This is a genomic window from Streptomyces sp. NPDC098101 (assembly GCF_044760185.1).
Taxonomy (GTDB): Bacteria; Actinomycetota; Actinomycetes; order Streptomycetales; family Streptomycetaceae; genus Streptomyces.
Map to the genome: position 1 here is coordinate 386,739 of NZ_JBIWAS010000006.1, position 56,598 is coordinate 443,336.

At 74.6% G+C, this 56,598-nt stretch carries 49 protein-coding genes, 1 pseudogene and 1 riboswitch (2 of these 51 running past the window's edge); of the genes and pseudogenes, 32 read left to right on the plus strand and 18 right to left on the minus strand.

Features of this window, described 5'->3' with window-relative positions; all coding sequences use genetic code 11:
* Positions 1–62 carry the 3' portion of a flavin monoamine oxidase family protein gene (locus ACIQVI_RS27275; RefSeq protein WP_403600429.1) on the plus strand. Its footprint begins 1,630 nt before the window's first position, so 62 of the gene's 1,692 nt are visible here — the last part of the coding sequence; the start codon falls outside the window, past its left edge; it ends in the stop codon at positions 60–62.
* Positions 63–74: 12 nt separating this feature from the next.
* Here the strand turns inward: ACIQVI_RS27275 and ACIQVI_RS27280 are convergent, their stop codons facing one another.
* The 3 genes from ACIQVI_RS27280 to ACIQVI_RS27290 form a co-directional block, all read right to left on the minus strand.
* Positions 75–782, minus strand: coding sequence for a DUF5995 family protein (locus tag ACIQVI_RS27280; RefSeq protein ID WP_403600432.1), 708 nt, complete (start codon positions 780–782; stop codon positions 75–77).
* Between the two features lie 73 nt (positions 783–855).
* Positions 856–2,250 (minus strand): solute carrier family 23 protein, encoded by a 1,395-nt coding sequence (locus tag ACIQVI_RS27285; protein ID WP_351969657.1) that lies wholly within the window; start codon positions 2,248–2,250, stop codon positions 856–858.
* 123 nt (positions 2,251–2,373) lie between these two features.
* Positions 2,374–3,597 (minus strand): MFS transporter, encoded by a 1,224-nt coding sequence (locus tag ACIQVI_RS27290; RefSeq protein WP_121828841.1) that lies wholly within the window; start codon positions 3,595–3,597, stop codon positions 2,374–2,376.
* Positions 3,598–3,860: 263 nt separating this feature from the next.
* Here ACIQVI_RS27290 and ACIQVI_RS27295 point away from each other — a divergent pair, with 263 nt between their 5' ends.
* A complete protein-coding gene (locus ACIQVI_RS27295; RefSeq protein WP_403600436.1) occupies positions 3,861–4,985 on the plus strand; it encodes an ROK family transcriptional regulator in 1,125 nt (374 codons plus the stop codon).
* 143 nt (positions 4,986–5,128) lie between these two features.
* On the opposite strand, the gene ACIQVI_RS27300 is transcribed toward ACIQVI_RS27295, so the two are convergent.
* The gene (locus ACIQVI_RS27300; protein ID WP_403600439.1) at positions 5,129–7,498 is read right to left on the minus strand and encodes a chitinase C-terminal domain-containing protein; all 2,370 of its coding nucleotides are present in this window, start codon (positions 7,496–7,498) and stop codon (positions 5,129–5,131) included.
* Between the two features lie 242 nt (positions 7,499–7,740).
* Positions 7,741–7,870, plus strand: a riboswitch (FMN riboswitch).
* Positions 7,871–8,064: 194 nt separating this feature from the next.
* Between ACIQVI_RS27300 and ribD the strand changes: the two genes are divergently transcribed.
* The 10 genes from ribD (at position 8,065) to ACIQVI_RS27350 (ending at position 16,693) form a co-directional block, all read left to right on the plus strand.
* Complete coding sequence (gene ribD / locus ACIQVI_RS27305; protein WP_403600582.1) at positions 8,065–9,117, plus strand: bifunctional diaminohydroxyphosphoribosylaminopyrimidine deaminase/5-amino-6-(5-phosphoribosylamino)uracil reductase RibD; 1,053 nt, start codon at positions 8,065–8,067, stop codon at positions 9,115–9,117.
* A 2-nt stretch (positions 9,118–9,119) separates the two neighbouring features.
* Positions 9,120–9,728, plus strand: a complete 609-nt coding sequence (locus tag ACIQVI_RS27310; protein WP_403600442.1) for a riboflavin synthase — start codon at positions 9,120–9,122, stop codon at positions 9,726–9,728.
* On the plus strand, positions 9,725–10,360 hold the full coding sequence (locus ACIQVI_RS27315; RefSeq protein ID WP_351969662.1) for a nicotinamide mononucleotide transporter family protein: 636 nt from the start codon (positions 9,725–9,727) through the stop codon (positions 10,358–10,360). Before ACIQVI_RS27310 ends, ACIQVI_RS27315 begins: the two co-directional genes overlap by 4 nt.
* Positions 10,357–11,634, plus strand: coding sequence for a bifunctional 3,4-dihydroxy-2-butanone-4-phosphate synthase/GTP cyclohydrolase II (locus ACIQVI_RS27320; RefSeq protein ID WP_403600446.1), 1,278 nt, complete (start codon positions 10,357–10,359; stop codon positions 11,632–11,634). Before ACIQVI_RS27315 ends, ACIQVI_RS27320 begins: the two co-directional genes overlap by 4 nt.
* A 65-nt stretch (positions 11,635–11,699) precedes the next feature.
* Positions 11,700–12,185: a 6,7-dimethyl-8-ribityllumazine synthase gene (ribH, locus tag ACIQVI_RS27325; protein ID WP_053643767.1), complete on the plus strand. Its 486-nt coding sequence runs from the start codon at positions 11,700–11,702 to the stop codon at positions 12,183–12,185.
* A gap of 35 nt (positions 12,186–12,220) precedes the next feature.
* A complete protein-coding gene (locus ACIQVI_RS27330; RefSeq protein WP_053643769.1) occupies positions 12,221–12,493 on the plus strand; it encodes a phosphoribosyl-ATP diphosphatase in 273 nt (90 codons plus the stop codon).
* 50 nt (positions 12,494–12,543) lie between these two features.
* Positions 12,544–13,392, plus strand: coding sequence for an ATP phosphoribosyltransferase (gene hisG / locus ACIQVI_RS27335; protein ID WP_121828835.1), 849 nt, complete (start codon positions 12,544–12,546; stop codon positions 13,390–13,392).
* A gap of 50 nt (positions 13,393–13,442) precedes the next feature.
* Positions 13,443–13,895, plus strand: coding sequence for a PH domain-containing protein (locus ACIQVI_RS27340; protein ID WP_351969664.1), 453 nt, complete (start codon positions 13,443–13,445; stop codon positions 13,893–13,895).
* 267 nt (positions 13,896–14,162) lie between these two features.
* Positions 14,163–15,605 (plus strand): CNNM domain-containing protein, encoded by a 1,443-nt coding sequence (locus ACIQVI_RS27345; protein WP_403600451.1) that lies wholly within the window; start codon positions 14,163–14,165, stop codon positions 15,603–15,605.
* A complete protein-coding gene (locus ACIQVI_RS27350) occupies positions 15,602–16,693 on the plus strand; it encodes a hemolysin family protein (protein WP_351969666.1) in 1,092 nt (363 codons plus the stop codon). Before ACIQVI_RS27345 ends, ACIQVI_RS27350 begins: the two co-directional genes overlap by 4 nt.
* A gap of 6 nt (positions 16,694–16,699) precedes the next feature.
* On the opposite strand, the gene ACIQVI_RS27355 is transcribed toward ACIQVI_RS27350, so the two are convergent.
* Together ACIQVI_RS27355 and ACIQVI_RS27360 are read right to left on the minus strand one after the other, a co-directional pair.
* Entirely contained in the window at positions 16,700–18,610 is a 1,911-nt protein-coding gene (locus tag ACIQVI_RS27355) for an AAA family ATPase (RefSeq protein ID WP_403600455.1), read from the minus strand.
* Positions 18,611–18,929: 319 nt separating this feature from the next.
* Positions 18,930–19,559, minus strand: a complete 630-nt coding sequence (locus ACIQVI_RS27360) for a uridine kinase (protein WP_403600458.1) — start codon at positions 19,557–19,559, stop codon at positions 18,930–18,932.
* A 477-nt stretch (positions 19,560–20,036) separates the two neighbouring features.
* Here ACIQVI_RS27360 and ACIQVI_RS27365 point away from each other — a divergent pair, with 477 nt between their 5' ends.
* The 3 genes from ACIQVI_RS27365 to ACIQVI_RS27375 all read left to right on the plus strand — a co-directional run bounded on the left by ACIQVI_RS27365 (position 20,037) and on the right by ACIQVI_RS27375 (position 22,982).
* The gene (locus ACIQVI_RS27365; RefSeq protein ID WP_403600460.1) at positions 20,037–21,407 is read left to right on the plus strand and encodes a peptidase C39 family protein; all 1,371 of its coding nucleotides are present in this window, start codon (positions 20,037–20,039) and stop codon (positions 21,405–21,407) included.
* 75 nt (positions 21,408–21,482) lie between these two features.
* On the plus strand, positions 21,483–21,632 hold the full coding sequence (locus ACIQVI_RS27370) for an SCO1431 family membrane protein (protein ID WP_234352161.1): 150 nt from the start codon (positions 21,483–21,485) through the stop codon (positions 21,630–21,632).
* Positions 21,633–21,809: 177 nt separating this feature from the next.
* On the plus strand, positions 21,810–22,982 hold the full coding sequence (locus ACIQVI_RS27375) for an acyl-CoA dehydrogenase family protein (protein ID WP_403600463.1): 1,173 nt from the start codon (positions 21,810–21,812) through the stop codon (positions 22,980–22,982).
* Here ACIQVI_RS27375 and ACIQVI_RS27380 read toward each other — a convergent pair.
* Complete coding sequence (locus tag ACIQVI_RS27380; protein ID WP_403600466.1) at positions 22,945–23,562, minus strand: hypothetical protein; 618 nt, start codon at positions 23,560–23,562, stop codon at positions 22,945–22,947. The two genes, ACIQVI_RS27375 and ACIQVI_RS27380, sit on opposite strands and share 38 nt — an antisense overlap.
* A 268-nt stretch (positions 23,563–23,830) precedes the next feature.
* Positions 23,831–24,199, minus strand: a complete 369-nt coding sequence (locus ACIQVI_RS27385; RefSeq protein ID WP_351969671.1) for a hypothetical protein — start codon at positions 24,197–24,199, stop codon at positions 23,831–23,833.
* Between the two features lie 226 nt (positions 24,200–24,425).
* Here ACIQVI_RS27385 and ACIQVI_RS27390 point away from each other — a divergent pair, with 226 nt between their 5' ends.
* The 4 genes from ACIQVI_RS27390 (at position 24,426) to fxsA (ending at position 28,587) form a co-directional block, all read left to right on the plus strand.
* A complete protein-coding gene (locus tag ACIQVI_RS27390; protein WP_017242178.1) occupies positions 24,426–24,866 on the plus strand; it encodes an Lrp/AsnC family transcriptional regulator in 441 nt (146 codons plus the stop codon).
* 86 nt (positions 24,867–24,952) lie between these two features.
* Positions 24,953–26,596 (plus strand): amidohydrolase, encoded by a 1,644-nt coding sequence (locus ACIQVI_RS27395; RefSeq protein ID WP_351969672.1) that lies wholly within the window; start codon positions 24,953–24,955, stop codon positions 26,594–26,596.
* Positions 26,597–27,026: 430 nt separating this feature from the next.
* Positions 27,027–27,803, plus strand: a complete 777-nt coding sequence (locus ACIQVI_RS27400; protein ID WP_161371717.1) for a polyprenol monophosphomannose synthase — start codon at positions 27,027–27,029, stop codon at positions 27,801–27,803.
* A gap of 187 nt (positions 27,804–27,990) precedes the next feature.
* Positions 27,991–28,587, plus strand: a complete 597-nt coding sequence (gene fxsA, locus ACIQVI_RS27405; protein WP_403600471.1) for an FxsA family membrane protein — start codon at positions 27,991–27,993, stop codon at positions 28,585–28,587.
* 111 nt (positions 28,588–28,698) lie between these two features.
* Here the strand turns inward: fxsA and ACIQVI_RS27410 are convergent, their stop codons facing one another.
* The 4 genes and pseudogenes from ACIQVI_RS27410 to ACIQVI_RS27425 all read right to left on the minus strand — a co-directional run.
* Positions 28,699–29,073 carry an RNA polymerase-binding protein RbpA gene (locus ACIQVI_RS27410; protein WP_026278069.1) on the minus strand — a complete coding sequence of 125 codons (375 nt, stop codon included), beginning with the start codon at positions 29,071–29,073 and terminating at the stop codon, positions 28,699–28,701.
* Positions 29,074–29,328: 255 nt separating this feature from the next.
* Positions 29,329–30,696: an MFS transporter gene (locus ACIQVI_RS27415; protein WP_403600474.1), complete on the minus strand. Its 1,368-nt coding sequence runs from the start codon at positions 30,694–30,696 to the stop codon at positions 29,329–29,331.
* A 73-nt stretch (positions 30,697–30,769) separates the two neighbouring features.
* Positions 30,770–31,534: a glycerophosphodiester phosphodiesterase gene (locus ACIQVI_RS27420; RefSeq protein ID WP_403600477.1), complete on the minus strand. Its 765-nt coding sequence runs from the start codon at positions 31,532–31,534 to the stop codon at positions 30,770–30,772.
* Positions 31,535–31,704: 170 nt separating this feature from the next.
* Positions 31,705–32,406, minus strand: a pseudogene (locus ACIQVI_RS27425) (YitT family protein); the annotation flags it as partial.
* Positions 32,407–32,509: 103 nt separating this feature from the next.
* Here ACIQVI_RS27425 and ACIQVI_RS27430 point away from each other — a divergent pair.
* Entirely contained in the window at positions 32,510–34,009 is a 1,500-nt protein-coding gene (locus ACIQVI_RS27430; RefSeq protein ID WP_351973969.1) for a PLP-dependent aminotransferase family protein, read from the plus strand.
* Positions 34,010–34,103: 94 nt separating this feature from the next.
* Here ACIQVI_RS27430 and ACIQVI_RS27435 read toward each other — a convergent pair whose 3' ends face one another.
* Both ACIQVI_RS27435 and ACIQVI_RS27440 read right to left on the minus strand, forming a co-directional pair.
* On the minus strand, positions 34,104–35,759 hold the full coding sequence (locus ACIQVI_RS27435; protein ID WP_403600480.1) for a hypothetical protein: 1,656 nt from the start codon (positions 35,757–35,759) through the stop codon (positions 34,104–34,106).
* 37 nt (positions 35,760–35,796) lie between these two features.
* Positions 35,797–35,991: a hypothetical protein gene (locus tag ACIQVI_RS27440; protein WP_030215129.1), complete on the minus strand. Its 195-nt coding sequence runs from the start codon at positions 35,989–35,991 to the stop codon at positions 35,797–35,799.
* 310 nt (positions 35,992–36,301) lie between these two features.
* Here ACIQVI_RS27440 and ACIQVI_RS27445 point away from each other — a divergent pair, with 310 nt between their 5' ends.
* The 4 genes from ACIQVI_RS27445 to ACIQVI_RS27460 all read left to right on the plus strand — a co-directional run bounded on the left by ACIQVI_RS27445 (position 36,302) and on the right by ACIQVI_RS27460 (position 40,887).
* Positions 36,302–36,694: an ankyrin repeat domain-containing protein gene (locus ACIQVI_RS27445; RefSeq protein WP_121828819.1), complete on the plus strand. Its 393-nt coding sequence runs from the start codon at positions 36,302–36,304 to the stop codon at positions 36,692–36,694.
* Between the two features lie 263 nt (positions 36,695–36,957).
* Positions 36,958–38,373, plus strand: a complete 1,416-nt coding sequence (locus ACIQVI_RS27450; RefSeq protein WP_403600484.1) for a HEAT repeat domain-containing protein — start codon at positions 36,958–36,960, stop codon at positions 38,371–38,373.
* Between the two features lie 181 nt (positions 38,374–38,554).
* The gene (locus tag ACIQVI_RS27455; RefSeq protein ID WP_403600487.1) at positions 38,555–39,676 is read left to right on the plus strand and encodes a glycosyltransferase family 4 protein; all 1,122 of its coding nucleotides are present in this window, start codon (positions 38,555–38,557) and stop codon (positions 39,674–39,676) included.
* Positions 39,677–39,759: 83 nt separating this feature from the next.
* Positions 39,760–40,887, plus strand: a complete 1,128-nt coding sequence (locus ACIQVI_RS27460; protein WP_403600585.1) for a glycosyltransferase — start codon at positions 39,760–39,762, stop codon at positions 40,885–40,887.
* A gap of 104 nt (positions 40,888–40,991) precedes the next feature.
* On the opposite strand, the gene ACIQVI_RS27465 is transcribed toward ACIQVI_RS27460, so the two are convergent.
* From ACIQVI_RS27465 to ACIQVI_RS27475, 3 genes are read right to left on the minus strand one after another with little or no spacing between them, the layout of a single operon-like run.
* Positions 40,992–41,855, minus strand: coding sequence for a biotin-dependent carboxyltransferase family protein (locus ACIQVI_RS27465; RefSeq protein WP_403600490.1), 864 nt, complete (start codon positions 41,853–41,855; stop codon positions 40,992–40,994).
* Positions 41,852–42,517 carry a 5-oxoprolinase subunit PxpB gene (gene pxpB / locus ACIQVI_RS27470; protein ID WP_403600493.1) on the minus strand — a complete coding sequence of 222 codons (666 nt, stop codon included), beginning with the start codon at positions 42,515–42,517 and terminating at the stop codon, positions 41,852–41,854. Before pxpB ends, ACIQVI_RS27465 begins: the two co-directional genes overlap by 4 nt.
* Positions 42,514–43,284 carry a LamB/YcsF family protein gene (locus tag ACIQVI_RS27475; protein WP_403600496.1) on the minus strand — a complete coding sequence of 257 codons (771 nt, stop codon included), beginning with the start codon at positions 43,282–43,284 and terminating at the stop codon, positions 42,514–42,516. Before ACIQVI_RS27475 ends, pxpB begins: the two co-directional genes overlap by 4 nt.
* A gap of 264 nt (positions 43,285–43,548) precedes the next feature.
* Here ACIQVI_RS27475 and ACIQVI_RS27480 point away from each other — a divergent pair, with 264 nt between their 5' ends.
* The 5 genes from ACIQVI_RS27480 (at position 43,549) to ACIQVI_RS27500 (ending at position 52,205) form a co-directional block, all read left to right on the plus strand.
* Complete coding sequence (locus ACIQVI_RS27480; protein WP_403600500.1) at positions 43,549–44,268, plus strand: GntR family transcriptional regulator; 720 nt, start codon at positions 43,549–43,551, stop codon at positions 44,266–44,268.
* A gap of 67 nt (positions 44,269–44,335) precedes the next feature.
* On the plus strand, positions 44,336–45,880 hold the full coding sequence (locus ACIQVI_RS27485) for a hypothetical protein (RefSeq protein WP_351970752.1): 1,545 nt from the start codon (positions 44,336–44,338) through the stop codon (positions 45,878–45,880).
* A complete protein-coding gene (locus tag ACIQVI_RS27490) occupies positions 45,877–46,542 on the plus strand; it encodes a hypothetical protein (RefSeq protein WP_403600504.1) in 666 nt (221 codons plus the stop codon). The genes ACIQVI_RS27485 and ACIQVI_RS27490 overlap by 4 nt, the downstream gene beginning before the upstream one ends.
* Positions 46,539–47,465: a hypothetical protein gene (locus ACIQVI_RS27495; protein WP_403600507.1), complete on the plus strand. Its 927-nt coding sequence runs from the start codon at positions 46,539–46,541 to the stop codon at positions 47,463–47,465. Before ACIQVI_RS27490 ends, ACIQVI_RS27495 begins: the two co-directional genes overlap by 4 nt.
* Positions 47,466–47,591: 126 nt before the next feature.
* Positions 47,592–52,205 (plus strand): hypothetical protein, encoded by a 4,614-nt coding sequence (locus tag ACIQVI_RS27500; RefSeq protein ID WP_403600510.1) that lies wholly within the window; start codon positions 47,592–47,594, stop codon positions 52,203–52,205.
* Between the two features lie 66 nt (positions 52,206–52,271).
* On the opposite strand, the gene ACIQVI_RS27505 is transcribed toward ACIQVI_RS27500, so the two are convergent.
* Complete coding sequence (locus tag ACIQVI_RS27505) at positions 52,272–52,640, minus strand: hypothetical protein (RefSeq protein WP_403600513.1); 369 nt, start codon at positions 52,638–52,640, stop codon at positions 52,272–52,274.
* A gap of 436 nt (positions 52,641–53,076) precedes the next feature.
* Between ACIQVI_RS27505 and ACIQVI_RS27510 the strand changes: the two genes are divergently transcribed.
* The 3 genes in view from ACIQVI_RS27510 to ACIQVI_RS27520 are tightly spaced (at most 10 nt apart) and all read left to right on the plus strand, a layout consistent with a single transcriptional unit that may run on beyond the window.
* The gene (locus ACIQVI_RS27510) at positions 53,077–56,100 is read left to right on the plus strand and encodes a nitrate- and nitrite sensing domain-containing protein (protein WP_403600516.1); all 3,024 of its coding nucleotides are present in this window, start codon (positions 53,077–53,079) and stop codon (positions 56,098–56,100) included.
* Positions 56,097–56,534 carry a roadblock/LC7 domain-containing protein gene (locus ACIQVI_RS27515; protein WP_351970746.1) on the plus strand — a complete coding sequence of 146 codons (438 nt, stop codon included), beginning with the start codon at positions 56,097–56,099 and terminating at the stop codon, positions 56,532–56,534. Before ACIQVI_RS27510 ends, ACIQVI_RS27515 begins: the two co-directional genes overlap by 4 nt.
* Before the next feature lie 10 nt (positions 56,535–56,544).
* Positions 56,545–56,598, plus strand: partial view of a DUF742 domain-containing protein gene (locus ACIQVI_RS27520; protein ID WP_351970745.1) — the 5' end (the start) only. Its footprint extends 372 nt past the window's final position; 54 of the gene's 426 nt are visible here — the first part of the coding sequence; the start codon lies at positions 56,545–56,547; its stop codon lies off the right edge, out of view.

Genomic DNA, 56,598 nt, shown 5'->3' on the forward strand with positions numbered 1-56,598 from the left:
CCAACCCGGGTCCGGGCGACGTCTACGAGGAGATCGCCCCGGTCGAGCTGCCGGAGGACTGACCCCCGTACCCGTTACGGACCGGCCAGGGGCGTGAGCAGCATCCGCCCCACCAGGCCCACCGACCGGTCCAGGCGCTCGGTGAACTCCCCGGCCAGCTCGGGGAGCCCGCGCAGCTGCCAGAGCGAGCGGGCCGCCAGCCAGGCCCCGTCCCTGGCCCGGTCCAGGGACCAGCAGCCGAGCAGATGGGTGAGCGGGTCCGCGAGCTCCAGGAGGTCCGGGCCCGGCATCAGCTCCTCCCGGATGCGCTCCTCCAGGAGGACGAGGACGTCCCCGACCCGGTCGAACTCGTCCTCCAGGTCGGCGGGCGCGCACCCCAGGTCCCGGCAGGCGTCCACGACGGCGAGCGCCAGGTCGTGGCCGATGTGCGCGTTGATCCCGGCGAGCGCGAACTGCAGCGGGCGGACGCCGGGATGGCGCCGGTAGTGGAAGAGGGGCCGCCAGCAGGCGGGCGCCGGGCCGCCGAGGGCGAGGGCGTCGACCGCCGCGAAGTACCGCTCGGCGAACCGCACGTCGAGCGTGGCGGCCGCCCGCCGGTCCCCGAAGGCGCCCGCCTCGATGGCGTGGCCGATCTCCTCGGTGACGGTCAGGTAGACCCGGTTGAAGACGGCGACCCCGTCGGCCGGGTGCCAGGCCGAGCGGAGCGCCCGCATCCGGTCCACCACCGGGTCGACCGCCAGGAAGGGTCCGAGTTGCCGCCCGGGCTGCTGGGTCTGCGCCATGGGGGCAGGGTCCCAGCCGCCGGGCCCGCGGGGGAGCCTTCCGGGCCCGGCTTCCCCAGAACGGGCGAATCCCTCAGCTCTTCGCCCCGCCGTCCGTTCCGCTCTCGTACGAGCTGGTGCCGGAGTCCAGGAGCGGTTCCTGCTCCTTGAGGTGGGCCGGGGCGAAGGCCCGCAGCACGTGGTAGCCGGTGATGACGACGATCGTGCCGAGCGCGATGCCGCCCAGCTCGAAGGTGTCGGTGAAGGTCAGCTTCACGCCGCCGACGCCGATGATGATGCCGGCGGCGGCCGGGACCAGGTTCAGCGGGTTGCGCAGGTCGACCCCGGCGTTGATCCAGATCTGGGCGCCGAGCAGGCCGATCATGCCGTACAGGATGACGGTGATGCCGCCGAGGACGCCGCCGGGGATGGCGGCGACGACCGCGCCGAACTTCGGGCAGAGGCCGAAGAGCAGCGCGAAGCCGGCCGCGGCCCAGTAGGCGGCGGTCGAGTAGACGCGGGTGGCGGCCATGACGCCGATGTTCTCGGAGTACGTGGTGTTCGGCGGGCCGCCCACGGCGGTCGACAGCATCGAGGCGGCGCCGTCGGCGGCGATCGCGGTGCCGAGCTTGTCGTCCAGGTTGTCCCCGGTCATCTCGCCGACGGCCTTGACGTGCCCGGCGTTCTCCGCGATCAGGGCGATGACCACGGGCAGCGCGACCAGGATCGCGGACCACTCGAAGCTGGGGCCGTGGAAGGAGGGCAGGCCGATCCAGTCGGCCTTCGCGACGCCGGAGAGGTCGAGCCGCCAGTGGTCGGTGACCTGGCCGGACGGCGCCATCGAGTGGATCTTGCCGAAGGTCAGGTCGAGCACCCAGGACAGGGCGTAGCCGAAGACCAGGCCGAGGAAGATCGCGATCCTGGACCAGAAGCCGCGCAGACAGACCACGGCCAGACCGGTGAACAGCATCACCAGGAGCGCCGTCCACTGGTCCTGCGGCCAGTAGGTGGCCGCGGTGACCGGGGCGAGGTTGAAGCCGATCAGCATGACGACGGCGCCGGTCACGATCGGGGGCATCGCCGCGTGGATGATCCGCGCGCCGAACCTCCGGACCGCGAGGCCCGCCAGGAAGAGCACGGCGCCGACGACGAGGACCGCGCCGGTCACGGTGGCGCTGGTGCCGCCGGAGGCCCGGATGGCGGCGGCGACGCCGACGAAGGAGAGCGAGCAGCCCAGGTAGGACGGGACCGTGCCCCGGGTCGCCAGGAGGAAGATCGCGGTCGCGACGCCGGACATCATGATCGCGAGGTTCGGGTCGAGGCCCATGAGCACCGGCGCCACGAAGGACGCCCCGAACATCGCGACCACGTGCTGGGCGCCGAGTCCGACGGTCCTGGGCCAGGAGAGCCGCTCGTCCGGGCGGACGACGGCCCCCGGAGCGGGTGTTCTCCCGTCCCCGTGCAGGGTCCAGCGCACGCCGAGGTTCATGAGGTCGCTCCCGTTCTCCGGTTCCGGCGGTCGCGTCGTGACCGCAAAAGATCAGCCACATGGTATGCGCGACGACCGGCCGGGGACGCCCGGGAGGACGGCGTCCCCGGCCGGTGGCCGCCGTTACGCGGCCGGGCCCCCGCTCTTCGCGGGGACGCCGTCCGCCGGGGCCGCCGCAGGGCCCTTCCCGTCGGCGTTCCGGAGCACGCCCGCGCCGAGCACCAGACCGAAGGCGAGCAGCGTGACCAGCGTGAACGAGAAGACGAGCGAGGTCGCGTCGGCGATGCCGCCGATCGCGGAGGGCGCGATGAGACCCGAGGTGTACGTGATGGTGGCGACGCCCGCGATGGCCTGGCTGGGGTTCGGGCCGCTGCGCCCGGCCGCCGCGAAGGCCAGCGGGACGACGACCGCGATCCCGAGTCCGATCAGACCGAATCCGGCCAGGGCGACGGCGGCGTGCGGGGCGAGGACGACCATGAGCCCGCCGAGGGTGGCGACGACGCCCCCGACCCGTACCGTACGGACCGCGCCGAAGCGGTCCACCACCCGGTCGCCGACCAGCCGCGCCACGGCCATCGTCAGGGCGAAGGCGGTCGTCGAGGCGGCCGCGAGCCCGGCCGAGGTGCCCAGCTCGTCCCGGAGGTAGACGGCCGACCAGTCGAGGCTGGCGCCCTCCGCGAACACCCCGCAGAAGCCGATCGCGCCGATGACGAGCGCGGACTTCGGCGGCAGCGAGAAGCGCGGCGGCGCCTCCTCCTCCGGGGTGCTGCGCACGTCGAGGACGCCCTGGCAGAAGACCAGGCCGAGCGCGGTGAGGACGAGGGCCGCGATCAGGTGGTGGATCCGGGCGTCGGCGCCGAGGTGGGCGGCGACCGTGCCGGCGGCGGAGCCGATCAGGGCGCCCACGCTCCACATGCCGTGCAGGCTCGACATGATGGAGCGGCCGAGCCGGGTCTCGGTCTCGACGCCCAGCGCGTTCATCGCCACGTCGGACATGCCGGCGGTCGCGCCGTACACGAAGAGCGCCCCGCACAGGCCCCAGACGTTCGGGGCGAGCGAGGGCAGGATCAGGGAGAGCGTCCACAGGACGAGCAGGCCGCGCAGCGCGGTGCGGGCGCCGAAGCGGTGGGAGATCGCCCCGGCGAGCGGCATCGCGAGCGAGGCGCCGAGCGCGGGGAAGGCGAGCGCGAGCCCGAGCTGCCCGGCGCTCACGCCCGCGTGCTCCTGGATCCAGGGGATGCGGGTGGCGAAGCTGCCGGTGACCGCGCCGTGGACGCAGAAGACGGCGGCGACGGCGAAGCGCGCCCGCCGCAGGCGTTCGGTGGTGGTGACGGTCTCCGCCGCCATGGGCCCTCCCGGTGTCGTGATGTGCCGCCGTCGTGGCGTGCCGTTGCCGTGGTGCGCCGGCGTGATGCGTCGACGGGGGATGCGTCGGTGTCGTGATGCGTCGGTGTCGTGGTGCGTCGGTGTCGTGGTGCGTCGGCGTCGTGGTGCGCCGGTGTCGTGGTGCGCCGGTGTCGTGGTGCGTCGCGTAAACTATCAGGAACCCTGCCTGATAAATAGTCCGCAGGGAGGACCCCCGCCGCGGGACCGTCTGAGAGGATCGCCGCATGGCCGCATCCCCGAGCACCGCACGGGCCATCAACGACCGGCTCGCCCTGCGACTGCTCCAGGACGAGGGCCCGTTGACGGCCGCTCAGCTCAAGACGCTCACCGGACTCTCCCGTCCGACCGTCGCCGACCTGGTCGAGCGGCTCCGGAGCTCCGGACTCCTCCACGTCGTCGGCGAGGCCGGGGCCGAGCGCCGGGGCCCCAACGCCAAGCTGTACGGGATCGTCGCGGGCCGCGCCCACCTCGCCGCCCTCGACGTGCGCACCCGCTCGGTCTCCGTCACCGTCGCCGACCTGCTGGGCACCACGCTCGCCGAGGCCTCCGCGCCCGTCGGCGACGACGGCGGCACCGGACCGGCCGTGGAGAAGGCCGTCGCCCTCCTGGAGCGGACCGTGAAGGAGGCCGGCGTCGACGCGCCGCACAGCGTCGCGGTCGGCGCCCCCGGCCTCATCGAGCCGGTCACCGGCGAACTCCGCGACTCCACGGGGCTGCCCGCCTGGCACCGACGGCTCGTCGCCGTCCTCCAGGAACGGCTCCCCGCGCGTGTGCTCGTCGAGAACGAGACCAACCTCGCCGCCCTCGCGGAGCTGCGCGAGGGCGCGGCCCGCGACCGCGAGGACTTCGTCCTGCTCTGGCTCGGCCAGGGCGTGGGCGCCGCCGTCGTCCTCGACGGGCGGCTGCGCCGGGGCGCCTCGGGCGGGGCGGGCGAGATCGGCTTCCTGCCGGTGCCGGGCACCGGCGGGCTTCCCTCGGCCACCGGCTGCGACGGCGGCTTCCACGAGCTGGTCTGCACCGCGGCCGTCGAGGCGCTCGCCCGGGAGCACGGGCTCGCCCCGGAGACCGCGCTCGCCTCCGGCCACGAGCCCTTCCTGGACGCCGTCGCCCGCCGCCTCGCCGTCGGCGCGGCGGCCGTGGCCTCGGTCCTCGACCCCGGCTGCGTGGTCCTGGGCGGCGAGACCGGCCACAGCGGCGGCGCGGCCCTGGCGGCCCGGGTGGAGGCGGAGCTCGCCGCCCTCTCGCCGCTGCGCACCGAGGTCCGGGCCACCGCGCTCGGCGACGCGGCCGTCCTGCGCGGCGCCCTCCTCATGGCCCGGGACGCGGCCCAGGAGGACCTGTTCCCGTAGGGGAGCGGTTCCAGAGGGCCGGGGAACGCCACCGCGCCGCGCCCCGGACAGGGGAGCGCGGCGCGGAGGGTGCCCGGCGGCGGCAAGGGCCGTGAGTTTCCGCCGCCGGGGGTTCTCGGAAGGGTTCCTTCAGGAGGTGGGGATCAGCAGGCGCCGAGGTCCTTCCAGACGCCCCACTCGCCGGTCGTGCCCGGCGCCTCGTTCTGGGTCCACCACTGGGCCTTGTACTTGCGGCCGTTGTGGGAGACCTCGTTGCCCGCGTTGTAGATCGTGCCGGCCACGTACGCCGGGGCGGTGCAGCCGGTGGGCGGCGTCGTCGGCGGGGTCGTGGGCGGGGTGGTCGGCGGGGTGGTGGGAGGCGTCGTCGGCGGCGTGGTGGGCGGGGTGGTGCCCGTGCCCGGCTGCACGAGCGTCGTGCCGCGCGCCAGGTCGCCGGCGAGGGCGTACGCCGTGCCGTTGATGTTCACCGTCCAGTTGGAGGGGGTGGACACCGGCAGGTAGTAGTTGAACGACAGGTCGACCGTCGCGCCCGGGGCCAGCGTCTGCCAGGCCGGGAGCTTCAGGGAGACGCGGTGGAAGTCGCCCTTCAGACCGCCGACGTTGCCGCCGGTGTGGTCGCTGCTGATCACCTTGGTGCCGAAGCCCGACTGGTCGGAGGCGTTGGCCGGGGCCGCGGTGGAGTAGTCGAACTGGAACTCCGTGCCGCCGGGCAGCGTGGCCGTGGTGTTGTTGGTGATCTTCAGCTTGGGCGTGATCGGGTAGTTGGAGTCGCCCAGCTTGAACTCGGTGAAGTCCACCGCGATGTCGACCGCCTGCGAGGGCAGCGCCTTGTTGGACTTCTTGGCGCCGTACGGGGCGGCCGTCTTGAACTTGTCGTACATCAGCGAGGTGAGGGTGGAGCCCGCCTCGTACTGGCCCTTGGCCGCGTTCCAGCCGTAGTCGCCGGCCATCTCCCAGACCATGGTGCCGCCGATGCCGCGGTCGACCACGTACTCCGCCTTCTTGGCCACCGACTGCTCGTCCTCGGTGGAGAGGAAGACCTTCTTCTGCGCGTTCCACAGCCACGGCGCGACCAGGGTCGAGTCGTACTTGCGGGCGTAGGTACCGGTGAGCTGGGTGTTCGCCGGGAAGCCGTACTGGGTCACGTAGTCGCCGACGATCCCCTTCTCCAGGTTCTTGGCGTGCCACATCGGGTTGGAGCCCGCGGGGGACTCGACGCCGTTGTCGTCCTTGTCGTGCCAGAGGTTGTCGATGCCGACGGCACCGTCACCGCACTTGGTCAGGCCGGAGCCCGCCGGGCAGGAGGACGCGGCGGCCTTGCCCCACAGGCCGTCCGTGCCGCCCTGCACGTTCTTGTGGCCGCGGGTGTAGTACGGCAGGCCGATGTTGATGCGGCCGGCCGGCATGGAGCCGCGGAAGTAGTGGTACGCCCAGTCGGTGTTCAGGTAGCCGATGCCGCCGTACTGCGCGCTGCCGTAGACGTTGGCGGAGGCCAGCTCGGCGTCCTTGCCGTCGTCGAACAGGGAGGCGTTCGGGCCGACGTACTCGTTCCAGGCGCCGTGCAGGTCGTACGACATGATGTTGACGTAGTCCAGGTACTTCTGGACCTGGAAGGTCTCCATGCCGCGCAGCAGGTAGCCGGAGGAGGGGGCGGCGACGGTCAGCAGGTAGTGCTTGCCGTCGGCGGCGCCGGCCCGGTCCAGCTTCTCGCGCAGGGTCTTCATCAGGGCCGCGTAGCCCTTGTTGAGGCCGGCGCGGCGGGCGTTGGAGATCGGGAAGTCGGCCGGGTGCCCGGCGTCCTTCATCGAGGTCGGGTACTCGTAGTCGATGTCGACGCCGTTGAAGCCGTACTTCTTGATGAAGTCCACAGCGGAGTCGGCGAAGGTGTTGATGCCCGCCTGGTTCACGGAGCCGTCCGCGTTGGTGGCCATCGTGTAGAAGCCGCCGGAGCCGACCCGCTTGCCGCTGTCGTCGAAGTAGCCGCCGGTCTCGGCCCAGCCGCCCACGGAGATGAGCGTCTTGACGTCCGGGTGCTGCTTCTTGAACTTGTTGAGCTGGTTGAAGTGCCCCTTGTAGGGGAGCGCCGGGTCCATCTCGGCGCCCGCGACCCCGGGCCAGGTCATGCCGGTCGCCGCGTTGTTCGGGCCGTCGGTGCCCACGGACACCTTGTTGGCCGCGTCCACGTGCGCGAAGGCGTAGTTGATGTGGGTGATCTTGTCCCACGGGATGTCGTCGGCGAGGTAGGCGTCCTGGCCGTTCTTGCCGGTGCGCCAGCCGGTGAAGTAGCCGATGACCCGGCGCTGGTGGTCCGCGCCCATCTTCTCGCGGCCCTCGGCGTCGTAGACCGAGCAGTACGGGACGTCGACGCCGGGCGTCTTGTAGAGGCCGTCGGGGCGACAGGACTCGTTGTCGGCCGCGTACGAGACGCCGCCGGAGAGCGAGCTGAGCAGCAGTCCGGCGACGGCCGCGCCGGAAGCGAGCAGCGAGGCTCTCTTCGTCGTGGGGGACAACACGATCGATTCCTCCTGGGGAGGTGATGGAACACAACGAACAAGGGGGTGGGTCGTGTTGGGCCCGTGGAGTGCGCACCCCGGCGGACCGTTACCTCGGAGGTGAAACGGAGATTAAGAGGACTAGACCAGTGCGTCAATAGGTCTGGACCAAAGAAGGTGAATGTGGGATCCTGTGAGCCAGCCCACAGGATCGTGGCCGCACCGTGTTCACCGGCCGTGGCACACTGGCCCTGTATCAGCAGCAGCGCACTCCGGGGTCGGTGTAATTCCGAACCGGCGGTATAGTCCGCGACCCGTCCGCAGCCAGCGGCCGGTTGACCAGGTGAGATTCCTGGACCGACGGTGAAAGTCCGGATGGGAGGCAGTGCGCGGCGGGTGACCCCTTTCGAGGGGTGTGCCGGCCGTACGTCCGTCGTACGCCGTTCTCCGGCGAACCGGACCCTCGGCCCCGGCGCACCCTGCGCGAGGCGTCCTTCCCGCTCCTCTGTCGTCCAGACAGGCCCCGGAGTCCGTGCCCGAAGAGGCAGGAGGACCCGGTGGACCGGCAGGCCGACGACACCACCGCCATGCGACGCGCCATCGGGCTCGCCGCCCGCGCGCTCGGCGCCACCAGCCCCAACCCCGTCGTCGGATGCGTCGTCACGGACGCCTCCGGCCACCGGGTCGGAGAGGGCTACCACCAGCGGGCCGGCGGCCCCCACGCCGAGGTCCACGCCCTGCGCGAGGCCGGCGTCCTCGCCCGCGGCGGCACCGCCTACGTCACCCTCGAACCCTGCGACCACACCGGCCGCACCGGACCCTGCTCCCAGGCCCTGATCGAGGCCGGGATCAGCCGCGTCGTCTACGCGGTCGGCGACCCGAACCCGCAGGCCACCGGCGGCGCCGACACCCTGCGCGCCGCCGGCGTCGAAGTCGAGAAGGGGCTCTTGGAGGCCGAGGCCGAGGCCGTCAACATCGCCTGGCTCGCCTCCGTGCGCAACGGCCGCCCCTTCGTCCGCTGGAAGTACGCCGCCACCCTCGACGGCCGGACCGCCGCCGCCGACGGCACCTCCCGCTGGATCACCTCCCCCGAGGCCCGCGCCGACGTCCACCGGCTGCGCGCCGAGGCCGACGCGGTCCTGGCCGGCGGCGGCACCCTGCGCGCCGACGACCCGCACCTCGCCGTCCGGGGCGTCGAGGGCGCGACCCAGCCGCTGCGGGTCGTCCTCGACGCCCGCGCCGAGATCCCGCCGACCGCCCGCGTCCTCGACGACGCCGCGCCCACCCTGGTCGTCGTCGGAGAGGACGCCGACACCCGGCACCTGCCCGACGCCGAACTGCTCCGACTGCCCCTGCGCGACGGCCGGATCGGCGTGCGCGACCTGCTCGACGCGCTCCACGCCCGGGGCGTCCGCTCCGTCCTCCTCGAAGGCGGCCCCACCCTCGCGGGCTCCTTCGTCGCCGCCGGCGCCGTCGACCAGGTCGTCGGCTACCTCGCCCCCGTCCTCCTCGGCGACGGCCCGCAGGCCCTCGCCGGAGCGGGAATCGGCACCATCGCCGAAGCGTTGCGGCTCGACATCACCGAGACCGTCCGCATCGGCCCCGACCTCCGCATCACCGCCACCCCCAAGGGAGCCTGACCGTGTTCACCGGAATCGTCGAAGAACTGGGCGAGGTCGTCGCCGTCGAGCGGCTGGAGGACGCCTCCCGCTTCCGACTGCGCGGCCCCCTGGTCACGGAAGGCGCCCAGCACGGCGACTCCATCGCCGTCAACGGTGTCTGTCTCACGGTCGTCGAGCACGGCGACGGCGAGTTCACCGCCGACGTCATGGCCGAGACCCTCAAGCGGTCCGGCCTCGGCGCCCTCGGCGTCGGCTCCCGCGTCAACCTCGAACGGCCCATGGCCGTCGGCGGCCGCCTCGGCGGCCACATCGTCCAGGGCCACGTCGACGGCACCGGCACCGTCCTCGAACGCACCCCGTCCGAGCACTGGGAGCTGGTCAAGGTCGGCCTCCCCGCCCACCTCGCCCGCTACGTCGTCGAGAAGGGCTCGATCACGGTCGACGGCGTCAGCCTCACCGTCGTCGAGGTCGGCGACGACTGGTTCACCATCAGCCTCATCCCCACCACCCTCGACCTGACCACGCTCGGCATCAAGAAGAGCGGCGACCCGGTCAACCTGGAAGTGGACGTCATCGCCAAGTACGTCGAGCGGCTGCTCGGCCCGAACGCCGGGGAGAACGTCAAGTGAACTGGCTCAACTCCGAGGCCTTCACCGTCCTCGACCAGCGCATCATCTGGTCCGACATGATCGGCAACATCTTCGGCCTCGCCGCCCTCGCGCTCGGCTGGCGCCGCTCCGTCTGGACCTGGCCCGTGCAGTTCCTCGCCGGCGTCATCCTCTTCGGCGCCTTCTACGGCCACCTCGCCGGCAGCGCGGGCAAGCAGGTCGTCGTCGTCCTCGTGGCGCTCTACGGCTGGTGGCAGTGGCAGCGCGGGAAGGACCGGGGGACGGACGGCCACATCGCCGTGCGCTTCGCCACCTGGCGCGAGCGCGGCGCCATGATCGCCGCGGCCGCCGCCGGCACCGTCGCGGTCGCCCTGCTCTTCAAGGCCTTCCCGACCCTCTCCTGGGACCCCTGGCCCGACGCCTACATCTTCGTCGGCACCGTCGTCGCCATGTACGCCCAGGCCCGGGGCATGGTCGAGTTCTGGTTCGCCTGGCTGCTCGTCGACCTGGTCGGCGTCCCGCTGAACTTCGCCAACGGCTACGCCTTCTCCGGCTTCGTCTACGTCATCTACGGCGCGCTCGTCCTCTGGGGGATGCGCGACTGGTGGCTCCGCTCCCGCACCGCCCCCGCTCTGGAAGGAGCCCACGCATGAGTGCCCTCCCGATCTGGGATGCCAGTGACCTCGCCCTCGACCCGGTCGAGCAGGCGATCCGGGACATCGCCGCCGGCCGCCCCGTCGTCGTCGTCGACGACGAGGACCGCGAGAACGAGGGCGACCTCGTCATCGCCGCCGAGAAGGCCACCCCCGAGATCGTCGCCTTCATGATGAGCGAGTGCCGCGGCCTGATCTGCGCCCCCATGGAGGACGAGGAGCTGGAGCGCCTCGAACTCCCGCAGATGGTCGCGCACAACACCGAGTCGATGCGCACCGCCTTCACCGTCTCCGTCGACGCGTCCCCCGCCCACGGCGTCACCACCGGCATCTCCGCCGCCGACCGCGCCACCACCCTGCGGATGCTGGCGAGCGGACGCCACGAGCCCTCCGACTTCGTCCGCCCCGGCCACGTCTTCCCGCTGCGCGCCAAGCCCGGCGGCGTCCTCGTCCGCAACGGCCACACCGAGGCGGCCGTCGACCTCGCCCGTCTCGCGGGCCTGCGCCCGGCCGGCGCCATCGTCGAGATCGCCGGCGAGGACGGCGTCATGCTGCGCCTGCCCGAGCTGGTCCCCTTCGCCCGCAAGCACGGCCTCACGATCATCTCCATCGAGGACCTGATCGCCTACCGCCGCTCCGCCGAGCCGACCGTCCGCCGTGAGGCCGAGGTCCGGCTCCCCACCGCGCACGGCGACTTCACCGCGTACGGCTACCGCTCCACCGTCGACGGCGTCGAGCACGTCGCCCTCGTCCACGGCGAGGTCGGCGACGGCGAGGACGTCCTCGTCCGGGTCCACTCCGAGTGCCTGACCGGCGACGTCTTCCACTCGCTGCGCTGCGACTGCGGCCCCCAGCTCCAGGCCTCCATGGACCGGATCACCGAGGCCGGCCGGGGCGTCGTCGTCTACCTGCGCGGCCACGAGGGCCGCGGCATCGGCCTGCTGTCCAAGCTGCGCGCGTACGAACTCCAGGAGCGCGGCCGCGACACCCTCGACGCCAACCTGGAGCTCGGGCTGCCCGCCGACGCCCGCGACTACGCGGCCGGCGCGCAGATCCTCGTCGACCTCGGCGTCCGCAGCCTGCGCCTGATGACCAACAACCCCGACAAGATCGACGCCCTCACCCGGTACGGCCTCGTCGTCGAGGGCCGCGAGCCCATGCCCGTCCAGGCCGGCGAGCACAACCTCCGCTACCTGCGCACCAAGCGGGACCGGATGGGCCACGACCTGCCCTGGCTGGACGGCTCCCCGGCCCCCACCTGCGGCAACCAGTAACCCCCTACGCATCCACCCGTACCAGCGGCACCATCGGCACTACCGGCACTTCGGCAAGGAGAAACATGAGCGGCAAGGGCGCACCCGTCCTCAGCGTGAAGAACTGCGGCGACCTCCGCGTCGCGGTCATCGCGGCCCAGTGGCACGAGAAGATCATGGACGGCCTCGTCGACGGCGCCCTGCGCGCCCTGGGCGAGCTCGGCATCGACGAGCCGACCCTGCTCCGCGTCCCCGGCAGCTTCGAGCTCCCGGTCGTGGCGAAGGTCCTCGCCGGGCGCGGCTACGATGCCATCGTGGCGCTCGGCGTCGTCATCCGCGGCGGAACGCCGCACTTCGAGTACGTGTGCCAGGGCGTCACCCACGGCCTCACCCAGGTCTCGATCGACACCGGCGTACCCGTCGGATTCGGCGTCCTCACCGTCGACAACGAGGAGCAGGCGCTCGACCGGGCCGGCCTCGAAGGCTCCTCCGAGGACAAGGGCCACGAGGCCGTCACCGCCGCCGTCGCCACCGCCACCACACTGCGCACGGTCAGCGAACCCTGGCGCTGAGTGGCATACGCGCACCCCGTACTCTTAGGACCATCATGGCGAACAAAACCTTCGAAGAGCTCTTCGCCGAGCTGAAGCTCAAGGCCGAGAACGGCGACCCGGCCACCTCCCGCACCGCGGAACTGGTGGACAAGGGCGTCCATGCCATCGGCAAGAAGGTCGTCGAGGAGGCCGCCGAGGTCTGGATGGCCGCCGAGTACGAGGGCAAGGAAGCCGCCGCCGAGGAGATCTCGCAGCTGCTGTACCACGTCCAGGTGATGATGGTCGCCCGCGGGATCTCGCTCGACGACGTCTACGCCCACCTCTGAGCACCCGCCCGTTCCCCCACACGACTCCCCAGGCAAAGGAAGCCCACCCCATGCTGCGCATCGCCGTCCCCAACAAGGGTTCCCTCTCCGGACCTGCGTCGGCCATGCTCCATGAGGCCGGCTACCGCCAGCGCAAGGAGTCCAAGGAACTGGTGGTCATCGACCCCGACAACGAGGTCGAGTTCTTCTACCTGCGCCCGAAGGACATCGCGATCTACGTCGCCTCCGGGAAGCTGGACATCGGCATCACCGGCCGCGACCTGCTCCTGGACTCCGGCGCCAGCGCCGAGGAGATCCTCCCGCTGAACTTCGGCCGCTCCACCTTCCGGTACGCCACCCGGCCGGGCACCGCCAACGGCCCCGAGGACTTCGGCGGCATGACGATCGCCACCTCCTACGAGGGCATCGTCGCCAAGCACCTCGCGGACCAGGGCATCGACGCCTCCGTCGTGCACCTGGACGGCGCGGTCGAGACCGCGATCCAGCTCGGCGTCGCCCAGGTCATCGCCGACGTCGTGGAGACCGGCACCAGCCTGCGCAACGCCGGCCTGGAGGTCATCGGGGAGCCGATCCTCACCTCCGAGGCCGTCGTCGTCCGCCGCCAGGGCGCCACCGACGACCACCCGCAGGTCCAGCAGTTCCTGCGCCGCCTCCAGGGCGTCCTGGTCGCCCGCTCGTACGTGATGATGGACTACGACTGCCGCGCCGAGCACCTGGAGCAGGCCGTCGCCCTCACCCCCGGCCTGGAGTCGCCCACCATCTCCCCGCTGCACAACGAGGGCTGGGTCGCCGTCCGCGCGATGGTCCCCGCCAAGGAGGCGCAGCGGATCATGGACGACCTGTACGAGCTGGGCGCCCGCGCCATCCTCACCACCGCGATCCACGCCTGCCGCCTCTGACGGCCGGATCCGCGCTTCCACCCCGCACCACCAGGCACCGAGGAACCCCCATGTCCGAGTCCACGACGCCCGCCCTCCCGGTCACCTTCCGGCCCGGCCGCACCCGGGCCGTCCTGCTGACCGTGGGGATCGCGATGTTCGCCACCGTCACCGTGGTGGCGATGATGCTGGAGCGGCTCGGGCCGGGGGAGCGCGCCAGCTTCGTCTTCACCGCCGCGCTCTTCCTCGGGGTCCTCGTGCTGCTGAGCCGCCCCAAGGTCGTCGCCGACGACGAGGGCGTCACGGTCGTCAACATCACCCGGACCCGGCGGCTCGCCTGGGCGGAGATCCTGCGCGTCAACCTCCGCTCCGGCGACCCGTGGGTCTTCCTGGACCTGAGCGACGGCACCAGCCTGCCCGTCCTCGGCATCCAGCCCGGCATCGCCCGGGAGGCCGCCCTCCGGGACGCCCGCGCCCTGCGGGCCCTGACCGAGAGCCGGGGAACGGGCGCGGAGGGGGCCTGACCCCCTCGGGGAAGACCCCACCGGGCGGCTCCCGCCCGTCCGGGAGAACCCCGGTCCGTCCCCCATCCGGAGCCGACCCCCTGCCCCTCGGGGCGTCCGCGTGACTACTCTGGAGGCGGTGGTGCCGAGCGCACCACCGCCTCGCGTGTGCAGGGCCGCCGTCACGGCGGCCCGCGAGGCCGCCCTTCGACCCGAGGAGTGACTCCCTCCAGCAATGGACGGATCGTCCGGTAGTACCCGCGCCGCCCCCTCCCAGGAGGCGGCGGCATGATCATCTCCCTTCTGCTGCTCGCCGCGGCCTTCCTCCTGATCCTCGCCAACGGCTTCTTCGTGGCCGCCGAGTTCGGTCTCGTGACCGTCGAGCGCGCCGAGGCCGAGCGGGCCGCGGCCGCCGGTGACCGGCGCGCCCGCACCGTCGTCACCGCGCTGCGCGAGCTGTCCTTCCAGCTCTCCGGCACCCAGCTCGGCATCACCCTCACCTCGCTCGTCGTCGGTATGCTCGCCGAGCCCGCGCTCGCCGGGCTGCTGCACGGGCCGCTCACCGCGACCGGACTGCCCGGAGGGGCCGTCTCCGGGGTGTCGGTGGTGATCGGGATGCTGCTCGCCTCCGCCGTCCAGATGGTGGTCGGCGAGCTGGTGCCGAAGAACTGGGCGGTCTCCCGGCCGCTCCAGGTGGCCCGCTTCGTCGCCACCCCGCAGCGCCGCTTCTCCGCCCTCTTCCGGCCGGTGATCGCCCTGCTCAACCGGGTCGCCAACCGTCTCGTCCGGCTCCTGGGCGTCGAGCCCACCGAGGAGCTGGACTCGGTCCGCACCCCCGGCGAGCTGGTATCCCTGGCCCGGCACTCGGCCCTGGCCGGCGCCCTCGAACAGGACACCGCCGACCTCTTCGTACGGACCCTGTCCCTCGGCGGCCTCACCGCCGAGCAGGTCATGACCCCGCGCGTGAAGGTCAACGCCCTCCAGTGGGACGCGACCGCGGCCGACGTCCTCAACCTCACCCGGGCCACCGGCCTCTCGCGCTTCCCGGTCTACCGCGACCGGATCGACGAGATCGTCGGCATGGTCCACCTCAAGGACGCGCTCGCCGTCGTCCCGCACGCCCGGCCGCGCACCCCCGTCGGCCGGATCGCGGTCCCGCCGCTCCTGGTCCCCGAGTCGCTGCCCGCCCAGGCCCTCCTGGAGCGGCTGCGCCGGGAGCAGCCGATCGCGGTGGTCGTCGACGAGTACGGCGGCACCGCCGGCGTCGTCACCCTGGAGGACATCGTCGAGGAGCTCGTCGGCGAGGTCCGCGACGAGCACGACACCGCGGCCGACGGACGGCCCGAGCTGGCCGCCGCCCCCGCCGAGGACGGACGTCCCGCCTGGGAGGCCGACGGCTCCTGCCGGGTCCACACCCTGCGCCGGGTGGGCCTCGACGTGCCCGACGGGCCGTACGAGACCGTCGCCGGGCTCGTCGCGGACCTCCTCGGGCGCATCCCCGCCGCCGGGGACCGGGTCGAGCTGCCCGGCTGGCGGCTCTCGGTCCGCCGGGTCGACCGCTACCGCGCCGAGAGCGTCCTGATCGTCCGGACGACCCCGGACCGGACCGCGGCCGCGGACACGGCCCCGGACCGGGACCCGGCTCCGGACCCGGCCCCCGGGTCCCCCCAGGAGGCGGTCCCGGTCGCGGCGTCCGCCACCGGGCCGCTGGTCGCGGAGGGCGCCCGGTGAGCACCCTCCAACTCCTCCTGGCCCTCCTCCTGGTCCTCGCCAACGGCTTCTTCGTCGGGGCCGAGTTCGCGCTCGTCTCCGTCCGGCGCAGCCAGATCGAACCGCTCGCCGGAGCCCGGGCCAAGCAGGTCCTGTACGGCCTGGAGAACCTGCCGCGCATGATGGCCGCCGCGCAGTTCGGCATCACCGTCTGCTCGCTGACGCTCGGCGCCGTCGCCGAGCCGACCGTCGCCCGGCTCCTGGAACCGGTCTTCCACGCGGTCGGGGTCCCCGAGGGACTGATCCACCCCCTCGGTTACGCCATCGCCCTCGCCGCCGTCGTCTTCCTCCACCTCGTCATCGGCGAGATGGTGCCGAAGAACCTGGCGATGGCCGCGCCCGAGCGGACCGCGCTGTGGCTGGCCCCGGCCCTCGTCGGCTTCGCCCGGCTCTGCCGCCCCGTGACGACCGCGCTCGGCGCCTGCGCCGGGCTGGTCCTGCGGGCGTTCAAGGTCGAGCCGAAGGACGAGGTGGAGGCCGTCTTCACCAGCGCCCAGCTGGGCCGTCTCGTCGAGGACGCCGGACAGGCCGGCCTGCTCGACCCGGCCGAGCAGGAGCGCCTGGAGGACGCCCTCGAACTGGGCTCCCGCCCGGTGACCGACGTCCTCATCACCTCCGCCTCCCTGGTCACGGTCCCGCCGTCCGTCACCCCGCGCGAGATCGAGGAGCTGACCGTACGGACCGGGTACTCGCGCTTCCCGGTCCGCGCCGAGACGGGCGCCGCCTTCACGGGCTTCGTGCACGTGAAGGACGTCCTCGACCTGGAGGAGCGGGAGCGGGCGGTGCCGCAGCGGCTGTGGCGGCCGATGGCGACGCTCCGGGCGGAGCTGCCGCTCGACGACGCCCTCACCGTGATGCGCCGCGCCGCGACCCATCTGGCGCAGGTCGCGGACGGCTCGGGCCGGGTCCTCGGACTCGTCGCCCTGGAGGACGTCCTGGAGATGCTGGTGGGCGAGGTCCGCGACCCCGCCCACCGGGTCCGCCCCCGGACCGCCACGGTCACGATCCCGGTCGGGGCCCCTTCCCCGGCGCCCGCGCGGAGCCGGTAGCCGGGTTCAGTACCCCGGCGGTTCCTGCTGAGGGCCGCGGTCGACCGGACCGCGGCCCGACAGGACCTCCCCGTACGCCTGCATGAGGTCCGCGAGCCGGAGGGTGGCGAGGTCCTCCCGGGTCGGGCTGCCCGGATAGCAGGAGAGCCGCAGGTCCCGGTAGGCGCAGGACTTCTCGTACAGGGTGCGCAGGAAGCGCCCGTTGCCCAGCTCGTCGATCCAGCCCTGCTCCACGACGTGCCCGCTGATCGAGCGCAGCTCGTCGCGGGCCTCGTCGTCCCAGCCGTCCCCGTTGGCCGCCGCGAGGACCTCGCCGATGGCGGTGAGTTCGAGCGGCCGGTACGAGGGGAAGTCCACCCGGGTGGTGAACCGGGAGGAGAGCCCGGGGTTGGTGGAGAGCAGCCGGTCCATCCCCTCGGGGTAGCCGGCCAGGATGACCACCAGGTGGTCGCGGTTGTCCTCGGCCCGCTTCAGGAGCACCTGGAGCGCCTCGTCGCCGTACGCGTCGCCCTTGCTGTAGCCGGTGTTGGAGAGCGCGTAGGCCTCGTCCACGAAGAGCACCCCGCCGACCGCCGAGTCGATCAGCTCATTGGCCTTGACCGCCGTCTGGCCCAGGAACTCGCCGACCAGATCGGCCCGCTGGGCCTCCACGAGGTGGTCGCCGCCGAGCAGCCCGAGGGCGTAGAAGACCCGGCCCAGGATCCGGGCGACCGTGGTCTTCCCGGTGCCCGAGGGGCCGGAGAAGACGAAGTGCCGCTTCGGCGGCTGGACCGGAAGCCCCTGGTCGGCCCGGAGCCGCGCCATCTCCAACTGCGCCGAGAGCGCCTTGACCTGCCGCTTCACCGGTTCGAGGCCGACCATGCCCTCCAGCTCGGCGAGCGCCTCCGCGAGCAGGGCCGGATCGGTGGGCCCGGCGGGGAAGCGCGGCGGCTCCGGCTGCCGGGGGACCCGGGCCTTGTGCCGTACGGCCTCCGGGGGCGCGGCCGGCGGCACCGGCTCGGGCGCGAGCCGCAGCCCGTCGCCGAGCCCGCCGCCGTCGGGCTCGGCGCCCGGCACGGTGTCCCCCGCGTCCTGGCCGAGCCCGCCGCCGACCGTGCCCAGGGCGACCGCCGCGAGCCCGGCCGGGTCCTCCGGGCCGTCGTAGCCCTCGAAGCCGTCGTACGCGGTGATCGCCGCCAGCCGCGCCGCCGTGTCCATGAACGCCGGGTCGATCCGGTGCACGGCCCGGTAGAGCGGCAGGGCGGCGGCGCTGCGCCCGGTGCCCTCGTGGGCGCGGGCGAGCCAGTACCGCAGCTCCTTGCGCTGCGGCTGCTCGCTGCGGCAGCGCATCAGGGAGGCCGAGAGCAGTGGTTCGGCCTGGCCGTACATCTCCAGGCGCACCCGGGCCATGCCGCCGAAGAGCCCGGCCTCGATGCCGAGCAGCGGGTCGTCGACGAGGGGTTCGGTGAGCCGGACGAGCTGGTCCCAGTCCTTGACGAGATAGGCCCGGCAGGCGTGCAGGAAGCGCACCTGGGGGTCGGTGTCGACCGGGGGGAGCCCCGCGAGGGCCCGGTCGAGCTCGGGCACGTGGCGCCCGTCGAGCCAGTGGGAGGCGTGCGCGAGCAGCAGGTCGCGCGGGCTCTCCAGGACCGGCTGCACCCACCAGCCCAGCCAGTACCAGGAGTTCAGGGTCCGCCGGTAGCGGGTCCGCTGCTCGCCGAAGCGCTCGCGGTGGCGGTACATGCGCAGTAGCGCGGTCGTGGTGTCGACCCGGAGCGCGTGCAGCCCGAGCCAGGCGTCCGCCATCCCGGGATCGATCCGTACCGCCGCCCGGAACTCGTCCTCCGCCTGCGGATAGGCGCCCATCGTGTAGGCGTCGACTCCGCGCAGCCAGGCGAGCTCGGCCGGGGGCTGCGAGCCCTGTGTGCCGATGTCCATCGGGTCCCCCACAACCGTCATCGCATGGACGGGATTTGACCGCACCTGCGGGCATCGTACCTGCGCAGGGGGTGGGGGCCTAAGGAGAAGCGCATGATCCGGAAGCGGTGACCCTGGGTGAGCGCCGGGGAGCGCGAAGGGGTCCGGAAGGGGGTCCGAGGGGGCTCCGGGGGCAGAACGAAGCCCCCGATCACGGGGGAACAACCGGGGGCTTCGCGTCCGCGGCGGCTCCGAAAAGCCGCACATTCAGAACGTAAGACCTGTACGCCCCTGGGGTCAAGCGGAGTTGGGGCACTTGCGCAAGCGGAGCCGGAGGCCCTCAGTTCACGGACAGAAACCCGTCACGGTGGGTGATGATCTGGTCCGTGCCCGCTGTCACACGGGGCCCGGGAAGCCACTCGTACCCCTCCTGGCACTCCCGTACCAGGGTGTCGGCGAAGGGCCGGGAGGGGTCGCCGGAGAAATGGCGAGTCTCCGCCACGGTCCAGCCGTCCCAGAAGGCCGCCTGCTCCGGGCCGTCCCGGCGCCGGCCCCGCTCCCAGGACTCCTCCGCGCCGCGCTCCATCCACAGCAGGCGCGCCAGGAAGGGCCGCACCTCCCGCCGGCCCGCGCCGACGCCCTCGACGAGGACCACCGGCGCCGGGGGCAGCGCGCGCGGCTCCCCGAAGCGCCGCAGCCGCCAGTCGTACGGACGGTAGGCCGCGGCCCCGCCCCGCGCGAGGGGCTCCAGGACCTGTTCCCGCAGCCGGCCGGTCCAGGCGAAGAGCTCCTCGTGGGTGGCGAGGTCGTCGAGGTGGAGGACGGGGGCGTCGCCGAGGGCGGCGGAGAGGCGGGCCGCGAGGGTGGACTTGCCGGAGCCCGCGTGGCCGTCGACCGCGACCAGCCGGACCGGCCCGCAGGAGGGCGGCAGCCGGAGCAGCGCGTGCGCCGCGCGGTCGAGGTCGTCCATGGCCCCAGGGTAGGGGAGCGGGCACCTCCCCAGGTCAGGGAGGTGCCACCGCCAGTGGACGAGACCAATATTGGTGCGGCGACGCGGGGCGAAGTGCTGGCGGAGGCCCGCCGGAAGCCGGGATAGTGGGCCCGCGCGCCCGTGGCCCGGGGGTGCGCGGACGACGGCCCGGGGTCCCGCACGCCCGCGTGCCGACGCCTTTGTACGCCGACACGTTCCTCCGCCGATACGTCCTTGCACCGACGACAGCCCCGTACGCCGACAGCCCTGCACGCCGACAGTCCGCACACCGATACGTCCGTACGCCGGCACACCAGCACCTCGAAGCACCAACACCCGGCACACCGGCTTCCCGACGCACCGGCACCTCGACGCACCAGCACTCCGACGCACCCGCACCCGTACCCGCACCCCGGCCCGTCCGTACGTCACGTACGGGCCCGCACGTCCACCGTTCTCGACTGGGGGTCACCGCCCATGACCAGCTCCACCCCGCGCAGAACCCTCCTCGCCGCGGCGCTCGCGGCCGCCGCGGGAACGGCCGCCACCGCCGTCCCCGCCGTCGCCTCCGCAGGCCCCGGCACCGCCCGCAGGGGCCATGCCCCCGCGCCCGGCCTCGTCGACAACCGCTTCTGGTCCTCGTACACGGACTGGCGGTGCGGCACCGCCGACGGCACGAAGGCGGTCCCCGGCGACCGTCCGGGCCTGGTCCTCGCCCGGCCCGCCGGCCGCACCGACCACACCGACCCGCACACCGGACGGACCTCGACCTGGGAGTACGCGAGCTGGACCTCGCCCGTCCACACCTCCACCGTGCCCGCCACCGAGGTCATCGCCTCCTGGAACGCCCGTACGCCTCCCGGCACCTGGATCCAGGTCGAACTCTCCGGCACGTACTCCGACTCCACGGCCACCCCCTGGTACGTCCTGGGCCGCTGGGCCTCCGGCGACGGAGAGGAGGACATCCGGCGCACCTCGGTCGACGACCAGAGCGACGGCAGGAGCAGCGTCTGGACCGACACCTTCGCGATCGACGACCCGGCGGGCGGGCTGCGGCTGCGCGCGTACCGGCTGCGCCTGACCCTGTACCGGAAGCCGGGCAGCGGCCTCACCCCCACGGTGTGGCGGATCGGCGCCATGGCCTCGGACGTCCCGGACCGCTTCACTGTCCCGGCCTCCGTGCCCGGCCCCGCCCGCGAGCTGGCCGTGCCCCGCTACTCGCAGAACACCCACGTCGGGCAGTACCCCGAGTACGACAACGGCGGCGAGGCCTGGTGCAGCCCGACCTCCTCCCAGATGGTCGTCGAGTACTGGGGACGCCGCCCCACGGCGGAGGACCTGGCCTGGGTCGACCCGGCCTTCGCCGACCCCCAGGTCTGCCACGCGGCCCGCTTCACCTACGACCACCAGTACGAGGGCTGCGGCAACTGGCCCTTCAACGCCGCCTACGCCGCCACCTACCCCGGCATGAACGCCGTGGTCACCCGGCTGCGCTCGCTCACCGAGCTGGAGGACCTGGTCCGGGCCGGCATCCCGGTCATCACGTCGCAGTCCTTCCTCAAGGAGGAGCTGACCGGCGCCGGCTACGGCACCTCGGGCCACCTGATGACCGTCGTCGGCTTCACCCCGGACGGCGACGTCGTCGCCAACGACCCCGCCTCGCCCGACAACGAGGCCGTCCGCCGGGTCTACCGGCGGCGCGAGTGGGAGAACATCTGGCTGCGGACCAAGCGGTACAACGCGAGCGGAAAAGTGGCGTCCGGCACAGGAGGGGTCTGCTACCTCTACTTCCCCGACCGCCTCTCGCCCGCCCGGCGCAAGGCCCTCGCGGCCCTCGGCGTCCTCTGACGCGGCGGCGCGGCCCGGGGCGACGTGACGGACGTCTCTACCCCCGGGCCGCCCCCGTGGCGCATGGTGGTCGCCATGACCTCCACCACCCACAGCCCCGCCCTCGTCCGCGCCCGCACGGGCGGTCCCCGGGACGACGACGGACCCAAGCTCCTGGAGCACGTCCTCGGCTGGACCCTGGTCGTGCTGCTCGCCGTGCTCGTCACCCGGGCCGGCCTCATGTGACGGCCCCCTCCGAACCGGGCCGGTCTCATGGGACGTCTTCCGGACCGGATCGGGCCGCGGCGTCGGTGTGATCCCCCGGCGGCCGTGTGATCCGGGACCGCCGGGCGGGCATACTCCCCGCGACCCCGGCATCCCGCGCGCGACCCGCCCGCGCCCGGCAGGGAGGAGCGTCCGGCCGTGCCCGACACCCCCGCGGACGGCGTGGAGCGCCGACTGCCCACCGACGAGGCCCGTGAACTGCTCGCCCTGGTGCGCGACGTCGCCCGGCGCGAGATCCTCCCGTCCGCCGCGGCCGAGGAGGTCGCCGGACACTTCCCCCGCGAGCTGTTCGCCCTGCTCTCCCGCTCCGGGCTCCTCGGACTGCCCTACGACCCCGCGTACGGCGGGGGAGGCCAGCCGTACGAGGTGTACCTCCAGGTCCTGGAGGAGCTCGCCGCAGCCCGGCTCACCGTCGGCCTCGGCGTCAGCGTCCACACCCTCTCCTGCCACGCGCTCGCCGGCTACGGCACCGAGGAGCAGCGGGCCGCGCACCTGCCCGCCATGCTGGGCGGCGGCCTCCTCGGCGCCTACTGCCTCTCCGAGCCCTCCGCCGGGTCCGACGCGGCGGCGCTGCGGACCCGGGCCGTCCGCGAGGACGACGGGTGGATCATCGACGGCACCAAGGCGTGGATCACGCACGGCGGGATCGCGGACTTCTGCACGGTCATGGCCCGCACCGGCGGGCCGGGCGCGCGCGGCATCACGGCCTTCCTGGTCCCGGGGGACGCGCCGGGCCTGGAGGCGGACCCGCCCGAGCGCAAGATGGGCATGGGCGGCTCGCCCACCGCGCAGCTCCGCTTCGACGGCGTACGGGTCCCCGACGCGCGGCGGCTCGGCGAGGAGGGGCAGGGCTTCGCGATCGCGCTCGACGCCCTCGACTCGGGGCGGCTCGGCATCGCCGCCTGCGCCGTGGGGCTCGCGCAGGCCGCTCTGGACGCGGCCGTCGGACACGCGCGCGAGCGACGCCAGTTCGGCCGGCCGATCGCCGACTTCCAGGGGCTCCGCTTTCTCCTCGCCGACATGGCGACCGGGATCGAGGCGGGCCGGGCGCTGTACCTGGAGGCGGCCCGGCTGCGGGACGAGGGGAGGCCCTTCGGGCGGTGCGCGGCGATGGCCAAGCTCTTCTGCACGGACGCCGCGATGCGGGTCACGACGGACGCGGTGCAGGTGCTCGGCGGGTACGGCTACACGGCGGACTTCCCGGTGGAACGCTTCCTGCGCGAGGCCAAGATGCTCCAGATCGTCGAGGGGACCAATCAGATCCAGCGGGTGGTCATCGCCCGTCACCTGGTCGGACCAGAGTCCCGCTGACCCGGACGGTCCGGTCCGCCCAGACGGGCCCCGCGGCGAGCCGGGTCCACTCCTGGTCGCGGTGGCCGGGGAGGGTGCGGCCCTGGCTCGCCCAGAGGGAGAGCACGTCCTGGTAGATGGGCGGGTGCGCCGGGACGGGGGCGGGAGCCGGAAGGGCGACGGGGACCGGGGCCTGGGCACCGACCGGGACCGGGGCGGCCACCGGAACGGGAGTGGTGATCGTGACCGGCGGTTTGGCCGGAAAGGGAGGACCGACAGGAGCCGGAGCCGGAGCCGGAACGGGGGCGGGGAGCGAGACCGGAACCGGGGCCGGGGCCGAGACCGGGGCAGGGGCCGGTGGTTGGGCCTGGGGCTGGACGCGCGACTGGGGCTGGAGCCGGGCCTCCGCCTCCGGCCGGACGCGCGCCCGGGCCTGGTCCTGCTCCCGCGCCTCGGGCAGGACGTGCGACCGGGCCTGCGCCTCGGGCCCGGCCTGGCCCTGCGCCTGGGCCCGGGGCTCCGCCTCCCCCTCGGTCTCGGCCTGGGGCTGCGCCTGCGCCGGTACGGGCACGGGAACGGGGACGGGAAGGGGCGCGGACACGGCGCTGGTCGCCGGTGCCGCGGCCGGGTGAGGAACCGATTCTTCAACGCGCGGCTCGGCCTGCCGGTGCCGACCGTAACCGCTGGGAGTCGTGTGCAGCGTGGTCATGCCCGGACCAACGCGCTCCGGCGGCCAAGGGTCACCGCCGAGCGGATTCGAGCGGCAGTTCGCCCGGTACCCGGCGGGGGTCGGCGCGCCGGTCCGGCCGCCGGGTACCCCGTACCGCACCACGGCGCGGCACGGGGGAGACGTCCGGCGACGTACGGCCTCAGGCCGCGCGGCGCATCTGCGGCACCCGGATCGGGCGCGAGCCCGGGCCGCCGACGTGCGAGAAGGGCTGCGTGCGCCAGTCGAGTCCCTGGGGGAGCGTCAGGAGCAGCGCGGTGTCCTGCTCCTGGACCTCCAGGGTGTCGTCGGCCGGACGCGCCTCGGAGGCCGCGAGACCCGTGCCCCGGCACACCGTGAGGACGAAGGGGTTCCACGGCGTGGGGCAGAGCGCGTGCTCCGGCAGCACGTCCTCGTCCGCGAGCAGCGCGAGGGGCTGCACGCACTCCGGGCAGACCACCCGGAACATCTCAAAGGTGTCGTACGCGTCGAGCTCGTCGGACGTGTCGACCGAATCAACAGGCTCCTGCATGGAGAATCTCCCCCTCGGGTGGGTCGGCCGGATCTGTGCGGCCTTCGACCACAGCAACCACTTCCCATACGGAACTCCGCATAACCGTGAGGCGGCATCCCGAGCCGGGCGCAAACCTGTGGCGTTCGTCACATGCCCGTCGCAGGTGCCCCGTGACGGCGCATAGCGCCCCATAGAGGCCGCCCCGGGCTGTGCTCCGGCCCCTCGGGAGCACTAGGGTCACCGCATGGAGGAGCTGGATCGTCAGATCGTGGAGTTGCTGGTCAAGGACGGGCGCATGAGCTACACCGACCTGGGCAAGGCCACCGGCCTGTCCACGTCGGCCGTGCATCAGCGCGTCCGCCGTCTGGAGCAGCGCGGTGTCATCCGCGGCTACGCCGCCGTCGTCGACCCGGAGGCCGTGGGCCTGCCGCTGACCGCCTTCATCTCGGTCAAACCCTTCGACCCCAGCGCCCCCGACGACACCCCCGACCGGCTCGCCGACATCCCCGAGATCGAGGCCTGCCACAGCGTCGCGGGCGACGAGAACTACATCCTCAAGGTCCGGGTCGCCACCCCGCTGGAGCTGGAGCACCTGCTCAGCCGCATCCGCTCCCAGGCCGGCGTGTCCAGCCGCACGACGGTCGTCCTGTCCACCCCGTACGAGGCCCGGCCCCCGCGCATCTGACCCGTCGGCGCCCGCCGGGGAGCCGTGGACGCCCGCCGGGGGACCTGCCGGACAAACCGGGTCCCCCCAGGTCCTAGCCTGGTGGCATGAGTGAGTCCACGTCTGCCGCGCCTCCCGGCGCACACCGCACCGTGCTGCTGCGCGGTGGAGAAGTCCACAGCCCCGCCGACCCCTTCGCCACCGCCATGGTGGTGGAGCGCGGGCACGTCGCCTGGGTGGGATCGGAGGGCGCGGCCGACGCCTTCGCGTCCGGCGTGGACGAGGTGGTCGACCTGGAGGGCGCGCTCGTCGCCCCGGCGTTCGTCGACGCGCACGTGCACACCACCGCCACCGGCTTCGCCCTCACCGGCCTCGACCTCTCCTCCGCCGCCTCGCTCGCCGAGGCGGCGGAGCGGATCCGGGCCCACGCCGCCGCCCGCCCCGAGGACCGCGTCCTCCTCGGCCACGGCTGGGACGCCTCCCGCTGGCCCGAGCGCCGCCCGCTCACCCGCGAGGAGCTCGACGGCCTCACCGGCGGCCGCCCGCTCTACCTGACGCGGATCGACGTCCACTCGGCCGTCGTCACCACCGCCATGCTCGACCTCGTGCCCGGCGTCCGGGACCTGGACGGCTTCCACGACGGCCTGCGGCCGCTCACCGGCGACGCCCACCACGCCGTCCGCGCCGCCGCCTTCGGCGCCGTGTCCGCGCGCCAGCGCACCGAGGCGCAGCGCGCCGCCCGCGCCCGGGCCGCCTCCCTCGGCATCGGCACCCTGCACGAGTGCGGCGGCCCGCGGATCTCCTCCGAGGAGGACTTCACCGGACTGCTCGACCTCGCGCGCGAGGAGGCCGGGCCCCGGGTCGTCGGCTACTGGGCCGACCTCGACGTGGAGCGGGCGCGGGACCTCGGCGCGCTCGGCGCCGCGGGCGACCTCTTCGCCGACGGCTCCCTCGGCTCCCACACGGCCTGCCTCCACGAGCCGTACGCCGACCACGCCGACACCGGCCACACCGGCGCCGCCCACCTGGACGCGACCACCGTCGCCCTCCACGTGGTCGCCTGCACCGAGGCGGGGCTCCAGGCCGGTTTCCACGCCATCGGGGACGCCGCCGTCACCGCGGTCGTCGAGGGCTTCAGGGCCGCCGCCGAGAAGCTGGGCCTCGCCCGGATCCGGGCCGCCCGGCACCGCGTCGAGCACGTCGAGATGCTCACCCCCGAGACGATCGCCGCCTTCGCCGAGCTGGGCCTCACCGCCTCCGTCCAGCCCGCCTTCGACGCGCTCTGGGGCGGCGAGGAGGGCATGTACGCCGACCGGCTCGGCGCCGACCGGGCCCGCACCCTCAACCCGTACGCGGCCCTGCTGCGCGCCGGCGTGCCGCTGGCCTTCGGCTCCGACGCCCCCGTCACCCCGCTCGACCCCTGGGGCACCGTCCGGGCCGCCGCCTTCCACCGCACCCCCGAGCACCGGATCTCCGCCCGCGCCGCCTTCACCGCCCACACCCGGGGCGGCTGGCGGGCCGTCGGCCGCGACGACGCCGGGACGCTCGTCCCCGGCGCCCCCGCCGACTACGCGGTCTGGCGCACCGAGGAGCTCGTCGTCCAGGCGCCCGACGACCGGGTCGCCCGCTGGTCCACCGACCCGCGCTCCGGCACGCCCGGCCTGCCCGACCTGTCGCCCGGCGCCGACCTGCCCGTCTGCCTGCGCACGGTGGTGCACGGACGGACGGTGTTCGTGCGGCCGGACGTGTGACGGAAGGGCCCGTCCCCCTCGGAACACCCCTTCGGACGCTCGTCCCCGACCTGCGGATCTTCCCCTCCGACCTGGCCTTTCGGGAAGAAACCGCAGGTCGTCCGGGTATTGACAGCGGCCCGCCGGGGGCGGGTAGGTTCTCCGCGTCCACCACAGGACGTCCGACCGGACCGCGCCCCGCGCGTCAGCCGAACGCCGCCCGCGCCTCGGCCGCGGGGGAAGGCGCCCGGCGGAAGGTGCGACCCGGGTGGGGCCCGGACGTTCAGTAGACAACGGCTCCCGATCGACCCGCAGCCGGCGGATCCCGGGCCGGACCGAAGGACGACGGGCCCCGCGCCGCACGTCACCCGTCCCACCCGACCCGCCGCGCCGGAGCATCCCGGGGACCTCGCTATGGTGGGGGCCTGTGTTTGTATCCGAAGGGGCAGCAGTGAACGACGGTGGCCAGAGGCGTTACGGCCCGCTCGGCAAGGCCTTGGTGATCATTCCGACCTACAACGAGGCGGACAACATCAAGCCGATCGTCGCGCGGGTGCGGGAAGCCGTACCCGACGCGCACGTGCTCGTCGCCGACGACAACAGCCCCGACGGCACGGGCAAGTTCGCGGACGAGATCGCCGCCGACGACGACCACGTGCACGTCCTGCACCGCAAGGGCAAGGAGGGGCTCGGCGCCGCCTACCTCGCCGGCTTCCGGTGGGGCATCGAGCACGGCTACGGCGTCCTCGTCGAGATGGACGCCGACGGCTCCCACCAGCCCGAGGAGCTCCCGCGGCTGCTCACCGCCCTCAAGGGCGCGGACCTGGTGCTCGGCTCCCGCTGGGTGCCGGGCGGCCGGATCGTGAACTGGCCGAAGTCCCGCGAGTTCATCTCCCGGGGCGGCAGCCTCTACTCGCGCGTGATGCTCGACGTGCCGATCCGCGACGTCACCGGCGGCTACCGGGCCTTCCGCAAGGAGACCCTGGAGGGCCTGGGCCTGGAGGACGTGGCTTCGGCCGGGTACTGCTTCCAGGTCGACCTGGCCCGCCGCGCGGTCGCCGCGGGCTACCACGTCGTCGAGGTCCCGATCACGTTCGTCGAGCGGGAGGTCGGCGACTCGAAGATGAGCCGCGACATCCTCGTCGAGGCGCTGTGGCGGGTCACCGGCTGGGGCCTGACGGCGCGCGCGGAGAAGGTCGGCAAGCGGCTCGGCCGCAAGTCCTCCTGACCCGTTCCCCGTCCGTACGGGGCTTACGGGGCCGTCGGGCGAGCGGCGGGCACCGGGCCGCGATCCGTACGCGCCGGCGCGCGGGCCCCGCGCGCCGCTCCCCGGCCCGTACCCGCCGACCCGGGATCCGTACGCACTGATCTTCCCTTTACGCCGTTCCGGCGGGGCTCCAGGCACACTGGGGACCATGACGACCGGCGCACCGCCCTCTCCCGCCCCCAAGAAGCGCTCCCGCGCGCGTACGTTCCTTCCGCTCGGCCTCGCCGCCTGGCTGGTCCTGGAGATCTGGCTGCTCACGGTGGTGGCGGACGCGGCCGGCGGACCGACCGTCCTCGTCCTGCTCGTCGGCGGTGCCCTGCTCGGCACCTTCGTCGTCAAGCGGGCGGGCCGGCGCGCCTTCCGGAACCTCACCTCGACCTTCCAGCAGGCCCAGGAGGCCGCGCGGACCGGCGGGGTGCCCGTCGCGCCGGAGCGGACCGGCGCGGAGGACCGCAACGGCTTCCTGATGCTGGGCGGCCTGCTCCTGATCCTCCCCGGCCTGATCTCCGACGCGGCCGGCCTGCTCCTGCTGATCCCCCCGGTCCGCTCGTTCCTCGGGCGGCGCGCGGAGCGGGCGGTCGAGCGCCGGATGGCCACCGCGTCCCCCGGCGGCCTCCAGGACGCCTTCCAGCAGGCCCGCATCCACCGTCCGGACGGGAAGGTGGTCCAGGGCGAGGTCGTCCGCGAGGACGCCCCCCGGAGCCCGTACCGGGCCGACGGAACCCGCCCGCCCCTGACCCCCTGATCTGATCCCTTGGTTCCGGCGCCGTCCGGAGCGGCGCACGCGGAAACGCCGCGGGGCCCGGTACACGCCTTCGTGTACCGGGCCCCGCGGCGTTGATCGTCCGGCGGTCCGCTAGGCGGACTTGCGGCTGTCGCGCGGATGCACGGCGATGTTCATGGCGCCGGAGCGCAGGACGGCCAGCCTCTCGGCGAGGACCTCCTCCAGCTCCTCGCGGGTGCGCCGCTCCATGAGCATGTCCCAGTGCGTACGCGCAGGCTTGCCCTTCTTCTCCTCGGGACCGTCCCCGTCCACCAGGAGTGCCTGGCTTCCGCAGACCTTGCACTCCCACTCCGGCGGAATCTCCGCCTCTACGGAGAAGGGCATCTCGAAGCGATGTCCCTTCTCACATGCGTACTCCACCGCCTGGCGCGGGGCCAGATCGATGCCGCGGTCGGTCTCGTAGCTCGTCACCACGAGGCGCGTGCCGCGAAGAGCTCGCTCACTCATGAATCGTGCCTCCCGGGCTTGTCGCCCACAGGACAGATGTCGCTGTCGTCGTTATCCGGTCAACGTCCGGTCGGCGGTAAAGATTCCCGTGCCGGGACATGCGTCGCCCGTCGTGCCGCCCCTTGTTGTACCCACCAGTGCCCGTTTTGTCACATCTGACGGCAGGTGTGACGTGGTGTCTTCACCAAAGCAGCACGCAGTAACGGTCCGCCTGGCAGGCCAAACGCGTACACTACCGCCCTTTCACCGCCACGTCTAAATACGCCCCGGCACCGGATTTCCCGCGGCCTCGACCGCGCGTCGCACCGGCACCCGGGCGAGCAGGACGAAGCCGGCGATGAAGAAGATCAACAGGGAGATGATGGCATCCCGATAGCTTCCGGTCAGCTGATACGCGATACCGAACACGAGCGGACCCAGCCAGCTGAGCCCCCGGTCGCTCATCTCGTACGCCGAGAAGTACTCCGCCTCCTTGCCGCGCGGCACCAGGTGCGAGAACAGCGAGCGCGACAGGGCCTGGCTGCCGCCCAGGACCAGACCGATCGCGGCCGCCAGGAAGTAGAAGAACACGGGCGCGCCGGCCGGCAGGGCGTAGGCCGCCCCCAGGATCAGGGTCCAGACCGCGAGCGAGCCCAGGATCGTCCGCTTGGCCCCGTACGACCGGGCGAGTCGCCCCATGCCGAGGGCCCCCGCCACCGCGAGCACCTGGACGAGCAGGACCGCCATGATGAGCGTCGTCTGGTCCAGGCCCAGCTCCTCCGAGCCGTACAGCGAGGCCTGCGAGATCACCGTCTGCACGCCGTCGTTGTAGACCAGGTAGGCGAGCAGGAAGGAGAGCGTCAGCGGGTGCCGGCGCATGTCCTTCAGGGTCGCCCGCAGCTGGCGCCAGCCGCTGCCGACCGCGCCCTCGCCGGCCCGCTGCCCCTCCCGGGGGATCCGCCGGTCGCGCAGCCGCCGCAGCGGCACCAGGGTGAACGCGCCCCACCACACGCCGGCCGAGGCCAGGCAGATCCGGACCGCCTCCCCCTCGGTGAGCCCGAAGGAGTCGTGGCCCGAGTAGAGGACCAGGTTCAGGACGAGGACCAGCGCCCCGGACGTGTAGCCGAAGGCCCAGCCCCGCGAGGAGACCGCGTCCCGCTCGTCCGGCTCCGAGATCTGCGGCAGATAGGCGTTGTAGAGCGCCATCGAGACCGAGAGCGAGGCGTTCGCCACGATCAGCAGGAAGGCGCCCAGGAGATAGCGGTCGCCGTCCAGGAAGAACATCCCGGCCGTGGCCGTCGCCCCCAGGTAAGCGGTCGCCGCCAGCAGCGGCTTCTTCCGGCCCGTGCGGTCGGCCGCCGCGCCCGCCAGCGGCATCGCGAGCACCGCGACCACGAGCGAAGCCGACACGGCGTACGCGAAGAGGGAGCCCGCCCGCACGGGGATGCCCAGCGGATGGACGAACCCCTCCGGGTCGGCCGCCGCCCGCGCCACCGAGGTCAGGTACGGGCCCAGGAAGACGGTGAGCACGCTCGTCGAGTACACCGAGCAGGCGAAGTCGTAGAAGTACCAGCCCCGCTGCTCGCGCCGCCGTTCGGCGGGGCCGGCGGCGTACTCCTCCGGCTCGGTGGTGTCAGCGGTCACGGCCGCGCCCCCTCGTTCGTCCCCGTGGGCCCGTGCCCCTTGCGGTCCGTCCCCGGGCCGCCCGGGCGCGCGCTCAGTGCCACGCGCCCCGCTCGGTCAGCACCGAGCGCAGCGTCTCCAGGTGATCGGTCATGATGCCATCGACCCCCAGGTCGAGGAGAGAGGTCATGCGGGCCGGATCGTTCACGGTCCACACGTGGACCTGGAGCCCGCGCGCGTGCGCCTCCCGGACGAACCGCCGGTCGACCACCGGGATCCCGCCCTGGCGCTCCGGGACCTGCGCGGCCACCGCGCCGGCCCGCAGCGCCGCCGGGATGCCGAGGGAGCGCAGCCGCAGTCCGACCACCCCGCGCACCCCGTACGAGGTGGCGAGGCGCGGACCGGCCAGGCGCTGCGCCCGGGCCAGCCGGGCCTCGGTGAAGGAGCTCACGCAGACCCGGTCCCAGGCGTCCGTCCGGCGGATCAGGTCGATCAGCGGCACCAGGGCCGACTCCACCTTGAGGTCCACGTTCCAGCGGGCCTCCGGGAACTCCTCCAGGAGGTCGGCGAAGAGCGGCAGCGGCTCCCGGCCCGCCACCCGGGCCTCGCGCACCGCCTCCCACGGCAGGTCGCGGATCCGCCCCGAGGCGTCCGTCACCCGGTCCAGGGTCGCGTCGTGGAAGGCGACGAGCGCTCCGTCGGACGTCGTGTGGACGTCGGTCTCGAAGTAGCGGTAGCCCGCCGCGGCGGCCCGGCGGAAGGCGGCCGCGGTGTTCTCCAGGCCGTTCGCCGTGCCGCCGCGATGGGCGAACGCGAGGGGAGCGGGGTGGTCGAGATAGGGGTGGCGTACACGGGTCACCGCCGCAGTATGGCCTGTTCCGGTGTCCCGGGGGCGACCGCCGGGGGACGGGCGGCCGTCGCGGGGCCGGCGTCCTCCGCCGGAGCGGGGTCCCCGGCCGGGGTGGCGCCCTGCGCAGGGGTGGCGTCCCGCATCGGAGCGGAGTCCCGCGCCGGGACGGGGTCCTGTGCCGGGACGGGGTCCTGTGCCGGGACGGGGTCCTGTGCCGGGACGGAGTCCTGCGCCGGGGCGGCGCCGGAAGAGGCCACCGTGAGGCCGCCCTCCCGCTCCGGGACCGCGAACCGGCGCAGGAAGAACTGGGCCAGCGGACCGATCGAGAGCGCGTAGAGCACCGTGCCGATCCCCACCGAGCCGCCGAGCAGGAAGCCGGTCGCCACCACGGCCACTTCGAGGGCCGTCCGCACCAGGCGGATGGAGCGGCCGGTGAGCCGGTGCAGACCGGTCATCAGGCCGTCGCGCGGGCCGGGGCCGAACCGCGCCGCGATGTACAGACCGGTCGCGACCCCGTTGAGGACGATCCCAAGGACCAGCAGCGGCACCCGCACGACCAGGCCGTCGGACTCCGGGACCAGGGCCAGGGTGCCGTCCATCGCCAGGCCGATCACGAAGACGTTGGACACCGTGCCCAGTCCGGGCCGCTGCCGGATCGGGATCCACAGCAGCAGCACCACCGCCCCCACCACGATCGACACCACGCCGATCGTCAGCCCGGTCTTCTCCGCGAGGCCCTGGTGGAGGACGCCCCAGGGCTCCAGGCCGAGCGAGCCGCGCACGAGCAGTGCCGAGCTGACGCCGTACAGCGTCAGTCCCGCGTACAGCTGGACCAGACGACGGGTGAGGTGCCGGCCGCGGAGGCCGGAGGCGATGGACAAGGTGCTGCCCCCCAGGGTGGTGGTAGTGGACTGACTCGTGCCACTCTGTGGCAGGGGATCGAAGGCCAACCATGGCCAATTCGAGGAAGGTGGACTGATTTCCATGGCTCAGTGGACTTCGGCGGTGGGACCGGCACAGCTCGCCCGGCAGCTCCAGGCGCAGCAGCCCCGGCCCGCCGGGCCCGGCGCCCGCAAGCCGCCCGCCTACCGCGCCCTCGCCGACGGCATCCGGCTGCTCGTCCTGGAGGGCCGCGTCCCGGTCGCCGCCCGCCTGCCCGCCGAGCGGGAGCTCGCCCTCGCGCTCGCCGTCAGCCGGACGACGGTGGCCGCCGCCTACGAGGCGCTGCGCACCGAGGGCTTCCTGGAGTCGCGGCGCGGCGCCGGCAGCTGGACCGCCGTCCCCGCCGGGAACCCGCTGCCCGCGCGCGGCCTCGAACCGCTGCCGCCCGAGGCCCTCGGCTCGATGATCGACCTGGGCTGCGCGGCCCTGCCCGCCCCCGAGCCCTGGCTGTCCCGGGGCTTCCAGGGCGCCCTGGAGGAGCTGCCGCCCTACGCCCACACGCACGGGGACTACCCGGCCGGCCTTCCCGCGCTGCGGCAGATGCTCGCCGACCGGTACACCGCCCGGGGCATCCCCACCATGCCCGAGCAGATCATGGTCACGACCGGTGCCATGGGCGCCATGGACGCGATCTGCCACCTCTTCGCCGGGCGCGGCGAGCGCATCGCCGTCGAGTCCCCCTCGTACGCCAACATCCTCCAGCTGATGCGCGAGGCCGGGGCCCGGCTCGTGCCCGTCGCCATGTCCGAGGGACTCGGCAGCTGGGACCTGGGCCGCTGGCGCCAGGTGCTGCGGGACGCGGCGCCCCGCCTCGCGTACGTCGTCGCCGACTTCCACAACCCGACCGGCGCGCTCGCGGACGAGGACCAGCGGCGGCAGCTGGTGGAGGCGGCCCGCTCGGCCGGCACGGTGCTCGTCGTCGACGAGACCATGGCCGAGCTGCACCTCGACGACGACCTGGAGATGCCCCGGCCGGTCTGCGCCTTCGACCCGGCCGGCTCCACCGTCCTGACGGTCGGCTCGGCCAGCAAGGCCTTCTGGGCGGGGATGCGCATCGGCTGGGTCCGGGCCGCGCCCGACGTCATCCGCTCCCTGGTGGCCGCCCGCGCCTACGCGGACCTCGGCACCCCCGTCCTGGAACAGCTCGGCGTGAACTGGCTGATGCGGACGGGCGGCTGGGAGGAGGCCGTGGGGCTGCGGCGCGAGCAGGCCAGGGAGAACCGGGACGCGCTCGTGGCGGCGGTCCGCAGGGAGCTCCCGGAGTGGGAGTTCACGGTCCCGCGCGGCGGCCTGACCCTCTGGGTGCGCACCGGCGGCCTCTCCGGCTCCCGGCTCGCCGAGGTGGGGGAGCGGGTCGGCGTCCGGGTGCCGTCGGGGCCGCGCTTCGGCGTCGACGGCGCCTTCGAGGGCTTCGTCCGGCTGCCCTTCACGGTCGGCGGCCCGGTCGCGGACGAGGCGGCCGCCCGGCTCGCCGCCGCGGCCCGCCTGGTCGAGTCGGGGGCGGGCGGCGGGGCGGAGTCGCCCCGGTCGTTCGTGGCGTAGTCCCTCCGGGGGCGTGCCGGTGCCTTTCGGGGCACGGCGGAGGGGCGGGTACGGACCGTGGTGTCCGTACCCGCCCCTCCGCCGTGCCCGGCGCTCAGCCCTCGGCGGGGACCGGGGCGTGGAGCGGGCCCGGACCCGCCGCCGGGGCCGGTTCGGGGGCGGTGACGGGGATCTTCTCGATCACCACCGTGGGAACGGGGGCGGGAGCGGGTGCGGGCGGGGCCGTGGGCGCCGCGGGCACGGCCGGGTTCCGCTCCGGGAGGAGGTCCAGGACCGCCTGGCGGTGCGCGTCGCTCGTCGCGTCGTCGTACGGGTCGGGCGTCGCCGGCACCTGGAGCCGCAGCACCGGACCGGTGCCCAGGCGCGCGTAGCCCCGGCCCGCGGGAACGTCGGGCGTCGGCGTGGTGTGCGGCGGGACGCCGAGGACGGCCTCGATCTGGCCCGGCGAGGCGGGGCCGAGGACGACCCGGGCCCCGGTGTGGCTCCGTACCGCCTCGCTCAGCATGTCCACGTGGTCGAACTGCTCGGCCACCACCACCGTCACCTGCGCCGCCCGCCCGTGCCGCAGCGGCACCCGGAGCAGCTCCTGCGGGTCGGGGCGGCCGTCGGCGGCGGCCAGGTGGCCGAGGACGCCCGGCCGGTCGAGCAGGATCCACAGCGGACGCCGGGTGTCCTCGGGTGCGGGCAGGCCCGCCTGCCGGGCCTGGTTCGTGGCGATCAGCCGCCGCTCGGTCTCGTGCGCCGCCCACTCCAGGCTCGTCAGGGCGCCGGAGGGCCCGCACTCGACGGCGAGGACCCCGGCCCGGCCGGCCAGGCACGCGTACTCGCCGGTGCCGCCGCCCTCGACGATCAGGACGTCGCCGTGGGGGAGCGCCTGGAGCGCGATCGAGCGCAGCAGGGAGGTGGTGCCGCTGCCCGGCCGGCCCACGGCCAGCAGGTGCGGCTCGGTGGAGCGGGGACCGGTGCGCCAGACCACGGCCGGGGCGTCCTCCGTGCCGTCCGCCGAGACCACCGGCACGGTCCGCTGCACGGCGTCGGCGTCGGTGAAGCCGAGGACGGTCTCGCCCGGCACGGTCACGAAGCGCTGGGCGGCGACGGCGGTGGACAGCGCGGGCAGCACGCTCAGGACGAGCCGGTTGTCCTCCTCGTCCCAGTCGAAGCGGTACTCGCGCCCGCGCCCCGACTTGGCGTGCAGCAACTGCTCGACGCGGGCGCGCGCGGCCGGCTCGCCGTCGGCGAAGTACGGGGGGTACGCGATCCGCAGCCGGGTGAGACGCCCGTCCTCGTCGAAGGCGTACTCCCCGAAGGGTCCGCTCCAGTCGCCCCCGTGGGAGAAGAGCGGGGAGGGATCCTCGGGGACGGAGAAGTACGGCACGAGCGCCTCGTACAGGCCCTTGAGGCGGGCGGTCTCCGCCTCGTCGGGACCGGTCTTGACGACCGGACGCTCGCGCCCCTTCCACGCGGCGGCGCCCATGAGCCCGACGAGCGCGAGGAGCGGCCCGTACGGCAGGAGGGCGACGACCAGGACGCAGGCCGCGACCAGGAACAGCGTGGGACCACGCCGCTCCTTGGGGGTCGCGGCCCACTTGGCGCGCGCGGACGCGGCCAGCTTCCGCAGACCGCGGGAGACCGTGATCAGCGGATGGAGCACATCGGTGGCGCTGTCGGCGGCCGTGCGCGCGATCTCTCGACTGCGGGCGATCTGCGCGCTGCCGCTGCTCAGAATGCGGGGGAGTGGTCGCCGGGCCACGTCGTACTCCTGAAGTGGTGGAAGGGGCTGAGGGGCGTCAGAACTTGATCCCGCCCAGGAGACCGGCGAGGCTCTGGCCGCCCGCCGTGATGCTCGGGGCGATGGCCGTGCCCGCGAGGTAGAAGCCGAACAGCGAGCAGACGAGGGCGTGGGAGGCCTTGAGTCCGTCCTTCTTGAAGAACAGGAAGCAGATGATGCCGAGCAGGACCACGCCTGAGATGGACAGGATCATTGGTTGTTCTCCTGGTTGAGGGGACAGTCACCATGAGTTCTTCCAGGTTCACCGCAAGTATCTATGTGACTAAAGGTGCATTGGAGTGAAAAACGGGTGATTTCACTTGACCGGCGGACGGCGGACGCACGGCCGGGTGGCGAAACGCCCGGGGTGCGCTAAAGGGGGATCGGAGAAGAACGGGACGCCGTGATCTTTGCCTCGGTCGCACAGGGTCATGTCCCCGAACGGGCAGTACCCTGTCGATTCACCCGTACGGCCGCGCTCGCCGTGCACGGCCCGACACCACAGGAGAGAGGCGGTCCACCCGATGAGCGAGACTCCCGACCCCGAGGTCATCGAGCTGGCGTCGAAGGTCTTCGGCCTCGCGCGCACGGGGGACGCCGAAGCCCTCGCCGCCTACGTCGACGCGGGCGTCCCCGCGAACCTCACCAACGACCGGGGCGACTCGCTCGTCATGCTCGCCGCCTACCACGGCCACGCCGCCGCGGTCTCCGCCCTCCTGGAGCGGGGCGCCGACGCCGACCGCGCCAACGACCGCGGCCAGACCCCGCTCGCCGGCGCCGTCTTCAAGGGCCAGGAGGACGTGATCCGCGCGCTCCTGGCCGGCGGCGCGAATCCGGAGTCGGGGACTCCGTCCGCCGTCGACACCGCCCGGATGTTCGGCAGGGCCGAACTCCTGGAACTCTTCGGGACCCGGTGAACGGACGCTGAACCCCAGGTGAGGCGGCGTCGTAAATGTGGTCGCGGTGGCGAAATGGGTGGGTCATCATGACGTCGGACCCGGCGAAACGGGCCACCGACGAGAGGCAGAGGAAGATGGTCACTGGCAAGCGCAGGACGACGAGCGGCCCGACATGTCGCCGCACGGCCTAGGCGTACACCGATGTACCGCCTGACCCGGTTCATCCCGGTCATCCCGGCATCCCCCGGTCGTGTCGACAGCTTGATGTGAGGCGTCTCCCCATGTTCGATCCAGTCATAGCGCCGAGCGGCACCCTGCTCGGCCTGCTGCAGCGGGGCCGCGGCGACGGCACCCTGCACGCCCTCGCCGCGCCGCGCGCCGAGGCCCTCGCGGCCCTCGCCCACTGCGTTCTCGACGACCCCCGCCACGACTGGCAGGTCGAGAACCGCTCCCTCTACTACGCCCGTCTCTACCTGGACCTCCACGGAGGTCTGGAGGAGATCGAGGCGCACCTCTTCGGCGCCGAGGACCACCTCGACACCGAGGAGTCCCGCACCGGGCTCGCGCTCGCCGTCCTCGGCCACCTCGCCTCCTACGGACGCCAGGACGCCCTGCTGCTGCTCCGGCGCTACGCCGCGACCGGCACCAACTGGGCCTGGGCCCTGGACGAGCTGGCCCTCCGCGACGACGACGCCGGACTCCGCGCGCTCGCCCCGCCCGTACTGGCCCGCTTCGCGGCCGACGCGGAGGGCGACGCCGAGCTGGCCCGCACCGTGCGCGACGCCTTCGAGCCCCGGCCCTGGCGGCTGTGGGCCGAGGACCGGCGCGACACCGTGGGCCCCCGCGTCAGGGCCGCCATGGAGCAGGGCTCCTTCGACCGCTGGCAGCGCCAGATGCGCCCCACCGGGCCCCGCCCCGGCTGGAGCGTGCGCGCCGTCCTCGACTGGGCGCAGGAGGGGTACGAGCGCGGTGCCGTCCTCTACGGCCCCGCCGCCCGCTGCCTCACCGCCGTCGCCGGACCCGAGGACCGGCCCGAGCTCCTCGCCGCCGCCCGCGACGGCGCGGAGGGGGCCCGGGGCGCCGCCCTCCACCACCTCGCCGAGTCGGGGGACCCCGCCGTCCTCGACCTCGTCGAGCACGCCGCCGACGGCGCCTCCCGCGCGGTCGCCGAGGCCGCCGTCGCCGCCTACCGCCGCATGTGCGGCGAGGACGCGGTCGCCCGCGCCCGCGCGTGGGTCCGGCGCACCGACGAGCTCGGCGCCGCCGCCGCCGAGGTACTGGCCTGCCGCGGCGGCGCCGAGGACTCCCCCTCCGTCCTCGGCGCGCTGCGCGAGACCGTACGCTCCCAGGGCCCCGACGCCCCCGAACTCGCCTGCCTCGTCGACGGGGCGGGGCGCCTCGGCATCGCCTGCGCGGCGCCCGTGCTGCGCCATGTCTACCGGGAGACGGCCTCCTCCCAGCTGCGCGGCCGCACGGCCCGCGCCCTCGCGGCCACCGATCCCACCTTCGCGACCGGCTTCGCCGTCGAGTGCCTCTGGGACTGCGAGGAGACCACCCGCGAGGTCGCGGCCCAGCACGCCGAGACCGGCGACATCCGCGTCGCCGAACGCCTCCGCCGCCTCGCCGCCGACCCGGCCGAGGAGGTCGAGGTCCAGCTGGCGGTGCGCAACCGGATAGGGCCGGACCTGCAGGTCTGAGGGCTCGGGGGCACCTGCGGGCGCCCGGGGCCCCGGCCGGGCGGGGCCTCCACAGCGGGGCCCGCCGCCCGGGGCCCTCGCGCCCCCGGCAGGGGTCCCGCGGGGAAACGCTCACGGGACGTTCTCCCCCCGTCCAGATCGACTTCGGCGGGGACACGCCGGGTGCGACGACAACACCCGTATGCGTGTCGTCATCGTCACCGAATCCTTCCCTCCCGACGTCAACGGTGTGGCGCACTGCGCCCTGCAGACCGCGCGCCACCTCGTCCGGCGGGGCCACGTCCCGCTCGTCATCGCCCCCGCCGTCGCCGACCCGGCGGCGGACGCCGACGCCCCCTGCGCCGTCGTCCGGGTGCCCTCCCTGCCCCTGCCCGGCTATCCGCAGGTACGGGTCGCCCTGCCCAGCCGCCGGGTCGCCGCGGCCATCGCCGCGCACCGCGCCGACCTCGTCCACCTCGCCGGACCGTTCGTCCTCGGAGCGCGCGGGATGACGGCCGCCGCCCGGCTCGGCATCCCCGCCGTCGCCGTCTACCAGACGGACCTCGCCGGATACGCGCGCACGTACGTGGGAACCGGCGAGGGCGCGGCCTGGCGCCGCCTGCGCGCCGTGCACGGTGCCGCCGACCGCACCCTCGCCCCGTCCACCGCCGCCCTGCGCGACCTGGAGGCCCACGGCGTCGGCCGCGTCCGGCTCTGGGGCCGCGGGGTCGACACCCTCCGCTTCCGTCCCGGACTGCGCGACGCCGCCCTGCGCCGCGCCCTCGCCCCGGACGGCGAACTCCTCGTCGGCTACGTGGGCCGCCTCGCCCCCGAGAAGCGCGTCGACCTGCTCGCCGGGGTCTGCGGGCTCCCCGGCGTACGGGTCGTGGTCGTCGGGGACGGCCCGAGCGGGCCCGCGCTGCGCACCGCCCTGCCGGGCGCCCGGTTCCTGGGCCGCCGCACCGGCGCCGACCTCGCCCGGATCTTCGCCTCGCTCGACGTCTTCGCCCACACCGGACCGTACGAGACCTTCTGCCAGACCGTCCAGGAGGCCATGGCCAGCGGGGTGCCGGTGGTCGCCCCGGCCGTCGGCGGGCCCCTGGACCTGGTCGGCCACGGCCTCACCGGCCTCCTCGTGCCCCCGGGCGACCCGGACGCCCTGCGCGACGCCGTCGCCGCGCTCGCCGCCGCCCCGGACCTGCGCGCCGCCCAGGGCCGGGCCGGCCGGGCCGCCGTCGGGGACCGCACCTGGGAGGCCCTGGGCGACGAACTGATCGGCCACTATCGGGAGGTCCTGCGCGAGCGGACGGCGGTGGCGGCGTGAACGGCACCCGCACGACGGCCACGGCGACGACCACGGCCACGCGTACGCGTACGGACGCCCGGGTCGGCCGCGACGGGCTCCGGATCGTGCGGCTCGCCAACTTCGTGACCCCCACCTCCGGCGGCCTCCGCACCGCCCTCGACCGGCTCGGCCGCGGCTACCTGGCGGCCGGGCACGAACCGGTCCTCGTCGTCCCCGGCGAGGCCGCGAGCGACCGCCGCACCGCGCAGGGCCGGATCGTCACCCTCCCCGGCCCCGTGCTGCCCGGCACCGGCGGCTACCGGGTCCTCGCCGACCGGCGCCGGGTCGCCCGCCTCCTCGACGAGCTCGCCCCCGACCGGATCGAGGTCTCGGACCGCACGACCCTGCGGTGGACGGGCGAGTGGGCGCGACGCGCCCGCGTGCCGTCGGTCATGGTCTCCCACGAGACCGCCGACGGGGTCCTGCGCACCTGGGGCGTGCCGCCCGCCCTCGCGGCCCGCGCGGCCGACCGGCTCAACCGCCGCACCGCCTGGGCGTTCGCCCGGATCGTCTGCACGACGGAGTGGGCGGAGCGCGAGTTCGTACGGGTCGGGGCCCGCAACGTCGTACGGGCCCCGCTCGGCGTCGACCTGGACCACTGCCGGCCCGGCCGCCGCGACGCCGCGACGCGGGCCCGGTACGCGGACGGGCAGCGGGTGCTGCTCCTGCTGTGCTCGCGCCTCTCCGTCGAGAAGCGGCCCGGCACGGCCCTGGACGCCCTGGAGGAGCTGCGCGGCGCGGGGATCGCGGCGGCGCTCGTGGTCGCGGGCGACGGGCCGCTGCGGGCCGGCCTGGAGCGGCGGGCGCGCGAGCGGCGCCTCCCGGTGCGGTTCGTCGGGCACCTCGCCGACCGGGAGGACCTGGCCGACCTCCAGGCGGCGGCCGACGTCTGCCTGGCGCCGGGGCCCGCCGAGACGTTCGGCCTCTCCGCCCTCGAAGCCCTCGCCTGCGGCACTCCGGTCGTGGTCAGCGCCTCCTCGGCCCTCCCGGAGGTCGTCGGCACGGCCGGGGTGGCCGCCGACACCCCGGCGGCCTTCGCCTCCGGCGTCCAGGGCCTCCTCGCCGTCCCGGAGACCGTCCGCCGCCGGGCCGCACGCGCGCGTGCGGAGGGCTTCGCCTGGGACCGCTCCGTCACCGCCTTCCTCCGCGCCCACGACGCCCTCCCCGCCCCGGGGGCGCCCGGCCGGTGAACCGGGGGCGCCACGCGCGCGAGGACGGGGCGACGGCGTAGAGCACGACACGACACGACATCCGGTGAGGGGGCGCCACGCGCGCGAAGACGGGGCCGCCCCGTTCACCGCACCGGCACGAACCGCACCGCCGTCCCCGGCACCGCCTGGGCCGCCGCGCCCAGGTCGGCCTCCCGGACGACCCCGACGACCGGATAGCCCCCGGTCGTCGGATGGTCCGCGAGGAAGACCACCGGGCGCCCGTCCGGCGGCACCTGGACCGCGCCGAGCACCATGCCCTCGCTCGCCAGCTCCCCCGTCACGGACCGCTCCAGGGCCGGCCCTTCGAGCCGCAGCCCGATCCGGTTGCTCGCCGGGGACACCCGGTACGCGCGCGTGGCGAGGGTGCGCAGGGCGCCGGGGGTGAACCAGTCGTCGCGGGGCCCGAGCCGCACCCGCAGGACGAGCGCGTCCGGCGGCCCCGGCCAGGGAGGCGCGTCGACCGGCGTCCTTACCGTCCCGTCCGCGCCCAGCGGCAGGACCGTCCCCCGCGCCAGGGGCGCCGGGCCGAGGCCGGACAGCAGGTCGGTGGAGCGGCTGCCGAGCACCGGCTCGACCTCGATCCCGCCGCCGAACGCCACGTACGCCCGCAGCCCCCGCGCCGCCGTGCCGACCTCGACCACCGATCCGGCCGCCACCCGGACCGCCGTGCCCCAGGCCGCCGGGCGCCCGTCCACCCGGACCGGGCAGGGCGCGCCGCCCACCGCCACGGTCACCGCGCACCGGGGCCGCACCGCACACCCGTCGACGGTGGTCTCCAGGACCGCCGCCCCCTCCGCGTTGCCCACGAGCCGGTTGACGAGCCGCGCGGCCGCCGGGTCGAGCGCGCCCGAACGGACCACGCCCAGGTGCGCGTACCCCGGGCGTCCCAGGTCCTGTACGGTGGTCAGCGCCCCCGGCCGGACCACGTCGACGGCCCTGCCCGTCATCGCCCGCCTCCCGGGCCGGGGCCCTCCGCCGTGAACCGGACCCGGGTGCCGGGGGAGAGCAGCGCCGCCGGGTCCCGTCCGGTGTCCCAGAGGGCCGCGTCCGTGGTGCCGATCAGCTGCCAGCCGCCGGGGGAGGAGCGCGGATAGACGCCCGTGTACGGCCCGGCCAGGGCGACCGAGCCGGCCGGGACGGCGGTGCGCGGGGTGGCCCGCCGGGGGACCTCGTACCGCTCGCCGAGCCCCGTCAGATAGCCGAAGCCCGGCGCGAACCCGCAGAAGGCGACCCGGAAGTCGGCCGCCGTGTGGATCCGCACCGCCTCCTCGACGGACACGCCCCAGCACGCGGCGACCTCCGCCAGATCGGGCCCGTCGTAGCGGACCGGCACCTCCACGACCCGCTCCACGCGCGCGGAGAGCGGCCCCACCTCCCACTCCGGGAGCTCGGCCGCGAGCCGGTCCGGGTTCGTCACCCCGTCGAGCAGCACGGTCCGCGCCGCCGGCACGACCTCCCGTACGCCGGTGAGGGCGCCGGCCGCCCGCCGGCGCAGCACCTCGGCGTGGAACGCCTCCGTTTCGGCGCCGCCGTCCAGCTCCACGAGCAGCGCCCGCTCGCCCACGCGCAGCACGCGCACGCGTGGGTCCGGGGAACGCCTCCCGCTCATGCGAAGGCCTCCACCCGCACCCCGGAGGATTCGAGGCCCTCCCGGACCCGCCGGGCGAGCTCCACCGCGCCCGGGGTGTCCCCGTGCAGACAGAGCGACCGGGCCCGGACGGCCACGGGGGTCCCGTCGTGCGCGGTGACCGTCCCGAGCCGGGCCAGGGCCAGCGACCGCTCCACGACCTCGGCGGGATCGGTGACGACCGCCCCCTCCCGCCCGCGCGGCAGCAGGGAGCCGTCCGCCCGGTAGGCCCGGTCGCCGAAGGCCTCGGCGACGACCGGGAGCCCGGCCGCCGCGGCGGCCTCGTGCAGCCGGGACCCGGGCAGCCCCAGGACCGGCAGCGTCCGGTCCGCGAGCAGTACGCCCTCGACGACCGCCGCCGCCTGTTCCGCGTCCCCGACCACCCGGTTGTAGAGCGCGCCGTGCGGCTTCACGTACGCGACCCGGGAGCCCGCCGCCCGGGCGAAGACCTCCAGGGCGCCGATCTGGTACGCCACCTCGGCGGCCAGCTCCGCCGCCGGGACGTCCATCGACCGCCGCCCGAAGCCGGCCAGGTCCCGGTAGGACACCTGGGCCCCGATCCGCACCCCGCGCGCGGCGGCCAGCTCGCACACCCGCCGCATGGTGGCCGCGTCCCCGGCGTGGAAGCCGCAGGCCACGTTGGCGCTGGTGACCACGGACAGGAGTTCCTCGTCGTCGGTCAGGGTCCAGCGGCCGAAGCCCTCGCCGAGATCGGCGTTGAGGTCGATCGACACCCGGTTCGTGCTCATCTGTGCCTCGCGGGACGGGGCGTGCCCACGCGGGCACGGCGGGACCATGGGACGCTTTCAACGTAGAGGATCGTTGAACGATCCGACAAGAAGTCTGTCGCTCCGCCCCCTCCGTGCGATTGACTGCCGTGCGGTCGGTTCCGGTGCGGTCGGCTTTCCGTGCGGTCGGCTTTCCGTGCGGTCGGCTTTCCGTGCGGTTGGCTTTCTTCGTGGTCGGCTTCCTTCGTGGTCGGACCGGCGAAGAGCGGAGAGGGAGGGAGCGCCGTGGCGGAACGGGCGGAGGACAGGGCCGGGGACCTGGCGGACGACCGCGCGCTGCTCGGCCGCACGAGCACCGCGGAGCGAGTCGCGGACATCCTGCGCACCCGCGTCGCCGAGGGCTGGTTCCCGCCCGGCACCCGGCTCTCCGAGGACGCCATCGGCGGCGCCCTCGGCGTGTCCCGCAACACCCTGCGGGAGGCCTTCCGCCTCCTCACCCACGAGCGCCTCCTCGTCCACGAACTGAACCGGGGCGTCTTCGTCCGCGTCCTCGACGCCGACGACGTGGCCGACATCTACCGCACCCGCGCGCTCGTCGAGTGCGCCGTCGTCCGGGGCCTGGGACGGCCGCCGTTCCCCCTCGACGGCCTCGCCGCCGCCGTCGCGGCGGGCGAGACCGCCGCCCGCGCCGGCGACTGGAACGGCGTCTCCACGGCCAACATCCACTTCCACCGCGCACTCGTCGCCCTCGCGGGCAGCCCCCGCACCGACGAACTGATGCGCGGCGTCCTCGCCGAACTCCGCCTAGCCCTCCACCTCGTGGCGGACCCCCGCGCCCTCCACGAGCCGTTCCTCGCGCGGAACGGGGAGATCCTGGGTGCCCTGCGCGCCGGTGAGCGAGGCACGGCGGAACGCCTCCTCGCCCGCTACCTCGACGACTCCCGCGCCCGGGTCGCGGACGCCTGCGGCCGGGCCTCCGGCACCCCGCCGGGCGCCCGCCGCTGACCCCGGGGGTCCGGGCGTATCCGCACTGTTTCGACCGTTGTCAGGGTGAGGACCTAATCTGTGCACCGTGACTTCGCCTGCCTCGACGGACCTCGCTCCGCCCCAGCTCAGCGCGGGGCCGCGGCCCGCGCAGGGCCCGGCCGCCGACGAAGGGCTCGCGCGGCGGCTCCGCGCGCTCGCGTGCACCGCCCCGCTGCACGACCTGGACGCCCGCAAGGCGAACCTGGCCGGCGAGTACACGGTCTACGCGATGGCCGAGGTGGCCCTCGCCGCGATCGACCTCATCACCCTGAACATGGACTTCGACACCGGCGCCGACCACGAGCAGATAGTCGCCCGCCTGCTGCCCCGCGTCGCCGCCCAGGCCCCCGACCGCCCCGCCGCCGAGCACGAGCGCGTGGCCCGCTGGGTCCTGGAGAACCTGATCAACGTCGGCAGCGTCGACCGCGGCTTCCGCGCCGTCTACGGCACCTTCGGCACCGACGGCGTCTACGTCCGCAGGGACTACGACTTCAAACTCGTCGAGGAGGTCCCGGGATACGGCGGCGGGGTCTACCTCCGCACCACCGACGAAGCGGTCAACGTCCTCGTCGGAGCCCTCGACACCGACGTCACCAGCGCCCAGATCGCCGCCGAGGTGAAGCTGGAGGTCCTCATCAACCGGGGCCGCCTCGCCGACGCCCAACTCGCCGCCGAGCAGGCCCGCTACCGGACCGTGCAGTACGCCGAGACGCTCCGCAGGACCCTGGAGGCCACCCGGCGCAACGTCCGCGCCGTCGACTGGCTCCAGACGGTCCCCGACATGATCGCCGAGGCGCTCGACCACGTGGCCGACCGCTACCGCCACGAGAACGCGATCCTCACCAACATCCGCCGGGCGCGCGACGAGGCCGAGGCCGCCACCGACGCGAAGACGGCCGAGCACAAGCGGCGCGCCGCCGAACTCGTCGACATCGTCAAGGACTGCATCCGGCGCCACACCCAGCTCCAGTCCCGCCTCCTGGAGGCCGGACCGCTCTTCCGCGCCGAGCAGGACCGCCAGGCCTTCGCCGCCCCCGCCGCGTACACCGGACTCGACCTGTACGGGCAGCTGGTCGCCCCGCTCCTCACGCTCCCCGTCGAGCAGGCCACCCGCGCCACCGACGCCTTCTTCGCCCACGGCACCGGACTGCGCACCCCCGCCTCCGTCCGCCTCGGCGACCTGGTCGACCTGCTGCTCACCCCGCCCGTCGAGCGCGAGCACCTGGGCGCGGAGATGCCCGAGCCCGACCTGATCGCCACCCCCGACGACTCCCGCTTCAGCGAGGAGCAGCTCGGACAGGCCATGCGCCTGCTCGACCTGGAGCACGACGCCCCGCGCCGCCTCTCCGGCCTGCTCGCCGAGGCCCGCGCGACCGACCCCGACCTGCCGTACCTCGTGGCCCTCCTCGCCGTCCACGCGGCGAGCCCCCCGGTCGGCACCGCCTACCGCCAGGGCGAGGAGCGGCTTCTCTTCGCCGTCGACGACGGCACCCCGCTCGACGACCACGAGTTCGGAGGCGCCGACCTCATCGTCGGTACGGCCCTCCTCGACGCGGCGGGCATGGCCGCCGACCGCACGGAGGCGACGTGACCCTCGTACCCCCCGCCCCGACCTCCTGTACCGATACCTCGCGTACCGACGGGGCCGGCCCCGCCCCGGCCGACGCGCTCGAACCGGCCGACCTGCCCGACCCGGCCGATCTGCTGAACCCGGCGATCCCGGAGGTCCCGGTACCCCCGGCGGGCACCGCCGTCCCCGGAACCACCGCCGTACCCGCGCCACGACCGGAAGCCACGACGCCGGAAGCCACGACGCCGGAACCGACATCGGAGTCCGTACCGGAGCCGGCCCGGGAGGCCGAGACGGGCACCGGGGAGGCCCCGGCGACCGGCCACCGCCCCGCTCCGGCACCCGTGCCGGACCCGGCACTCGACCCGGACCCCACATCCGCGCAGGACCCCGCACTCGACCCGGACCCCGCACCGGCGGCACCCGATCCCGGCCCCGCGCCGCAGGCCCCCCGCACCCGCCCCCGTCTCGGCACCGTCCCCCTCGCGCCCGGGCCGTCCCGTTCCGGGGCCGCGCGGCGGCGGGGCGACGTTCCCTCCGTACGGGCCGTGCGGCTCACGGACGGGCCGCCCGCGCCCGCCGCCGAGCGGGCCCCGGCCCCGGCCGCCGTCACCCCCGTCCCGCTGCCCGTACCCCGGCCCGCCGTACCGACCGAGAACCGTCCCGAGGAGCCCCAGCCGTGAGCGAGACCCACGCCGAGCACGCCGACGCGTGGAGCGAGCAGGAGGCCCCGCACGCCGACGCGTGGAACAGGCCGGAGGTCCCGGCCGCGTCCGGCGGCCCCGCGGTCACCCCCGCCGACGCCGCCGACGCGGCCCGGCTCGTCTCCTTCGGGCTCCAGCCCAAGCTGCTCCCGGCCCGCGACGCCGAATACGCCGACCTCCTGCGCCGCTACCGCGAGGACCCCGCCTTCGCGCGCCTCGCCGACGCCGTCGCCACCGGCCTCGGCCTCGTCGTCCTGGAGGTCTCCCCGCGCGCGGGGATGGCCGTCACCGCCGCCGAGGACTCCGTCTTCGCCGTCCGCATGGGCGACTACGCCCGCCGCGCCTCCACGGACTCCGCCGACCGGTTCCTGCACGGCCTGGCCCACCTTGCCGTCGCCGCCATGGCCTTCCCCCGGCCCGAGGACCTCGCCGACGACGCGTACATCGGCCGGTTCACCGTCAACGGCGTCGACGCCTTCGTGCGCCAGGCCTGCCTGCGCCTGGAGCAGCGCGCCGAGGAGGAGGGCGAGAACACCGACCCGGCCTCCGACGCCCCCGGCCTGGAGGCCGCCTGGCGGACCTACGCCCGCCGCAGCGCCACCGGCGCCACCAAGGACGCCCGCAGACTCGCCGGATCCACCACCGGCATCGTCGGCAAGGCCGCCGCGTTCCTCACCGACTCCGGCTTCCTCCAGCGCACCGGCGACGAGGGCGGCGGCTCCTACCGCACCACCGCCCGCTACCAGCTCCAGGTCCGCGACATGGCCGGCTCCGCCGCCATGGCCGAACTCCTCGAACTCGGCGTCGTCCCCGTCAGCGACGGCTCCGCGACCCTTCTGCCGCCGCACGAGGGCGACGACCTGGAGCTCGCGGCCGACGCGGGCCTCCCGTTCCACTCGTAGCCCCGCCGACCCCGGCCGCCCGGCCGGCACCGTCCGTACCGCCGAACCCGCCCGCCCCGCCGACCCCGTCCACCACGCGCGCGGTCCCGCCGCCCCGCCGACCTTCCCAGCACGAGAGTCCCCGCCATGTACGAGCTGTCCCGGGTCCGCCTCTACTCCATCGGCCCCGCCGGCGCGCGCTACGCCGACACGGTCCTGGACCTGCGCGGAGTCGGCGCCCCGGTGCCCCACCCCGCCCCCACCCAGGCGGAGTTCTTCGAGGACGAGCCGGTCGGACCGCCGCGCCGCCCGGCCCCCGCGGGCGTGCTCTTCCTGGAGAACGGCGGCGGCAAGTCCGTCCTCCTCAAGCTGATCTTCTCGGTCATGCTCCCCGGCCACCGCAACACCCTCGGCGGCGCCAGCTCCGGCGTGCTCCGCAAGTTCCTCCTCGCCGACGACTGCGGCCACGTCGCCCTGGAGTGGCAGCACACCCTCACCGGTGAACTCGTCGTCGTGGGCAAGGCCAGCGAGTGGCGCGGCCGCCAGGTCTCCAACGACCCGAGGAAGTTCGCTGAGGCCTGGTACTCCTTCCGCCCCGGGCCCGGCCTCAGCCTGGACAACCTCCCCGTCGCCGAGGCCACGTCGGTCCGCCCGCCCGCCGAGGGCGCCTCCGGCGCGCGCGGCCGCCGCCGCACCATGAAGGGCTTCCGCGACGCCCTGACCGAGGCCGGCAAGGCCTACCCGCACCTGGAGGTGGTCTGGGAGGAGATCCACGACCGCTGGAACGAGCACCTCGGCGAACTCGGCCTCGACCCCGAACTCTTCCGCTACCAGCGCGAGATGAACGCCGACGAGGGCGAGGCCGCCGGCCTCTTCGCGGTCAAGAAGGACTCCGACTTCACCGACCTGCTGCTGCGCGCCGTCACCGACACCCGGGACACCGACGGCCTCGCCGACCTCGTCGGCGGCTTCGGCAACAAGCTCGGCCGCCGCGCCGAACTCACCGCCGAACGCGACTTCACGGCCGGCTCCGTCGACCTCCTGAACCGGATCGTCGAGGCCGCCGGAATCCGGACCCACGCGCGCGAGGTCCACACCGCCGCCGAGCGCCGCACCCGCACCCTCGCCCGCCGGCTCTCCGCCCGCGCCGCCGAGGAGCGCGGCCGGGGCGCCGCACTCGCCCAGCAGGTCACCTCCGCCGCCCACGCCGTCGCCGAGGCCGAGGACGCCCGCGGCCGCAGCGCCCTCATCGCCGCCGAACTCGCCTACCGGCACGCCTCCCTGGCCTTGGCCGCCGCCGAGAAGGGCGCCGCCTCCCAGCGTCGCGAACTCACCGACGCCCGCACCCTGCACTCCGCCTGGCAGGCCGCCGAGGCCGTGCTCCGCCACCGCGCCGCGGGCGACCGCTCCGCGCGCGTGGCCGCCGCCATCCGCGAGGCCGAGCGGGACGCCGCCCCCGCCCTCGCCGCCCGCGCCACGGCCGCCGCCGACCTCGTACGGGCCCTCGCCGCCGCCGCCGAGGAGGGCGAGCGGCACGCCGCCGAGGAGGAGGAGCGCTCGACCGCCCTCCAGGAGGCGGGCGAGACCGCCCACCGCGACGCCACCGCCGCCGCGACCGAGGCCCAGCGCGCCCGCAGCGAGGCCGGCCACCTGCGCCAGCGGCTCGCCGAGGTCGAGCAGGAGACCGCCGAGGCCGTACGGGCCGGCTGGCTCGACGACACCGCGCCCGACGCCGACCCGGCCCGCGCCGCGCTCGCCGCCAGCGACGCCGAGAAGACCGCGGTCGCCGCCTGGGACACCGCCCGCGAGACCGCCGCCGCCGTCGTCGAGCGCGCCCGCGAGGCCGCCGGGGCCGAGTCCCGCGCCGAACTCGCCGCCGCCCGCGCCGCCGACGCGGCCGGGGCCGCCGGGAACGCCCACGACGCGGAGCGCCGCGCCGCCGAGGCCCTCGCCTCCGAGGAGCGCCTCGCCGAACTCCTGAGCCTGCCCCCGGCCGGTGGGGACCCCACCGGGCCCGCCTCCCACGGGCCGCTCACCGTCACCGACTTCGACCGGTACGCCGACGAACTGCGGTCCCTGCTCGACGGGGCCGTCTCCTCCGCCGAACGACAGCTCTTCGAACTGCGCACCGCCGCCGCCGACGACTCCCGGATCCTCGGCGCCCTCGGCGACGGCGGCCTGCTGCCGCCGGGACCCGACGTCCTCGCCACCGTCGAGCACCTCGGCGAGCACGGCATCCCCGCCCTCCCCGGCTGGCGCTACCTCGCCCAGGCCGTGGACCCCGCCGACCACGCGCGCGTGCTCGCCGCCCGCCCCGAACTCGTCGACGGCGTCGTCATCACCGACCCCGTCTCGTACGGACGCGCCCGCGAGGTCCTCGCCGCCGCCGCCCTGCTGCCCCGCTCCGCCGTCGCCGTCGGCACCGCCGCCGCCCTGCTCGCCCCCGTACCGGCGCGGTCGGGGGACGAGGACGCGGGCGTCTTCCTCGTACCGCCGAACCCGGCCATGCACGACGAGCACGCGGCCGACGAGGAGCGGCACGCCCTGCGCGCGCGGGCCGCCGCCCGCGACGAGGAGATCCGCGCCCTCGCCGGCCGCCTCGCCGCCGACCGCTCCCTCGCCGCCCGGATCGGCGCCTGGCGCGCCGACTGCCCGCCCGGGATGCTCGCCGAGCTCGCCGCGGCCGCCACGGCAGCCCGCGAGAGCGCCGAAGCGGCCGCCGCGACCCTCGAAGAGGCCCGTACGGCCCGCGCCGAGGCCGACGACACCGCCGCCGAGGCGATCCGCGTCCGCGACGAGCGCCAGGAGGCCGCCCAGCGCGCCCGCCGGGTCGCCGACGCCCTCGCGGGCCTGGCGTACCGGCTGCGCGAGCGGTCCGCCTGGCAGGCCAGGCTCCGCGAACTCGCCGACGACGCCGCCGAGTCAGAGGCCCGCGCCCAGACCTGTCTGGAGCGCGCCCGCGCTGCCGACGAGGACCGCCGCGCCGCCCAGCGCGCCGCCGACGACGCCCACCGCACCGCCCGCGCCCTGCGGGCCGAGCGCGCCGAGATCGCGGGCGCCCCCGACCCGCTCCCCGAGGCCGACCCGGCCGCGCCCCGCACCGCCCTGCCCACCCTCCGCGAGGCCTACCGGGCCGCGTCCCGGCTGTACGAGAAGGTCGGCGTCGGCGCCGACCTGCGCGCCGAGCAGGCCCGCGCCGAGAGCGACGAGTCCGCCGCCCTCGCCGAGCTCAACCGCCTCACCAACAAGGTCCGCACCCGCGCCGAACAGCTCCTGGAGTCCACCGACGGCGCCGACGGTCCGTCCCGCCAGGCCGCCGCCGCCCGCGCCGAGTCCCTGGTCCAGATGCTGGAGACCCGCGCCTCCGAGGCGAGCGAGAAGCTCGGCCGGCTCCGCGGCGAGGCCGAGCGCCTCGCCCCCGAGGACGGCGGGACGCACACCGAACTGCCCGAGGAGCTGGTCCCCGCCGACGCCGAGCGCGCCCAGGCCCTCCTGCGCACCGCCACCGCCGAACTCGCCTCCCGCAGCGCCGCCCTGGAGTCGGCCCGCGCCGCCCACGCCGGACTGCTCCGGGACCACCGGGCCGCCGAGGACGCGGCCGGCGGCTTCGAGGAGACGGCCGCCCTCCTCCGGGACCTGCTCCGCGACCACGCGGATGAGGAGCGGGAGGAGACCGAGCCGTACCCCGGCACCCTGGAGGAGGCCCGGACGACGGCCGCCGAGGCACGCAGGGCGCTGCGCGGCCGGACCGGCGAGCTGTCCGCCGCCGACGCGGCCGTGCGCGAGGCGAGCGACGTCCTCGTCCGGCACGCCAACTCCACCCGCTACGAGCAGGTCCGCACCCCGGCCCGCCAGCAGATCCGCGAACTCCCGGCGTCCGCGCTCCCCGAGCACGCCGCCAAGTGGGCCGAGGCCTTCGCGCCCCGGCTGCGGGTCCTCACCGACGAGCTGGAGCAGCTGGAGCGCAACCGGGACTCGATCGTGGACCGGCTCCGCGGCCTCGTGGAGTCCTCCCTGGCGACCCTGCGCTCGGCCCAGCGGCTCTCCCGGCTCCCCGAGGGCCTCGGCGAGTGGTCCGGCCAGGAGTTCCTGCGGATCCGCTTCGAGGAGCCCGACCAGGCCACCCTCGCGGAGCGGCTCGGGGAGGTCGTCGACGAGGCCACCCGCGCCGCCGTCAAGAAGAACTCCGACCTGCGGCGCGACGGCATGTCCCTGCTCCTGCGGGGCGTGCAGGCGGCCCTCGAACCCAAGGGCGTCTCCGTCGAGATCCTCAAGCCGGACGCGGTGCTGCGCGCCGAGCGGGTCCCCGTCGGGCAGATGGGCGACGTCTTCTCCGGCGGCCAGCTGCTCACCGCCGCCATCGCCCTGTACTGCACGATGGCGGCGCTCCGCTCCAACGACCGGGGCCGCGACAAGCACCGGCACGCGGGCACGCTGTTCCTGGACAACCCGATCGGCCGCGCCAACGCCACGTACCTCCTGGAGCTCCAGCGGGCCGTGTCGGACGCGCTCGGCGTCCAGCTCCTGTACACGACGGGCCTGTTCGACACGACCGCGCTCGCCGAGTTCCCGCTGGTGATCCGCCTCCGCAACGACGCCGACCTGCGGGCGGGGCTCAAGTACATCAGCGTGGAGGAGCACCTGCGTCCGGGGCTTCCGCAGACCGACCCGGAGGGGGAGACCGTCCACGGCGAGATCACGGCGACGCGGATGTTCCGCCGCCACCAGTCCGACGACCCGGCCCCGACGGACGCCGTGTAGAGGACCCGTACGGAAACGGAAGAACGGCCCGACCCCATACAGGGGTCGGGCCGTTCGGCGTTTTCCTCAGGCCGCCTCGGACAGCGGCACCGCGTCCGTCCGGCCCTCGTCCCGCCGCGTCCGCAGCGACGGACGCGCCGTGCTGCTCGGCTCCGACACCACTCCGTTGCGCTGGCGCCAGACCTGACGGGTGATCCAGACGTCGAGGATGCTCCACGTGGCCACGATCGTCGAGACCACCGCCGTGATGGTGATCGGAAACGCCAGCCACGCGCCCGCGAGGCTGCAGAAGAACGCCACCACCGCCTGGATGAGGGTCACCGATGTGATCATCACGGCCCGTACGGCGGCGTCGCGCACCGGGTCGGGCATTCGACGCCGGCCCCGCTCGTCCTCCACCCACAACTGCCGCGCCGACCGCGCCTCGTGTTCCATTGTCCTGTCACTCCCCACCACTGAACGACTTCAGGGACGGCTGCCCGTTGTGAGCGCCTTTACGCGGACAGAACCCTCCCCGTACCTATTGACGCACGTCAGAGGGAAAAGGTTTCGCCCCCTCAGGGGTGAATGCGAGACCCCCTGCGAGTGGAACGCACACTTCCAGCCATCTCCGCAGGCCGACGGAGTGGCACGTCATCAGGTGTCCTACGCCACAGTGACCGATCCCAACTCCCCGAATAACAGGACATCTCATGATCAACGCTCACTCGACAGGCTGAAAATAGCCCGGACACACCTTCGGGATGGCCGCGATGCAGTAGTAGGCTCGCGCCGCCGTTTGTTGAAACTCAAGGTTGACGCCGTGTGTTGACGCCCGACGTCACGAAGTGAAGGACCCTCGCGACGAACGGGGGCCGAGCTGGGGGAGGCCATGCGCTTTCGCGGGAAGTCCATCCGCAGGAAGATCGTGGCGTTGCTGCTCGTACCGCTCGTCTCCCTCACCGGCCTGTGGGGCTTCGCCACGGTCCTCACCGGGCGCGAGGCCGACCAGCTCCTCGACGTCGGCTACATCGTCGACAAGGTCGGCTACCCCCTGGAGGACACCGCCCGGGTCATCCAGCTCGAACGCCGCCAGTCCCTCGTCTACCTCGCCGACCCCCGGGGTTCCGACACCCTCGGTTCGCTCCAGGAGACCCGCCGCGCCACCGACCGGCAGATCGCCCGCATCCGCGCCAACGCCGCCGACCCCGGCGTCCGCGAGGAGATGCGGCCCGTCACCGCCCAGCGGCTCACCAGCCTCCTCGAAGCGCTCGACGGCCTCGAATCGCTCCGCCGCTCCGTGGAGAACCGCAGCATCGGCCGGATGCAGACCCTCGACTTCTACAACCGGCTCGTCGACCCCTGCTACAGCTTCCTCATCACCCTCCACGCCCTCGAGAACGTGGAGATGGACAAGCAGGGCCGCGCCCTCGTCGGTGTGACCCGGGCCCGCGAACTGCTCTCCCGCGAGGACGCCCTCGTGCTCTCCGCGCTCGTCGCGGACCGCGTCACCGCACAGGAGATCCGCGCGATATCCGACCTGATCGCCAACCGGAAGCAGTTCTACGAGGTCAACCTCGAACTCCTGCCGGCCGCCGAACGCGACCGCTTCGAGAAGTTCTGGCGCGGCCCCGAGACCCTGGCGCTGCGCACCGCCGAGAACGCCCTCGTCGAGGAGGGCCCCACCGACAGCCCGCGCGCCGTCACCGCCGCCCACTGGCAGGACCGGGCCAGCCCCGTCCTCGACGTCCTCGCCCGCGAGAACACCGCCGCAGGCGACCGCTACCAGGAACGCGTCCAGCCCGCCGCGTACAGCGTCCTCCTCAAGGTCGGTGTCGCCGGAGTCCTCGGCTTCCTCGCCCTGCTCGCCTCGATCGTCATCTCCGTCCGCATCGGCCGCGTCCTCGTCCGCGACCTGCGCCGCCTCCAGAAGGAGGCCCAGGAGGTCTCCGGAGTCCGCCTGCCCAGCGTCATGCGCAGGCTCGCCGCCGGCGAACAGGTCGACGTCACCACCGAAGTCCCCCACCTGCGGTACGGGGAGGACGAGGTCGGCCAGGTCGGCCAGGCCCTCAACACCCTCCAGCGCGCCGCCGTCGAGGCCGCCGTCAAGCAGGCGGAGCTGCGCCGCGGCGTCTCCGAGGTGTTCGTCAACCTCGCCCGCCGCAACCAGGTCCTGCTCCACCGCCAGCTCACCCTCCTCGACACCATGGAACGGCGCACCGAGGACACCGACGAACTGGCCGACCTCTTCCGGCTCGACCACCTCACCACCCGTATGCGCCGGCACGCCGAGGGCCTCGTCATCCTGTCCGGCGCCGCCCCCTCCCGCCAGTGGCGCAAGCCCGTCCAGCTCATGGACGTCGTCCGCGCCGCCGTCGCCGAGGTCGAGGACTACGAGCGGATCGAGGTGCGCCGGCTGCCCCGCCTCGGCGTGGGCGGCCCCGCCGTCGCGGACCTCACCCACCTCATCGCCGAACTCCTGGAGAACGCCACGGTGTTCTCGCCGCCGCACACCGCCGTCCAGGTGCTCGGCGAACGGGTCGCCAACGGCTTCACCCTGGAGATCCACGACCGCGGCCTCGGCATGAACCCCGACGCCCTGCTCGACGCCAACCTCCGGCTCGCCGAGACCCCCGAGTTCGAGCTCTCGGACACCGACCGCCTCGGCCTCTTCGTGGTCAGCCGCCTCGCCCAGCGCCAGAACGTCCGGGTCTCGCTCCAGACCTCCCCGTACGGGGGGACCACCGCGGTCGTCTTCATCCCGGCCGCGCTGCTCACCGACGCGCCCGAGACGGAGGGCGCCGGCTTCCGCCTGGACCGCAAGGTCTCCGGCCGCGCCGACGACGACACCGCCGCCCCCTCCGCCCGCCGCCCGGCGCTCGCCAGGGTCCCCGACGGGCCCGTCGAGCTGGAGCCCCCGCTCGACGACGACTTCGACGCGCTCCTCGACCGGTCGGCGGACATCCTCGACACCGAGAGCGAGCGCGGCGGCCTCTTCAAGCCCCGGGACCGGCGCCGCACCGGCCTCGCCCCCGCGGGCGAGCAGCACGAGCAGGCCCCGGACCGGACCGCCGCGGGCCGCGACGAGGGGGACGCGCCCGACGACGGGACCGCCCGCCGCCCCGTACCGCTGCCGCGCCGCCACACCCCGACGCTCGTCGTGGACCACGGCCGCCGCCTCGACGGCCCCGACCGCGCCCACCCGCTCCCGGGCCGCGCCCACCCCGCCCCGGACCGTCCGGCCGACGCCCCCGGCCACGACACCCGCCGCCCCACCCCGGGCCCCACCCTCGTCCCGGTCCGCCCGACGGGCCCCACGCGCCCGGAAACCCCTACGGGTTCCGCGCGCCCGGAGGGCCAGGCGCGTCCGGAGAACCAGGCGCGTCCGGGAAGCCCCGTACAGCCGGAAGACCTCGTACGCCCCGGGGGCTCCGCGAGGCCGGAAGGCCCCGTACGCCCGGGGACCCCCGTACCCCCGGAAGGCCTCGCCCCGGCGAAGAGCCCCGCACCGCCCGCGACCGACCCGACCCGGGTTCCGCCGAAGGCCCCGGCCAGGCCGGAGGCCACCGCCAGGCCGGAGGTCACTGCCCGGGCGGAGGCCACCGCCGAGCCGGAGGCCGCCGCCCCGCAGGAGCCCCCGGTCCCGCCCGAGGCCCCCGCCCTCTTCGACGGACTGCCCCGTCGCGTCCGCCAGGCCAGCCTCGCGCCCCAGCTGCGCGAGGCCGACCGGCCGGCCCGCCGCGACGAGGGGACCCGGGCCGCACCCCAGGGCCCGGACTCCTTCGAGCGCGACGCGGAGGAGGTGCGCGCCCGGATGGCCGCCATGCAGCGCGGCTGGCAGCGCGGGCGGGTGCACACCGCCGACCCTGACGAACCGACAGCACCAGGAACGACACCCGAGGGGGACGGTCGATGACCGCACCGAACGCCGCAGCACCCAGCACGACCTCCGGAAACGGCGAACTGAACTGGCTCCTCGACGAGCTCGTCCAGCGCGTCGGCTCCATCCGGAAGGCCCTGGTGCTCTCCGGCGACGGCCTTCCCACCGGTGCCTCCCGGGACCTGACCCGGGAGGACGGCGAGCACCTGGCCGCCGTCGCCTCCGGCTTCCACAGCCTCGCCAAGGGTGTCGGCCGCCACTTCGAGGCGGGCAAGGTGCGCCAGACGGTCGTCGAGCTGGAGGACGCCTTCCTCTTCGTCACGGCCGCCGGCGACGGCAGCTGCCTGGCGGTGCTCGCGGACGCCGACTCCGACGTCGGCCAGGTCGCCTACGAGATGACGCTGATGGTGAAGCGGGTCGGGGCCCACCTCGCGACGGCCCCCCGGACCGGACTGCCCTCGGGAGGGTGAGTGGGACGGCATGAGTGACGAAGCCGAGCGGAACCGGACCGAGGAGGGGCGCCCCCCGCGCCCC

Excerpts from the sequence above, each read along its gene's own strand:
- ACIQVI_RS27280 (WP_403600432.1), bottom strand. The coding sequence starts at position 782 with ATGGCGCAGACCCAGCAGCCCGGGCGGCAACTCGGACCCTTCCTGGCG.
- ACIQVI_RS27285 (WP_351969657.1), bottom strand. The coding sequence starts at position 2,250 with ATGAACCTCGGCGTGCGCTGGACCCTGCACGGGGACGGGAGAACACCC.
- ACIQVI_RS27290 (WP_121828841.1), bottom strand. The coding sequence starts at position 3,597 with ATGGCGGCGGAGACCGTCACCACCACCGAACGCCTGCGGCGGGCGCGC.
- ACIQVI_RS27295 (WP_403600436.1), top strand. The coding sequence starts at position 3,861 with ATGGCCGCATCCCCGAGCACCGCACGGGCCATCAACGACCGGCTCGCC.
- ribD (WP_403600582.1), top strand. The coding sequence starts at position 8,065 with ATGCGACGCGCCATCGGGCTCGCCGCCCGCGCGCTCGGCGCCACCAGC.
- ACIQVI_RS27320 (WP_403600446.1), top strand. The coding sequence starts at position 10,357 with ATGAGTGCCCTCCCGATCTGGGATGCCAGTGACCTCGCCCTCGACCCG.
- ribH (WP_053643767.1), top strand. The coding sequence starts at position 11,700 with ATGAGCGGCAAGGGCGCACCCGTCCTCAGCGTGAAGAACTGCGGCGAC.
- ACIQVI_RS27330 (WP_053643769.1), top strand. The coding sequence starts at position 12,221 with ATGGCGAACAAAACCTTCGAAGAGCTCTTCGCCGAGCTGAAGCTCAAG.
- hisG (WP_121828835.1), top strand. The coding sequence starts at position 12,544 with ATGCTGCGCATCGCCGTCCCCAACAAGGGTTCCCTCTCCGGACCTGCG.
- ACIQVI_RS27340 (WP_351969664.1), top strand. The coding sequence starts at position 13,443 with ATGTCCGAGTCCACGACGCCCGCCCTCCCGGTCACCTTCCGGCCCGGC.
- ACIQVI_RS27345 (WP_403600451.1), top strand. The coding sequence starts at position 14,163 with ATGATCATCTCCCTTCTGCTGCTCGCCGCGGCCTTCCTCCTGATCCTC.
- ACIQVI_RS27355 (WP_403600455.1), bottom strand. The coding sequence starts at position 18,610 with ATGGACATCGGCACACAGGGCTCGCAGCCCCCGGCCGAGCTCGCCTGG.
- ACIQVI_RS27360 (WP_403600458.1), bottom strand. The coding sequence starts at position 19,559 with ATGGACGACCTCGACCGCGCGGCGCACGCGCTGCTCCGGCTGCCGCCC.
- ACIQVI_RS27365 (WP_403600460.1), top strand. The coding sequence starts at position 20,037 with ATGACCAGCTCCACCCCGCGCAGAACCCTCCTCGCCGCGGCGCTCGCG.
- ACIQVI_RS27370 (WP_234352161.1), top strand. The coding sequence starts at position 21,483 with ATGACCTCCACCACCCACAGCCCCGCCCTCGTCCGCGCCCGCACGGGC.
- ACIQVI_RS27385 (WP_351969671.1), bottom strand. The coding sequence starts at position 24,199 with ATGCAGGAGCCTGTTGATTCGGTCGACACGTCCGACGAGCTCGACGCG.
- ACIQVI_RS27390 (WP_017242178.1), top strand. The coding sequence starts at position 24,426 with ATGGAGGAGCTGGATCGTCAGATCGTGGAGTTGCTGGTCAAGGACGGG.
- ACIQVI_RS27395 (WP_351969672.1), top strand. The coding sequence starts at position 24,953 with ATGAGTGAGTCCACGTCTGCCGCGCCTCCCGGCGCACACCGCACCGTG.
- fxsA (WP_403600471.1), top strand. The coding sequence starts at position 27,991 with ATGACGACCGGCGCACCGCCCTCTCCCGCCCCCAAGAAGCGCTCCCGC.
- ACIQVI_RS27410 (WP_026278069.1), bottom strand. The coding sequence starts at position 29,073 with ATGAGTGAGCGAGCTCTTCGCGGCACGCGCCTCGTGGTGACGAGCTAC.
- ACIQVI_RS27430 (WP_351973969.1), top strand. The coding sequence starts at position 32,510 with ATGGCTCAGTGGACTTCGGCGGTGGGACCGGCACAGCTCGCCCGGCAG.
- ACIQVI_RS27440 (WP_030215129.1), bottom strand. The coding sequence starts at position 35,991 with ATGATCCTGTCCATCTCAGGCGTGGTCCTGCTCGGCATCATCTGCTTC.
- ACIQVI_RS27445 (WP_121828819.1), top strand. The coding sequence starts at position 36,302 with ATGAGCGAGACTCCCGACCCCGAGGTCATCGAGCTGGCGTCGAAGGTC.
- ACIQVI_RS27450 (WP_403600484.1), top strand. The coding sequence starts at position 36,958 with ATGTTCGATCCAGTCATAGCGCCGAGCGGCACCCTGCTCGGCCTGCTG.
- ACIQVI_RS27455 (WP_403600487.1), top strand. The coding sequence starts at position 38,555 with ATGCGTGTCGTCATCGTCACCGAATCCTTCCCTCCCGACGTCAACGGT.
- ACIQVI_RS27465 (WP_403600490.1), bottom strand. The coding sequence starts at position 41,855 with ATGACGGGCAGGGCCGTCGACGTGGTCCGGCCGGGGGCGCTGACCACC.
- pxpB (WP_403600493.1), bottom strand. The coding sequence starts at position 42,517 with ATGAGCGGGAGGCGTTCCCCGGACCCACGCGTGCGCGTGCTGCGCGTG.
- ACIQVI_RS27475 (WP_403600496.1), bottom strand. The coding sequence starts at position 43,284 with ATGAGCACGAACCGGGTGTCGATCGACCTCAACGCCGATCTCGGCGAG.
- ACIQVI_RS27500 (WP_403600510.1), top strand. The coding sequence starts at position 47,592 with ATGTACGAGCTGTCCCGGGTCCGCCTCTACTCCATCGGCCCCGCCGGC.
- ACIQVI_RS27505 (WP_403600513.1), bottom strand. The coding sequence starts at position 52,640 with ATGGAACACGAGGCGCGGTCGGCGCGGCAGTTGTGGGTGGAGGACGAG.
- ACIQVI_RS27510 (WP_403600516.1), top strand. The coding sequence starts at position 53,077 with ATGCGCTTTCGCGGGAAGTCCATCCGCAGGAAGATCGTGGCGTTGCTG.
- ACIQVI_RS27515 (WP_351970746.1), top strand. The coding sequence starts at position 56,097 with ATGACCGCACCGAACGCCGCAGCACCCAGCACGACCTCCGGAAACGGC.